Origin of the sequence: Lactococcus sp. S64, from assembly GCF_016516525.1 — a bacterium.
Lineage (GTDB): Bacteria > Bacillota > Bacilli > Lactobacillales > Streptococcaceae > Lactococcus > Lactococcus lactis.
This window is the reverse complement of record NZ_JACVUQ010000004.1, coordinates 173,015-230,685: the sequence shown is the minus strand read 5'-3', so window position 1 is coordinate 230,685 and position 57,671 is coordinate 173,015. Positions and strand designations below refer to the sequence as shown.

Below are 57,671 nucleotides of genomic sequence, written 5' to 3'. Positions count from 1 at the left end.
TTTTTATAAATCAGCTTGGAAAGCTCAATTTGTATCGACTTTGATTTATCCAACCATGCGATTTATCAATAATTTAGATTACTTAGCCATGGCCGTAATTGGTGGTCTTAAAGTTATTTCAGGGACGGTTAATCTCGGAGATGTTCAAGCCATGTTGCAATATACCAATCAATTTGCACAGCCAATCACAAATATCTCGAATATGCTCAATACCATTCAGGCTACAGTTGCGTCAGCCGAACGAATTTTTGAAGTATTAGATGAAAAAGAAATGACTGACGGAATTCCTGTCAGTGAAAAAGTTGCTGACGAAAGTTCAAAAAAAGCTGTCAGTAATTTAGGAGCGACTGACAAGACTGATTTCATCAATTTTGACCAAGTCGCATTTTCTTATAATGAAAATCAATCCTTAATGACAGATGTTAATTTTTCCGTTGAAGTTGGGCAAATGATTGCCATTGTGGGACCAACTGGAGCAGGTAAAACAACAATGATTAACTTGCTCGAACGATTTTACGATGTCACTTCGGGAAAAATTTTACTTGAAGGAAAAGACATTCGCGAAATTGACCGTGAACAATTACGTGGACGAATGGCAATGGTTTTACAAGAAACCTGGTTGTTCTCAGGGACAATTATGGATAATTTACAGTATGGTCGTCTTGAAGCAACACAAGAAGAAGTGATTCAAGCAGCTAAAATGGCACATGCTGATGAATTTATCACCACTTTACCTCAAGGTTATCAAACCCTTTTGAATGAAGCCGCAAGCAATATTTCTCAGGGGCAAAGGCAGTTATTAACCATCGCCCGTGCCTTTTTAGCAAATCCAGAAATATTGATTTTGGATGAAGCCACATCCAGTGTAGATACAAGAACGGAGCGCCTGATTCAATCAGCGATGAATCGTCTATTAAAAGGACGGACAAGCTTTGTCGTTGCTCACCGTTTATCAACTATTCGTGATGCCAATCAGATTTTGGTTATGGAAAATGGAAATATTGTGGAAATGGGGAACCATGAAAGTCTCCTTAAAGAAAACGGATTATATGCCAGCCTTTATAATTCGCAATTTGCAAAATAAGATATCGAAAAAATCAGTCTCTTTTTGATTGATTTTTTTGTTTATTAAGCGTCTATTTTGTTATAATGAGTTAAAAGTAGGCGAGAAGGAGCGATAATGTTTAAAAAATCAGACAAGAAAATAAAAGAAAATGATCAAGAAAGCAATGCAGCTTTTGAGGAGTTTTTTAATCAAGTGCTCAAAAAAATGCCTGCTCGTTCCGCAAAAATAATCAGTTCTTCTTTAACTGTTTCAAAAGCGAAAGCAGAGCAGTTTTTAGCTAGCAATTCTCAGAAATTTGACCACCTCTTTGATGAATTTTTGGTTGGAGTGGACAGTCAAACGCGAAGGAAATGCCATGAAACCATTCATTTCGCTACCTTGACGGCGGCAATTGTTGGCTTTTCACCAATTCCCTTTTCAGATGCCGTCTTGCTTGTTCCGATTCAATTGACAATGATGATGCGACTTTATAAGATATTTGGGGCTTCTTGGTCAGAAGCATTGGCAAAAGGAATCACTAAGGAATTAGTTGTTGTTGGTTTAGGTCGAAGCCTTGTAGGGAATGTTTTAAAATTTGTTCCTGCGGTGGGAACAATTGCAGGTGGAGCAATTAATGCCACAGTGGCGACAACAATTACAGAAGCCTTAGGCTGGGTAACTGTCAAAATGCTTAATGATGGCGAAGATATTTTCAATAATGTCCTGACTTTTGAAGGTCAATTCAAAGGTTTGGTCAGTAAATTACAAAAAGCCAATAAGAAAAAATAGGCTGTCAGTAAAAAAAGACTTATCAGTTGATAAGTCTTTTTATTATTATTTAGAAAAACCATTTTCCAAAGTTTTAATGACAGCCAAAATTTGTTCATCGGAAACCAACTTGTCAGCTCCATTAATAATTGATTCATAAGCTGAATCATAAACTCTACCATAATCACCAGCAACCGTTGGAATATGCTTCACAATGCGGTCACCATTTTGATTGAAATAGGTAAGTTGCCCAAAATCAGCTGGACTGTCTTGCCCAAAACCTTCATCACCTGGGAACATGCCAACTTTTAAATCATTTTCTTGTTGGTCAACATCCATTTTGATGAAAGTTCCTCTCGTACCATAAACAAGCCATTTTGGATGTGGTAGAGCAGCGACTTCAGTAGCAGCAACAGTTGCTCGCAAGTTTGGATAAAGAAGATTGACAGAAAAATAATCATCGACACTGTCATAATCTCTTGTTGCTCGAATATCATATTGAACTTCTTTGGGAGCGCCAAAAAGTGAAACCATTTGGTCCACTAAATGAACACCGTGACCATACCAAGCGCCATCAAAATTTCCACCTTGACTGGCATCATTAGGTCTAAAGTGGTCCATATTGACAGTGATATCTACCAAATCACCCAAATAACCTTGCTCAATCACTTTTTTGACGGTTAAAAAGTCGCTGTCAAAGCGTCGATTTTGGAAAGGCATGAAGAAAAGATTCTTTTCTTTGGCAAGAGCTACCAATTCTTTAGCTTGTTCCAAGGTTTCGACTAATGGTTTATCACAGAGTACATTTTTTCCAGCTGAAAGGAGTTCCTTAGCATAGTCATAGTGAGCAAAAGCTGGAGTCACAATGACTACTAAATCAATTGAATCATCATTAATAATATCAGCGATGTCAGTGGAGAACAAAGTTCCATTTGCTTCTAATTCTGCTTGTTCAGGACGTTTTCCTAAAGTCCGGTTGACAATTCGTTTAATCACAATATTCTCACGTTCTTTCACGTAAGGAATATGATAGCGATTTGTTGATTTACCAAAACCAACATAGGCAATATTAAGCTTTTTTGTCATTCTTTTTATTCTCCATTTTGGCACGGAGGGCTTCAATTTTAGCTTGAGTGGCATTCTTTGTATTAATGCCTTTTCCGCCTACCGTTGAGTTTTTTTCGTGAAATTTTCCGACAGATTTCTGTCCTTTATTATCAAGTTGATATTTTCCCATAAGATAAATTAGGTTTCAGTAAGTAAAGTGCCTACTGAATTCAGTTCCTTTCTAAGTGGATTTGACTGATAAAAGTCAAAAAGTTACTGACAAGAGCTGTCAGTAAAAATTTGACCGATTAAATTCCTTACTAAAGGAAATGAAGTTGCACTTGTAATTTAAAAATGCTGAACTTTTGGAGTAAACTTTAAATTACTTTACGTTCGTAAGGGTCAGTAGAAATTCCTTCAGAAAGAATTTTCTTAGACCATTCTTTAGCACCGAAAAGTGAGTGATTACGGTAATTTCCGCATTCTTTTTCAGCAACACCAGGGACATTATCCCAACCAAATTCGTCACTTGCAAGCTCTTCTAGAGAAGATTTAATTACTTTAGCAATTTCTTCTGAACTATGTTCACCCCACATAATCATGTGGAAACCAGTTTGACATCCAAAAGGTGAAAAGTCAATCATGCCATCAATTCTATCGCGAATTAAACTAGCCATGCTATGCTCAATAGTGTGTAAAGCGGCCATTCCAATGGCATTCGCATTAGGTTGAACAAAACGAACGTCAAAATTAGTGATAACATCGCCTTTAGGCCCAGTTTCGCTACCGATTAAACGGACATAAGGGGCAAGTACTTTTGTGTGGTCTAATTGAAAAGATTCTACTTCAGCCATAAGATATAGGATACAAAACTCAGCTGATAAAAGTCAGCCTTGTTAGTATCTCCTCCTTTATTTTAAATTCTAATTCTATTTTATCATTTTTTGAGCGAAATATTTTTTCATTTTAATTATAAAGTGGTAAAATGACTTTATAACGGTTTCAAAAGAAGCCTTATTGCTTAAAAAAGCAAGAAACATCATTGTCAAAAAGAGTGAGGAGGGGAAGTGAACATCAGAGAAGTTGAAAAGTCATCTTTCTCCATCATTGGAAAAGAAGGCTTAGGTAAAGCACAAGAAGCTGACATTTGGATTCCACCACTCTGGCAAGAAGCAACCAACGCTTTTGAGGAAATTATTCATTTGATTAAGCAGCCACTCACAATTTGGGGGGCCATGTCTGATGAATCAGGGCAATTTAAACCATGGAATAATGGTGGACTCTATCTGGCAGGTGTTGAAGTTGAAAATTCAGCGCAAAAGCCTGAAAATTGGACTAAATGGACACTTCCGGGCTTTCGTTATTTCGTTGTTGAAACAACAACTTATGAAATGAACAAGACTTATTCAGATATGTGGAATTATCTAACTCAAAATGATTTAAAAATTGTTGGAGCGGTACAAGAACATCAATCAATTTCAGCAGAAAATCCTGAAGAGTTAGAACTATGGTTTCCAATTGAAAGAATATAAAAGTCCAAATAGTTTCATTGATGACGAGTTGTTGTATTTCAAAAATTACTAAGGAGAAAAAATCATGACATTAACAGACACTTACACACTAAACAATGGCATTAAAATTCCAAAAGTTGGCTTTGGAACTTGGCAATCTGCGAGCGGAGAAGAAGCTTATAATGCGGTAAAAGCAGCACTTGAAGCAGGATATCGTCATATTGATACAGCGGCAGTTTATAAAAATGAAGAATCAGTCGGTCAAGCAATTGCTGATTCAGGAATTCCCCGTGAGGAACTTTTCGTTACAACAAAACTTTGGGGTGTAGGAACAACAGAGGACGCTGCGAAAGCCTTGGATGAATCCTTGAAAAAATTGGGACTTGATTATGTTGATTTGTACCTCATTCATTGGCCAAATCCTAAAGCATTCCGCCCTGATTTTGAAACACGTAATCTTGCAGTTTGGAAAGCCATGGAAGCAGGCGTAAAAGCTGGTAGGATCCGTGCAATTGGTGTTTCAAACTTCCACCCACGTCACCTAAAACCATTGTTGAAATTTGCTGAAATTAAACCAGCAGTTAACCAAATTATGGTCAACCCAAGTGATCAACAAGAAGAAATTGTAAGTTTTAATGTTGACAACAATATCTTGACTGAGGCTTACAGCCCACTTGGAACAGGTAAAATCTTTGAAGTTCCAGAACTTGCAGACTTGGCAAGTAAATACAACAAGAGTATTGCTCAAGTGGTATTGCGTTGGTCTCTTCACAAAGGATATTTACCACTTCCTAAATCAGTAACCCCTGCAAGAATTAAAGAAAATGCAGAAATCTTTGATTTTGATTTAAGTATTGAAGATATTGCTTTTATTGACAGCCTTCATGGAAAAGCTGGTTTGGCTAAAAACCCTGATGAAGTTGATTTCTAAAGAATAATTATGAACATATTTTACTGACAGATTGTTTAGATCTCTTAAAAGACAGCAGAGAATTTGGTCAGTAATTTAAAAAAGGCCTGTCAGTAAAATTTTGCTGACAGGCTTTTTAGATTTTTGCTATAATAAAGAAAAATGATCAAATATCAAGGAGAAATGATGAAAAAAGCACTTGTTTTAGTTGATTTTCAAAATGATTTTATTGATGGAAGTTTGGGCACGAAAGAAGCACAAGCCATTATCCCAAATGTTATTGAAAAACTCTCTCAATATTCTAAAGAAAATCGTCTAGCAACCCAAGACACCCATTTTGAAGATTATTTAACGACACAAGAAGGCAAAAATCTGCCAGTTATTCATTGTCAAAATGGTACTTTTGGTTGGGAAATTCGTAAAGAAGCTCAAGTTGGCTTTGCTAAAATTTTTGAAAAAACAACTTTTGGTTCCAGAACATTGGCAGAATTTATTCGAGATGAAAATTATGATGAAGTTGAACTTGTCGGAATTTGTACGGATATTTGTGTTGTTTCCAATGCCTTGTTAATCAAAGCCTATGCGCCAGAAGTAAAAATAAGTGTTGATGCTTCTTGCTGTGCTGGAGTTTCACCTGAAAAACATTTGGCAGCACTTGAAACAATGCGTTCTTGTCAAATAGAAATCACGAATGCCTAATTTTGCTAAAAAGTTACTGACAGGTCTGTCAGTAATTTCAACTTGACAAAATCCTTATGATAATTGATAATGGAGTGAGAAATAAGAAAAATTTTGAAGGTGAGTGCGAGGTATAAATTTGGATTATCATCAATTATTTTCCCGCTTGAACGAAAAACTTTCAGAAGAAAATTTGCAACTTCACTTACATTGTGTTGGTGGTTTCGTGCTTGAATATTATGGAATGAAGGCAACAGAGGATATAGATGCCTTTTATGAAAGTACCGAAAAAGTTGAAAAAATCATTCAAGAAATTGGTGAAGAATTTCATGTCGGAACCTCTAATGAACCTTGGTTGAGTCAAGCAGTCGGCGAAGTCATGTCTCATTCAAAAACAGATGAAACAATTATTTTTGTGGAAAGTCATTTGACTGTTGGTCTGTCATCACTCGAATCTATTCTTATCGATAAAATACAGGCTGGCCGAACCAAAGATGTTCCAGACATCGCAAAAATAATGAAAAAATTAAAAATTGAAAGTCCAGATCCTCTCTTAGAACGATTTAAACATACAGATGGTTCAGCAGACCCAGCGGTCATTTTAGAGGCTTTTAGTTTAGCTTACGGTGAAGATGCCTTAAAAAATTATTTACGAAAAAATCCAAAAATACTGAGGTTATTGCAATGACGTGGATTGAATATCTCCTGAATGCTGCTCAAAAGTCTAAATGGAATTTAGAACTTTGGGTCCGTTATTTAAATAAAGTGATTCAACGGGACAAAATTTTACTTTCAAAAACAGATATTGATTATTTAATGAGTTCTGAAGAATTAACTTCTTTTCAACGCGTTTTTCTTGAACTCGCGCTTGAAAAAGAAACAACACCTTGGGAAATGACTGTTGGCATGTCTGAACCGACTCAATCGATTCATCTTCAGTCTGTTTTAAAAGAATTAAAAAAAGAATGAATTAACTTTCATTCTTTTTTTATTTTATAAATTACAATTTATTTAATACGAAGATATTGACCAATTAAAATGGTATCACTTGATAAATGATTCCAAGCCTTAATTGAAGCAATTGGGCTACCAGATTTTTGTGAAAGTCCCCAAAGCGTATCTCCTTTAACAACCTTATGGATAGAGGTATTTGAAGCTGCAGAAGAGTTAGAAGTTGAACTCGTAGAGGCTGAGCTTGAACCTGTTGAAGAACTTGAAGAACCGGCAGATTGTGAAACAATCAAGTTTTGTCCAATGAAAATTGTATCAGAATTCAAATGATTCCAACTCTTGAGTTGAGCAATCGTCGTTTTATATTTGACAGAGAGTCCCCAAAGCGTATCACCAGATTTAACCTTAATCGTCGTCTGTGAAGCTGGTTTGGCAGGAGTGACCGAAGTAGTAGGCGTTGTAGTTCCGGCAGAATTTCCTGAAGAAGTTGAACTATTTGTATTAGACGAAGAACTTGAAGTTGTCAATACAAGCTTTTGCCCAATATAGATGACTGTACTTTTAAGATTGTTTGCGCTTTGAATTTGAGCAACACTAATTCCATATTTTTGCGAAATTCCCCAAAGTGTATCGCCAGATTTAACTGTATAAGTGGTTGAGCTTGTATTTGAATTATTATTGGTATTTGTAGCTGTTGAACCACCGGAATTAGAAGTACCAGCAGAAGAAGCACCGTCAAAACGAGTCAAATTATATTGAGAAATAATTCGATTCAGTGAAGCACCATAATTAGGGTCAGTTGCATATTTTCCTGTTAAAGCTGCGGTTGCAGCTTGATAGGTTGCCGCGTTTGCTCGCCAAGCTTTAGCATAATAAGGACCATTTCCAAAGTTTGTAGTTTTTAAAACATAAGCATTATCTTGGAAACTTTGATTAAAGGAAGGATAAACCCTAAATGGCATATCTTTTGTGACCCATTTACCATTGAGATATTCTTGAGTTTTAAAAACAACGCTTTTTCCTTGATAAGTTCCTTGAATACCGAATAAATTATAATAGGGGGCACGAGAAAGTTGGCTTGAACCCCAGTTACTTTCCAAAATAGCTTGAGCAATCATAACTGAAGGATAAAGACCATTACTATCGGCAACTGGTTTTGCTGATGCAGCAATACTTTCAATAAAAGCTTCTGTCGAATTGGTTGCAGCCTGAACCATTGGGCTTGTTTGTTGGAGCAAAAGCTCATGAGTGGTCGTCAAAGTTCCTGCAATGAGAACAGCGCCAGCAAATTTGGTCGCTGGTTTATAAAAAGCCAGTGGTTTTTTGGCTTTCTTTTTTAAATGTCTATTTTTAACTTTAATACGAGAAACTGGCATAAATAATTCCTTTCCTGAAAATACAGAATAAAATAAGTACTACCCTATTTTACCACGGTTAATGGAAGAAAAAGATGACAATTATGTGGCGGTTTGTAAACGTTTTTTATTTAATGTTTTATATTGGCTAGAAAATGTGAGAATTTAGATAAAAAATCTGATTTAAGACGCAATGATTACATTTTAAATACAAAGAGATTATATTTTGCTTTGCGAAATTGAGAAAAGGGAATGAAAACAAGCAACACAAGATATTGTGTGTGTTTACATAATTTAAACTATATATTGTGTCATTTCCGAGAATTTGATAAAATAGATGATGTAATTGAAGAGGATGGTTAATATGAAAAGTGAAGTAAAATATCAAGATGTAACACTAGAAGAAATTAATGTGATAAAGCGTGACGGACGCTCAGTGAAATTTAACAGTGAGAAAATTTTTGATGCTTTGACTAAAGCGGCTAAAAAAGTCGAACTGACAGATATGTCGGTTCTTTCAGAACTTACTGACAGAGTAGTCAGTGAAATCTTTACTCGTTTTTCTGAAAATGTCAAAATTTATGAAATTCAATCGATTGTTGAGCAAGAACTCCTTGAGTCTGGTGAAACTCAATTGGCTGAAGAATATATCTCTTATCGTGCTAACCGTGATTTGGCCCGTACCAAAGCAACGGATATCAATTTCACGATTGAAAAATTAATTAATCGCGACCAAACTGTCGTTAATGAAAATGCCAATAAAGATTCTAACGTTTTCAATACTCAACGTGATTTGACAGCTGGTGCGGTTTCCAAAGCAATTGGTTTGAAACTTCTTCCGCCACATGTGGCAAACGCTCACCAAAAGGGTGATATTCATTATCATGACCTTGATTATAGTCCATTTACTACAATGGCTAACTGTTGTTTGATTGACTTTAAAAATATGTTTGAAAATGGTTTTAAACTTGGAAATGCGCAAGTAGATTCGCCAAAATCAATTCAAACAGCAACTGCGCAAGCCAGTCAAATCATCGCTAATGTGGCTAGTTCACAATATGGTGGTTGTTCATTTGACCGTGCCGATGAAGTATTGGCGCCTTACGCGAAATTAAATTATAAAAAACATTTAAAAGATGCACAAAAATGGATTGATGGTGCTGAAAAACAAGAAGCTTATGCTCGTGAAAAAACAGCCAAAGATATCTATGATGCAATGCAATCTTTAGAATATGAAATTAATACTTTGTTTACTTCAAATGGTCAAACGCCTTTTGTAACAGTTGGTTTTGGTCTTGGAGACGATTGGTATGCGCGTGAAATTCAAAAAGCAATTTTGAATGTCCGGATTGGTGGTTTAGGTTCAGAACACCGTACTGCTATTTTCCCTAAATTAATTTTCACACTCAAACGTGGACTTAACCTCGAAGTAGGGACACCAAACTATGACATCAAAGAACTTGCGCTTGAATGTTCAACAAAACGGATGTACCCTGATATTTTGAGCTATGATAAAATTGTTGAATTAACAGGTTCATTTAAAGCTTCAATGGGTTGTCGTTCATTCTTGCAAGGCTGGAAAGATGAAAATGGGAATGACGTGACTGCTGGACGTAATAATCTTGGAGTTGTTACAGTTAACCTTCCGCGTATTGCTCTTGAAGCCGCTGGAAATAAAGAAAAATTCTGGGAAATCTTCAATGAAAGAATTGAAATTGCTCATGATGCCCTTGCTTTTCGTGTTGAACGTGCTAAAGAAGCACAACCTAAAAATGCACCTATTCTCTTTATGAATGGTGCATTGGGACGTCTTGATGCCGAAGGTTCAGTTGATGAATTGTACAATAAAGAACGTGCAACTGTAAGTTTAGGTTACATTGGACTTTATGAAGTGGCGACTACTTTTTATGGCCCAACTTGGGAAAATAATCCTGAAGCTAAAGCTTTTACAATTGAAATTGTGAAACGAATGCATGAAGATTGTGAAGATTGGTCTAAAGCCTCTGGTTATCATTATTCTGTTTACTCAACACCGTCAGAAAGTTTAACTGACCGTTTCTGCCGAATGGATAAAGAAAAATTCGGTTCAGTTGCAGATATTACTGACAAAGATTACTATACTAATTCTTTCCACTATGATGTGCGTAAAAATCCAACTCCATTTGAAAAATTAGAGTTTGAAAAAGACTATCCTGTTTATGCCAATGGTGGATTCATTCATTACTGTGAATATCCTGTTCTTCAACAAAATCCGAAAGCTCTTGAAGCAGTCTGGGACTTTGCCTACGATCGTATTGGATATCTTGGAACAAATGCACCAATTGACCACTGCTATGCTTGTGGCTTTGAAGGAGATTTTGCGGCAACGGAACGTGGATTTAAATGTCCACAATGTGGCAATGATGATCCTAAAACCTGTGACGTTGTCAAAAGAACTTGTGGATATCTTGGAAATCCGCAAGCACGTCCAATGGTTCATGGTCGTCACAAAGAAATTTCATCACGTGTAAAACATATGAATGGTTCTGTCGGAGCCTTGAACGATGGAAATTTGATTGATTCAGTCGAAGTTGACGAAGCGAAATCAAAATATTTTGCGGAGAAATAAGTATGAACAATCCAAAACCAGGAGAATGGAGAGCTGATGAACTCTCACAAAATTATATTGCAGATTATAAGCCCTTCAATTTCGTTGATGGTGAAGGGGTGCGCTGCTCACTTTATGTGAGTGGCTGTATGTTTCATTGCGAGGGCTGCTATAATCAAGCCACTTGGTCATTTCGTTATGGAACGCCCTATACCAAAGAGCTTGAAGATAAAATTATGGCTGACCTTGCTCAGCCTTATGTCCAAGGACTGACGCTTCTTGGTGGGGAACCTTTCTTGAATACGACATTTTTGATTCCTTTGCTCAAACGGATTCGTCGTGAGTTACCGGATAAAGATATTTGGTCATGGACAGGTTATACATGGGAAGAGATGTTGCTTGAAACAGATGACAAATTAGAAATGCTTGATTTGTTAGATATTTTAGTTGACGGTCGTTTTGAATTATCAAAGAAAAACTTAATGCTCCAATTCCGTGGGTCATCAAATCAGCGGATTATCGATGTACCAAAATCTCGAAAACAAGGACAAGTTGTCATTTGGGAAAAACTCAATGATGGTGAAAAAACTTTTGAACAAATTCATAAAGAAAAATTAATTTAAAAGTTACTGATGGACATTTGAGTATATCCGTAAGCGCTAAAGTGCCAACGGCTATCTTCTGACAGAAATTCTGTCACTAAAAATAAGCACTGACAAATGCGTCAGCGCTTATTTTTTAAATAATTTTGTAAAATCTGGTTCGTCGTCAGTAATTTTGAAATCTTTTAGCGCCGATTTTAGAGGGAGATGTTTCTTTTTTCCTTTTAAATAATTTTGACTTTCTTTGCTTTGGGCACTTTCGGCTAAAGAATTTTGCTTTTGTATAACTCTATTTTCAATTTTTCTTTTGCTTTTCTTATTTTGGTCGGTGCTTTCAAAAGATTCATCTGGAAAAGTTTGAGAAAGTTGCTTGATAATGGTTTCTAAACCGAAATTACTACTAATCCAAAAGGGTGTATCGGTTGCTTTACAAGCTTCTTTAGCAAATTGAACTGAATGATGAGCCACATTGCGGTTTCTCATAACGACGAAATCAGCTTTGGCAACAAGTTGGTCAATCTCAAATCGATTAGGTTTTTTCTTATCAAAACCAAGAAAAGAAACGCCAACTTTTGCCAAGCCCTCTCTAAAATCATGCCAATATTTAACTTCACATAGAACAAGTAGTGTTTTCATGTCATTCCTTACTGATGGCTCTGTCTTTACTGACAGGAGCGAATTATAGTGATTATAACACAATTTTGCTTAATGATAAATGTATTTTTTAAAATATAAGTTTCAAAAATTTGACCTCATAAAAATAAAGTGGTAAATTAATAGTAGATGGGTATGGTGCACACCCGAAACCGTTTCAAGAATAGCTTGAATCTAATGGCGCCTACAAAGCAAAGTCTTTTTTTTGCCTTGTAGTCTGCCATTTTTTCTTTGACTTACAAGGCATTAAAGGCAAAGAAAAGGAGATTTATTATGACAGTCACAATCGAAAACATCCACGCAAGAGAAATTTTTGATTCTAGAGGAAATCCAACCGTTGAGGTAGATGTTAGATTAACAGATGGAACATTAGGACGCGCAGCAGTACCCTCAGGAGCATCAACTGGAGACCGTGAAGCAGTTGAATTAAGAGATGGTGGAGACCGCCTTCAAGGGAAAGGCGTTTCTAAAGCCGTCGCAAATGTCAATGGCGAAATTTATGAAGCCTTGAAAGGACAATCACCATTTAATCAAGCAAAATTAGATCATTTGATGATTGAGCTTGACGGGACAAAAAATAAATCTCGTTTAGGGGCTAATGCAATTTTAGGGGTTTCTATGGCCATTTCTCGTGCGGCAGCGAATAGTGAAAAAATTCCACTCTATCGCTATCTTGGTGGAGTTGATTTGGAACTTCCACAACCATTTTTCAATGTCATTAATGGTGGAGTACATGCCGATTCAGGAATTGACGTTCAAGAATTTTTGATTACACCAGTCAAACGGGAAAGCTTTCGCGATGGTTTAGAAAAAATTGCAAATATCTACCATACTCTGAAGAAAATTTTAGCTGACAAAGGGCTAGAAACAGCCGTAGGTGATGAAGGTGGCTTTGCCCCTAAACTTGGTTCTACTGAAAATGCAATTGCTACACTTTATCAAGCAATTGAAAGTGCAGGATATGTTCCTGGTGAAGAAATTGCGATTGCCATTGACCCAGCTTCAAGTGAATTTTATGATGATAAAGAAAAAGTTTATCGTTTTGAAGGGCAAAAATTGACTTCTAAAGAACTATTGACTTACTATGAAAATTTAGTTGAAAAATATCCAGCACTTATTTCCATTGAAGATGGATTTTCTGAACATGACTGGGAGGGCTTTGCAGCTCAAACGAAAGCTCAAGGTCAAAAAATTCAATTAGTAGGTGATGATATTTTTGTGACAAATCCTGAAATTTTCAAAGAAGGAATTAAAAAAGGTGTAGCAAATGCTATTTTGATTAAACTTAATCAAATCGGAACAGTAACTGAAGCGATTGAAGCCATTAGTTTAGCGAGAAAAGCAGGCTATAAGACAATGATTTCTCATCGTTCAGGTGAAACAGTTGATAGCTACATTGCCGATTTTGCGGTAGCCATGCATGCTGGCCAAATAAAAACAGGTTCAATGGCTCGAAGTGAACGGGTTGAAAAATATAATCAATTCTTGCGAATTGAAGAAGAATTAGGAAAAGATGTAGCTCTTGCTAGTTTTCCAGGATAGATAAAAATAAAAAACATTAATTTTTATAATTAATGTTTTTTATTTTTAAGAATGTGAATTTATAAAGGAGAAAAGGGGATTCGAACCCCCGATACGCTTGTGACGTATACACACTTTCCAGGCGTGCTCCTTCGGCCACTCGGACACTTCTCCGATTACTTTAATATTATAACAAAATACCTTCTCGTTTAGCAATGACTTTTGAATGTTTTGTTTTGGCGATAAAGAATGTCATTTTTAGTAGAAATATAAAACTAAATGCTTAAAAGTGTCTAAAATTTGGTATAATAAGGGCTATGAATAAAATTCTCGAAGTAGAAAATTTAGTTTTTAAATATGAAAAAGAAAGCGATGTAAATCAGCTTAATGGGGTTTCCTTTTCGATTACAAAAGGGGAATGGGTTTCGATTATTGGCCAAAATGGTTCTGGTAAATCGACAACTGCTCGACTGATTGATGGTCTTTTTGAAGAATTTGAAGGAAAAGTCAAAATTGATGGAGAACTTTTGACTGCTGAAAATGTCTGGAATCTTCGTCGAAAGATTGGGATGGTTTTTCAAAATCCGGATAACCAATTTGTTGGGGCAACAGTTGAAGATGATGTCGCTTTTGGTATGGAAAATCAAGGAATTCCACGGGAAGAGATGATTAAACGAGTCGACGAAGCTTTGCTTGCTGTCAATATGCTTGATTTCAAAACCCGCGAACCCGCGAGACTTTCTGGTGGACAAAAGCAAAGGGTAGCTGTGGCCGGAATTATTGCTTTGCGACCTGAAATCATTATTCTTGATGAATCAACCTCAATGCTTGATCCGACCGGGCGTCAAGAGATTATGCGCGTGATTCATGAAATTAAAGAGAAATATCAACTGACCGTTTTATCTATTACTCATGACCTTGATGAAGCAGCAAGCTCTGACCGAATTTTAGTGATGAAAGCAGGAGAAATAATTAAGGAAGCGGCACCGTCTGAACTCTTTGCAACGAGTGAGGATATGGTTGAAATTGGACTAGATGTTCCCTTCTCTTCAAATTTAATGAAAGACCTGCGAAAAAATGGCTTTGATTTACCAGAAAAGTATCTGTCAGAAGACGAATTGGTAGAGCTTTTGGCTGATAAGTTGCGCTAAATTTACTGACAGAATTTCTGTCAGTTACACGCGATTAACGTGAGTGTGAAATTGGCGGATAAATGAAGTTTCTGTCAGTTCAAGGCGATTAATGAGAGTCCTTGAATCGGTGACTTAATAAAATTCTAGTATGCTAGAATTTCTGTCATTAAAATGGATATTATTGGATTTGAGAAAAAAGAAAAATGATTAAATTTGAAAAAGTAAATTATACTTATCAGCCCAACAGTCCCTTTGCCAGTCGTGCCCTTTTTGACATTGATTTAGAAGTCAAAAAAGGAAGTTACACGGCTTTGATTGGGCATACTGGTTCTGGTAAATCGACACTTTTGCAACATCTGAATGGATTGTTGCAACCTACACAAGGGACGGTTAGAGTAGGTGATATTGTTGTCACTTCAACAAGTAAACAAAAAGAGATTAAACCTGTCCGCAAAAAAGTAGGTGTAGTCTTTCAATTTCCTGAAAGCCAACTTTTTGAAGAAACGGTTTTAAAAGATGTCGCTTTTGGACCACAAAACTTTGGAATTTCAAAAGAAGAAGCTGAGAAAATTGCTGCTGAGAAACTGGAAATGGTTGGTCTTTCAAAAGAATTTTGGGAAAAATCTCCTTTTGAACTTTCAGGAGGACAAATGCGTCGTGTGGCCATTGCTGGGATTCTCGCGATGGAACCAGAAGTTTTGGTACTTGATGAACCAACAGCAGGCCTTGACCCAAAAGCTAGAATTGAGATGATGAAACTTTTTGAGAGTATTCATCAGACGGGTCAAACCGTTGTTTTAGTCACTCATTTAATGGATGACGTGGCCGATTATGCTGACTACGTTTATCTTCTTGAAAAAGGACATATTATCAGCTGCGGTACTCCGTCAGATGTTTTTCAAGAAGTTGATTTTTTGAAAGCACATGAATTGGGAGTGCCAAAAGCGACTCATTTTGCTGACCAACTTCAAAAAACAGGAGCCTATACTTTTGAAAAATTGCCAATCACACGAGCTGAACTTGTTAATTTACTGACAAGTCTGTCAGTAAAATCAGGAGGTGAAAACTGATGCAAAATATGCTGATGGGACGTTATATTCCAGGTGATAGTATCATTCACCGCATGGACCCGCGTTCAAAACTTTTGGTGATGATTGCTTTTGTTGTCATTATCTTTTTGGCTCATGATTGGTTAGGTTATCTTCTTTTAGTGCTTTACACTTTAGCGGGTGTTTTATTATCCAAGATTTCAGTTTCCTATTTTTTAAAAGGCCTACGGCCAATGATTGGTTTAATTCTGTTCACAGTTATATTCCAAATGCTTTTTACTAATGGTCAACATGTCATTTTTAGTCTATGGTTTATCAAAATTTCCACAGAATCTTTGATTAATGCCGTCTATATTTTCTTTCGCTTTGTCTTGATTATTTTTATGTCAACAATTTTGACGCTGACCACGCCACCATTGACCTTGGCTGATGGAATCGAAAAAGGCTTAGGACCTTTGAAAAAAATCAAAGTCCCTGTTCATGAATTAGGTTTGATGTTATCTATTTCTTTACGCTTTATTCCAACATTAATGGATGACACAACAATGATTATGAATGCTCAAAAAGCCAGAGGAATGGATTTTGGCGAAGGAAATTTACTGAAAAAAATCAAATCAGTCATTCCAATTTTAATTCCATTATTTGTCAGTTCTTTCCGCCGTGCGGATGACTTAGCAGTCGCAATGGAAAGCAGAGGCTATCAAGGGGGAGATGGACGTACAAAATACCGTCAACTCAAATGGAAAATGCGAGATAGCTTGCTCGTTGTATCTATTATCATAATGACAATTTTACTTATTTTATGGTCAAAAGTTTCCTAAATAAATGCTCAAGAGGAGAAAAAATGATTACTTTAAACGTAAATAGCTTGGAAAATGCAGAAATTTTTTGGAAAGAATTAGGTTTAGAAGATGAAGTAGCACTTAATGAAACCTATGACCCAAATCCTGAAACTTTAGCAATTTCAGTAGAAACAATTGGTGAAATTCATGATAAAATCATTGAACTTGGACTTCCTGTAAGTCCAATTACGCCAGCTGTTGATGGAAGATTCATGTTTTCTTTTATTGCTCCTGAGGACAATACCTTTATTGTTATTGGTGAATGGGTCGAAAGACCCTACACTGGAGAAATGCGCACTGAATTTTTTGAAAATGTAAAAGAACTAATTCCACTTGCGCCAGAACGTCTGTCAGAGCTGACAGAAGGCCAATTTGTACTTTTTGGACGTGTCACTTGTCCTTGGACCAGAAGATTTGTTAAGGCTCTTCCTGACTATGCTGACAAAATGATTTATTACGTTGACACAGAAAATACAGACCTCAATCCAGAATTACAAGCGATTCGCAAAGCTCACGAAGTAGAAACCGTTCCAACATTTATGAAGAGAAGTACTGACGGAACTTTTGTCAAATTTGATAAAAAGAAAGAAAGTCTTTCTGAGTTTATAAAATAAATGCTGACAGTTCTGTCAGTAAAAAAACAGTTTCGGCTGTTTTTTCTTTAAGCAGAATTGAAAATTTTCCAAATATTTGATAATTTGCTATAATATAGAACAATAATATTGTAGGTAAAATGATTCTGTCAGTAAATTTTTACTGACAGAATCATAAAAAGGCCTATAAAGTGTCATCAATAACTGAATGGCCCTAGAATGGAGTAAAAATGGAAGCACAAAAACTATCAGCACAAGAAATAATTCAATTTATCGGGAACGCTGAGAAAAAAACACGTGTCAAGGTAACCTTATCAGGAATGCCTAGTTTTAAAGCAGCTGGTTTTCTTGCTGAAAATGGGCGTCCAAATTTTAAGGCACTAGCCAATAAAGGAATCCAAGTTCTGGGAGATTTTCACACACATTACAGCTTAAAAATTATCATTGGAGATTGGCAAGCAGTACGTCCATTGCTTTCTGGCTTGACTGAGAATAAAGATTACACCCTAGAACTTGAAGGCCGAAATTCAGCTGTTCCTCTCCTTGATACCAGAGAAATCAATGCTCGAATTGAGCCAGGAGCAATTATTCGTGACCAAGTAACTATTGGCGATAGTGCGGTCATTATGATGGGGGCTATCATCAATATCGGAGCTGAAATTGGTGAAGGCACAATGATTGATATGGGGGCAATTTTGGGTGGCCGTGCGACGGTTGGTAAGAACTCTCATATTGGTGCTGGAGCTGTTTTGGCTGGTGTTATTGAGCCTGCAAGTGCTGAACCTGTTCGTGTTGGGGATAATGTCCTTGTGGGAGCCAATGCTGTTGTAATCGAAGGAGTACAAGTCGGTTCAGGTTCTGTTGTTGCAGCAGGGGCAATTGTTACCCAAGATGTTCCAGAAAACGTTGTTGTTGCTGGTGTTCCAGCTCGAATTATCAAAGAAATAGATGAAAAAACACAACAAAAAACGGCTTTAGAAGATGCCCTTAGAAATTTGTAAAATTAAAGAAATAGCTTATTTCTGAACTTTTGTTAATCTTAGCAAAAGTTTTTTTGCTAAAAAGAGCAATATACAGCCAAAAAAGAGTAAAATAAATAAAAAAGATTGAAATTAAGCTTAGTAACGAGGAAAAAATATGATAAATTTAATCGAAATCAGACGGCAGCTTCACCAAATTCCTGAAATTGGTCTTGAAGAATACGAAACTCAAAAGTATTTACTAGCCATTATTCAAGAACTGACTCAAAATAAACCATTTATTCAAGTAAGAACATGGCAAACCGGTATTCTAGTTTATCTAGCAGGAAGTCAGGGTCAAAAAACAATTGGTTGGCGAACAGATATTGACGGTCTGCCTATTGAGGAATTAACTGATTTACCTTATGCTAGTAAAAATGGACGAATGCACGCTTGTGGACATGATATTCACATGACCGTTGCTCTTGGTTTATTGGAAAAAATGAGTGAAAGCCAACCAAGAGATAATCTCCTCTTTCTCTTTCAACCTGCTGAAGAAAATGAAGCGGGCGGAAAATTAATGTATGATGCTGGAGCATTTGAAAATTGGCTTCCTGATGAATTTTATGGATTACATGTCAGACCAGATTTAAAAGTAGGTGATATCGCTACGAATCAGCATACGCTTTTTGCAGGGACTTGTGAAGTTGAATTATCCTTTATTGGAACAGGAGGACATGCTGCTTTTCCCCACACAGCAAATGACGCTTTGGTAGCAGCCGCTTATTTTATCACTCAGGTTCAGACGATTGTAAGCCGTAATGTGGATCCATTAGCTTCAGCAGTGGTTACATTTGGAAAAATGGAATCTGGGACAACGAATAATATTATCGCTGAACGTGCTTTTTTACATGGAACTATCCGGAGTCTGACCCAAGAAGTCAATGAATTGACCCAAAAACGTTTAAGAGAACTTGCAAATGGAATCGCGCAATCTTTTAACATGGAAATTGAGCTTAAACTTAAACAAGGCGGCTATCTTCCAGTTGAAAATCATCCTAAACTTGCTAAAGAACTGATGGAATTTTTCAAAAAAGAAACTAAGGCTAATCTTATTGACATCGCTCCAGCCATGACTGGTGAAGATTTTGGTTACCTTTTGAGCAAAATTCCTGGAGTCATGTTTTGGTTAGGAATTGATAGTGATGCTCCCCTTCATTCACAAAAAATGAATCCAGACGAGCACGTTCTCAATTTTGCTGTTGATACAATTAGCCAATTTTTACAATTTAAAGTTAATAGGTTATCAGAAGATGAAAAAACAATAAATTAATGGCTTTAATCTTAAGAATGGATATGTTAAGATAGGAGGATAGAGTTTTTTAAATCATTCAGTAGTTAAATTGTTACAATTGAACTTTTTTGAAATGATAAAAGTTATTTAGGGAAGAATAATGAAACAAAGAAGATTAAAATCAAAAGGAGCAAAAAAAGCTTTTTGGAAGCTTACCTTGCTTATAGGTGCGTTATTAATAGTGGTAGCGGGAGTAGGAACCTATTATTATGATCAAGGAGTTCAAAAGCAAAAAATTGCTTATGAAAAACAAGTAGATGAGGCGAGAAATGCAAAAGACAAGGCCTATGATTCAAGAAAAGCAAACGATATTGAACAGGCTCATAAGTTAATTGATAAGCTTCATGTTAAAGATAAAACTTCTTTAGATAAATCAATGAGCCAATTGACAAACTATTTGTCAGAGATTGACAAAGTGAACCAGATTGTTGCAAAAGCCCATGAAAATATAAGTGAAGAAGGAATAAAAAGCTCTGAAGAGGCTTTAGAATTATTAAAGGCTCCATATGAGAAATCAGACAAAGAAGCATTGGCAAAACAAGTAAATGCTGACAAACAAATACTTATTGAACGTCAAAAAGAAGCGGAGCGTATTGCGAACGTTCAAAATCAATATGCAAATAAAAAATTGATTGCCTTGACCTTTGATGATGGACCAAACCCTAATACGACCCCTCAATTATTAAAAATTTTATCAGATGCACAAGTTCCAGCAACCTTTTTTGCTTTAGGAAAACAAGCCCAAGCCTGCCCCCAAATTATTAAAGAAGAAGCTGATAGAGGAAATGAAGTCGCTTCGCATACATGGGACCATAAAGACTTGGTAACACTCTCACCAGACCAACAAAAGCAAGAAATTGAGAGTGCAAATCAGTTAATTAATAAAATTACAGGTAAAAACGTAACACTCTTCCGTCCACCTTATGGAAGTTATAATAAATCTGTTTTAAGTCAAACAAATTTAAGTGCAGTTAATTGGACTGTTGACACAAATGACTGGCGTTATCGTACAAGTGCTCCAGTTGTTCAAAATGTTTCGACTTACGCTCATGATGGAGCAATCATTTTGATGCATGATATTCACCAATGGTCAGTAGATGCTGTGCCGCAGATTATTCAAAATTTGAAAGCACAAGGTTATACCTTTGTAACGGTCAGCACTTTGCTAACAGTACAAGATGGGGGAGCTAAGGCTCAACAAGTTTATTTTGGTAGATAATAAAATAAGAAGAGGAGAAGTGATTCTGCTCTTTTTATTCGTTTTTAACGAAGGTTTATTCTAAAAAATTCATATCCAATGAGTTTATTCTTGACAACTTATGGGAAACTTGATATACTAATATAGTCGTTTGAGAGAAACGCAGGCGTGGCTCAACTGGATAGAGTACCTGACTACGAATCAGGCGGTTGTAGGTTCGAATCCTACCGCTTGCATAAACAGAATATGGCGAAAGTCATTTTTTTGTTTGATACTGATATTTTAGATAAAATGAGAGAAGTATCGGTAAGAATTTAAAAATTCTAAAATAATATTTGGAACTTCGCGATAAGCGCGAAGAACTGAATTGCTAAACGCTAAAGCGTCAAGCACTTCATGTCCGGGAAGTAGCTCAGCTTGGTAGAGCTCAAAGCATGCTTTGAGGCTGTGGATAGGAATTTGCGAAGCAAATTTACTTTACAAGTACTTTTAAAAGTGGAGATACTGAACAAAGAAGTTTCAAAAATTTAATATTAGCTACGGGAAGTAGCTCAGCTTGGTAGAGTACTTGGTTTGGGACCAAGGTGTCGCAGGTTCGAATCCTGTCTTCCCGATTACCGACTAACCCTAACTCATCTTTCGTGGATGAGTTTTTTTGATGTCAAAATTAAATAATCTTCCATAATTCTTGAAAGTGTTATCAAGATATGATAAAATTCAAGTGATAATGTGAGTTTAGAAAATTACTAAAAGCGAGCATTAAATGAAAGGAGCCATCATGGCATATAAATCACATAAATTTGGTAAACGTAACGGTAAAAAACATTTCAACGCAGTAGGCGTAAGAACTGCACCAAAACCAGAAGCTAAAAAAGAAGAAAAATAATTTTTGTTTAGGAATTTTAAATTACTTAAAATTGAATCCTAATCTCTTGATTTTCTAACTCATCTCTTGCAGATGAGTTTTTTTATTTAAATCACTTGTTCTAATGTGAAAAATATTGACAAAATAAGGATTTTTGGTATAATAGAAAAGTTGAATATAGCAGTCAGCTAGAAAGCTCGTCAACATTTTGCTGTTATGTCAGGGAGCGTAAGCTATTATACTCCTTGTGTCAAGTAACTGAAGCTATAAGCGAAGGTAAAATGAACGAATTCGAGGCTGTCAATATTCTTCAAATAAAATATTTGGAGGACATAAATTATGTCACGTTACACTGGTCCATCATGGAAACAATCACGCCGTTACGGTATCTCACTTTCTGGTTCTGGTAAAGAAATCGCTCGTCGTAACTACGTACCTGGACAACACGGTCCAAACAACCGTTCAAAACTTTCTGAATACGGTCTTCAATTGGCTGAAAAACAAAAACTTCGTTTTTCATACGGTCTTTCTGAACGTCAATTCCGTAACTTGTACATTGCTGCAACTAAAGTTAAAGAAGGAACTGTTGGTTTCAACTTCATGACTTTGCTTGAACAACGTCTTGATAACGTAGTTTTCCGTCTTGGTCTTGCGACTACTCGTCGTCAAGCACGTCAATTCGTAAACCACGGACATATCCTTGTTGACGGAAAACGCGTTGATATCCCATCATTCCGCGTACAACCTGGTCAAGTGATCTCAGTTCGCGAAAAATCTATGAAAGTTCCTGCAATCCTTGAAGCTGTTGAAGCTACTAAAGGTCGCGCTAACTTCGTATCATTTGATGCTGATAAACTTGAAGGAACTCTTGTTCGTCTTCCTGAACGTGATGAAATCAACCCAGAAATCAATGAAGCATTGATCGTTGAATTCTACAACAAAATGATGTAATTTCTTATTAAGAGAAAATATAGCTCTAAGCCCTATCTAACAGGGTTTAGAGCTTTTTTATTTCTATTTAAAATGCAATTACCTACGTTTTTACTAACGTTAGCTCTAAAAATTAGCGTATTTTGCGAAAAGTTCTACAGCCTCAGATTCCTTTTCTTTTTCCAGATGGCTATAAATATCCATAGTCATTTTTATACTTGCATGTCCTAATCTTGTTTGAATTTCCTTATATGATACTCCAGCATTCAATAATAATGATGCATGAGAATGCCGAAAGCCATGAAATCCAATATCATGAAGTTCAGTAGCTTTAAAAGTAGCCTGTAGTGATTTTCTAAGCCGTTGATAGTCGAGTATTTTACCTTGATTTGTAGGAAAAATAAGTGATTGATTAGGTTCGCCAAGCTTTAAAAAGTATGACTTTTGATATAAATGCCAACGTTGCAAGTGTGATATTGTTTTGCTGTCAATGATAACTACTCGCTTACTATGCTTTGTTTTCGGTGTATCTTGTATTGTTTGGTGTCCAGTAGTAGTTTTACTGACAGAAATTGTCTGCTTTTCGAAGTCAATATCAGACCATGATAAGGCGGTAGCCTCTCCAATACGCAAACCCGAAGCTGTCAGTAAGCGACAAATTGATCTTAGTTCATTATTTACCCAAGTATTTGGTAAACTCTCCATATAATCAAAGTAGTTTTGCAACTGTTCTTTGTTGAAATGCTTTACTTCACGTTCAGTGGTTTCCATTTTAACATTAGGGACAATAACAGTTAGGCATGGGTTAGAACTTACCAATCCCATAGAAATCGCATATTTAAATATCCTATTGGTCACATTGAGAAGAAGTTTATAGCCTTTAGCATTCCCTTTATTTCTTCTCATTGCTCCATTAAGTGGTTGACCTGCATTTTTAGCCCAGCAATTGACTTGCAGTTGAATTTGAGAAGTTGTCAGTCTATCAATTTTAGTATTTCCAAAAGCTGGCAAGATATATCTGTTTAGATTAGACCGCATTATCTCTATTGAATGGCTTTTGACTGTATGTTGGTACATATCAAACCACGATTCAGCAACCTCAGCAAATTTCTTTAGCTGCTTTTCTTTTTTCATGCATCCATTTTTAATAAAATCATTCTGCAGACGTTGAAGTTTAGTTTTAATGTCTTTTTTTGTGCGTCCTCTAACATCAGTTCGCACTTGCTTACCTGTCAGCACATCAGTACCAATATAAGCACCCCGAAGAATATAACGCACTTCTCCGCCTTTTGTTTTGTATTCTTTTATATTTAGTTTGTTCATGTTGATCTGTCTTTCTAGCACCGCACGTACGCAAAAGTCAAAACATGAAGAGATTTAGTTAGAGGAATTTTAGTAGTTATTCATTTTTTTCGGAGTCATCGAATTCATTATGGAAAACCATTTCCGCAGACTGTTTAATGAAATCCCAGCCTTTATCAGAAATCATTCCACTTATCTCAGTAAGTCGTTGTAAATCGGAAACACGTTCGGGCATATCGTCAAGCATATAAAGTAATTGCCATAGCATATTTTTTACATCTTCATTATTACTAAACTTTTCTTTAAATTCTTTGTCAGTTGGATAGTGAATTGTAAAGCTTTCCCATATATCGTCTTCTTCCTGTTTTAAAAATTTTTCTCTATATACATCGAATTCTTTTACAGAATTGAAATTCAGTTTATCTTGATGATCAGATTTTTTTTCAACAAGGTCAGATTTTGAAATACCAAAGAAGTCAGCCATCATCTCAATTTTATCAATACGAGGATAAGTATTTGCTTTTAACCAGTCTCGAACCGTTGAATAACTAAGATCAAGTGAATCGGCAAGATTTGCTACGGTCATTCCATGTTTGTCTAATTCACTTTTAAGGTTTCCGGCCATTATTTCTTTATTATCTAAGTCTTTTTTTATCATATATACCACTATTCCTTTAGCTTTAAAACGACTTGAAAGCATCGCTAAGCAACAAGAGCTTAAATTTAATGGTGGCAGCTTAAGAAGTAAAAAAGAGTTGGCTTATCGAATCGCTCGCCCTATCTTTGAAACTTATGAGTTGGCTTACGGAGTGTATGCGGAAGGACTAGGCGTATCAGCGTTAAATATCTCAGTTAATTTGATGAATGACGGAGTGCAACAATATGCAGAGCAATTAAAAGAAGTTCTAACAAAATAATATAAATTGAAAAGAGGGATAGATGAAATTTAGTACAGAATATGGCTATTTGATTAAAGCAATCCAAGAATACCCTTTTACAGAGCAGATAAAAGAAAGGATTGAACAGATTGAAAACCCACTTAGACGAACCGATATAAACTCAGGAATAAAGGCCCAGAATAAACCGCAAGACCCTAAAGTATTATTGGATTTAATCAAGAAAGAATCTGATCCAGTTCTACATAAATACGAACTCTATAAAAAAGCCATTGAGTTGGTCAAATATAAAATGTTGCCAGAAGATTGGGAAATTATCAGGCAAGCGTACATTCTAAAATCCATGACAGTCGAGGGAGCTGGAGCTAAATACCTGTACTATGGTAAAACTCAGAGCTACAATAAAGTAGTGAAGCCTTTCTTTATGGAAGTTGAGAGGACCATCTTTGAAATATCTGCGAGTGAGAAATTCTCTTTCAAGGTTTCAGTAAAATAAAGAGCTGGCCAATTGGTCGGTTTTTTTATTATACTCAAGTCGCATGTTTTGATAGATATTATAAATATGAGACAATAAAAATTTATATTAGAAAGTAGGTAATTATGCAAAGAAAAAATCTAAAAAATGATACTGACTATCCACTGATTATGACCCGAGAATTAGCAGCTGAATTTATTGGTGTAAGTGGTCCTACATTTGATAAGTATTATCGCTATGCACATAATTTCCCAGTTGTGAAAAATGGAGATGTTGAAGAAGCTTTTCCACGAGATCCAATCATTAAATGGATTGCGGATAATTGGCAATTATTGGAAAAAAGGAGAAAGAGATAGAATGCTAAAGTTTTAGTAATTTCTGTCAAGTGTTATTGATAAAATTTTTGATAAATCATAAAATCAAAAAATAGTCAACGAAAATATATGTGAAATAATGTATTTTAATGTAAAATTCTGTTATAATGTGCTTAATGAAAAATATAACTATGAGGAAAAGTAATGAATGAAAAATTTAAATCTGAGTCAGACTTGGTTGATAGTTTTATAATTCAGTATGAAAAAAAATACTCTGGAATATTTGTGAAGGAATTGCCTATACGATACGGAAATATTGATGTTGTAAGAATAAAAAACAGTGCTCTTCCTTTCTCAATGGAGCAAATTGATGTACTCTCACGTCCATCGGCAGCCTTGATTTTTACTAAAATAAAAAATGAAAGGCCAATTTCCAGAAATTCAATTGAAAAAAATGTTGGCTTAAGTGGATCAACAATAGCACAAACATTATCAATGTTATTAAGTACAGGTTTGATAGAGAAAACGGACAATGGCTGTTTCTTTAGAAAGACAAAATTTGTTTTTCCTAAGACAATGGTAGTAGGATACGAAGCAAAACTTACTGATTTTAACAAGGCTTTTTATCAAGCTAAAGGTAACAAAGAATATGTTGACTATAGTTATTTAGTATTTCCATTAGATATCGCTAAAAGACTTGTTGAAAGAAAGAGGGACCTTTTAGAACACAATGGTATTGGCTTAATAGGAGTATCTGAAACTAGAACTTTTACATTATTGAGAGCAACAAAAACAAGTAAAATGAAAGATAGTGTACGTTTATTAGGTTTAGTAAAAGCCAATCAGATGATAAATTAATCTTTAGTCAGTAAAGGAGAGGTTGTGAATTTTGAAGAAGTAATTAAAGAGAGTATTTTATCCTCATCAATAATTGATGAGGATAATTTTGGAAAGATTAAACAAAATAAAAAAAGAGGGCAGTCATATACTTTTACTATTTTCGATTTAGAGGGTAACCCTTTATATATGGCCAAATTTTTTGATTATTTAGTTGATTTAAAAAAAGAAGTAGTGGTAAGTAATTTAGATCAATTTTCTGATTTAGATGATTTAATTCAAAACATAGAATCTCTTCCAGGAATGGCTTACGTACCTTATGATATTGGCGAAATGATAGATAAAATTCAATTTCAACAAAGATGCTTTAAGCGTTATATAAATGTTTGCCAGCGAGAAGAAATTGATTGTTTCCCTGATATTCTTTTTAGTATCGAAGAATTGAAAGTAAATAATTCGTTTTATGGCTTATTGATAGAAAACTATATAGATGGGGTAACGTTGGAGCAGTTTCTTCCTATACCAAATGAGCAAAGAGTACAATTATCATTTGATTTCCTTATGCAAATGAGTAACGTATTAACTCAACTTGAAGTTGAAGGAATAGTACATAGAGATTTATCTCCAGACAATATTATGTATAAAAACGGTACTTTTGTCGTTATTGATCCAGGAATGGTGAAGATATCTGATGACAATCCGGCGACACAATCTAGTATGATTCTGGGGAAATTTCAATATGCATCTCCAGAACAGTTTGTAGGAAATGCTAAATTATCAACATTTAAAAGTGATTTGTATTCTCTAGGAATTGTAGCATTGGAAATATTGATTGGCTATAATCCACTGGGTGAAATAGTAAATGAGATGAGAAGCGGTGCAATGATTCAAAATCACATACCACACGTAGAGTTACTTAAGAGATTTGAGAGGGAAATTGAAGACGATTACTATGAGACTGTTGGTGAAAATGAATTTACCTCTAGATTGCTTCTTATAATAAAAAAAATGATACAGGTCCAAGAGGAACTAAGGTTTGGCTCAGTTGAAGCATTTAACACTTTAATGCAAGGGCTCAAAGAAAGGGAATTATATGACTAAGTTACTTGCTCAACATGGAGCGGCTAAAGGCAGAAAAATAACTGAGGGTTTATCAACTGCAGGATTGGAAGGTGCGATTTTTTCTCCTAATGATGAAAAGTTATCTTCTATTATAGATTATGTATTAAGTACGGAAGGATTGAATAAAAGCAATACTTTTTTGGACCCCCAATTCTATTTTTCTGTTTATGATGAAGGGTTACTAAAAAAGCTGGGAGAACTGCAAACATACCCCTCTAATATAGCTCGAAGAGATTGGCGTAGAAAAAGTGACTCTATAATGGACTATATTAATGAGCACTCTACAAATAGTAGGAATATCTCTAATACGCTGATAACTCCAGGTTTTTATATTGACAATGTAGATTGGCATTTTGATTATTCAATTGATATTTATAATCATTGTTTAGAAAACTTTGAATTTGATCATTACGCTTTATCTTTACTAGTAGATTATTCTTTTTTTTCTAACAAAACCAATGTTGATGAATTTATAGAAGAAATCAATGATACTGTAGTTGAAAAAGATTATATATATCTTACTTTTTGTTATGAAAATAAATCAGAAAGTAACTATGAAGAGATGGATTCTTCTAATCTTGGAAATATGTTATACACAATCTACAGGTTAAATCAAGCTGGCTTCAAAATAATATTAGGATATACATTTATGAATTCTATTTTATTTTCAATATTAGATTGTGAGTTTGTCAGTTCTGGCTGGTTTAATACTTTGCGTAAGTTTCAAAAAACTAAATTTGATTTATCGCCAACGTTTGGACGAAGAAAACAGAGATATACAAGTGTTCCATTGTTAAGTTATATAACTTTTGAGGATTTGAAAACAATTGTTAGTACTCCAGGTATAGAATATGATGATGTGTTAAGTGGGTCAAGTTATGATACAAGATTAATTGAGTCTAGTGAATCACTTTCTTTCGTAGATTTAGAACAACAATATTGGGAGAGCATATCAAAGGGGGTACTCATGATTTCAGAGTCTACAACCATTGAAAAAAGAATTGTAAATATGCGTACAGCCATTAATAATGCAATTCAGTTATATAAAAAAGCAATTGATGTTTTGAATGAAAAGGATGAGTTAGAAAGTGCTAAAAGATTAAAAAATGCATCTAAGCATTTGGTTACATGGTTAGAGGCAATTGATATCTTTCAAGCGACTGCTGTCATAATCTAACCATTTAAAATAAAAAGCACTAAATAAGTGCCTGGTCATGGTTCTCAATTTTACGCACGGCGGTGCAATTTTTAACAACGTATTTAACTACGTTAGTAAGTTATGTTAAACTATCTTATGTTAATAACTTTTATATGCGTTGTTTATGTAGCAAGGTTAGATTCATTTAAATGTGTATAAGTATTGGTATAAAGCCAACAAAATGATGTAATTTCTTATTTGCATTTTGAAATCGCTCCTGTTTGGGAGCGATTTTTTTGTGACTTTTTTGGTAAAATAGAGGTAGGACACTGTCCTTTAAAATTGATGACAAAAACTAGTTAAGGATTATTTCTAAGTGGAAAATGTTAAAAAAATTGCTGAATTGTTGAATATTAACAATTCACAAGTTGAAAAAGTATTAGAATTGACGGCAGAGGGGAACACAGTTCCGTTTATTGCTCGTTATCGTAAAGAAGCAACAGGTTCACTTGACGAAGTTGAAATCAAAAAAATTATTGATGAAGATAATTTACTGACAAAATTATCAGAACGTAAAACGGCTGTTTTGTCAAAAATTGAAGAGCTTGGTAAGTTGACTGATTCGCTAAAAGCACAAATTTTGGCTGCTGAAAAACTAACAGAAGTTGAAGATTTATATTTGCCTTACAAAGAAAAACGGCGCACAAAAGCAACGATTGCAAAGGAAAATGGTTTATTTCCTTTGGCTCAATTGATTGTAAAAAATTCAGCGAATCTTGAAGAAGAAGCTGAAAAATTTGTCAATGAGAATTTTACAAGTCCTCAAAAAGCTTTGGAAGGTGCCGTGGATATCTTGTCAGAAGCGATTTCTGAGGATGCACGGTTGCGTTCATGGCTGACTGGTGAAATCAAAAACAATAGTTTACTGACAAGTAGTTTGAAAAAAGATGCCGTTGATGAAAAGCAAGTTTTTCAAATGTATTATGAATTCTCAGAAAAAGTTTCAGAATTACCAAATTATCGTGTATTGGCTTTAAACCGTGGTGAAAAATTGGGGATTCTGTCAGTAAAATTTGAAAATAACGAAGATAAAATTTTACGTTATTTTGCCGCCCGTTTTGCTGCTCAAAATAATCCAATGATGCAAGTGGCGATTAAAGATGCTGTCAAGAAAAAATTGATTCCGGCTATGGAACGTAGTATTCGGACTGAATTGACAGAAAAAGCTGAAGCTTCTGCCATCGAAGTTTTTGGCGAAAATTTGAAAAATTTATTATTGGTGGCTCCGCTTAAAGGGCGTGTAGTCATGGGATTTGACCCTGCTTACCGTACTGGAGCAAAGCTTGCTATTGTTGATGAGACAGGTAAATTATTGATGACAACGGTCATTTATCCTGTGAAGCCAGCAAATGCAGGTCAAATTGCTCAAGCGAAAAAAGATTTAGCAAAATTCATTCGAGAATATGGTGTGAATATGATTGCGATTGGGAATGGAACTGCCAGTCGCGAATCTGAAAGTTTTGTTGCAGAAGTACTCAAGGAAAATAATTTTTCTGATGTTTATTATGTGATTGTCAGTGAATCTGGAGCCTCTGTTTATTCAGCGAGCGAGTTGGCACGTGAAGAATTTCCAGAATTGACTGTTGAAAAACGTTCAGCAATTTCGATTGCACGCCGTTTGCAAGATCCATTGGCTGAACTTGTAAAAATCGAACCAAAAGCCATTGGTGTTGGTCAATATCAACATGATGTTTCTGAGAAAAAATTAACAGAAAATCTTGATTTTGTCGTGGAAACAGTAGTTAACCAAGTTGGTGTTAATGTCAATACAGCCAGTCCTAGTTTGCTTTCACACGTAGCTGGTCTTAATAAAAGTTTGGCACAGAATGTAGTAAAATATCGTGAAGAAAATGGCGCACTCAAAACAAGAGCGGAACTAAAAAAAGTCCCACGTTTGGGAGCTAAAGCATTTGAACAAGCGGCAGGTTTCTTAAGAATTCCAGAAGGTAAAAATTTCCTTGACAACACCGGTGTTCACCCAGAATCTTATAAAGTGACGGAACAACTTTTGGCGGAAATTTCCGCTGATAAACCTGTCAGTAACGAAGAATTGCTGACCAAACTTTCGTCAGTAAATATTCCTGAAATGGCTGAAAAACTTGGTCTTGGTCAGGAAACATTGACTGATATTATCAATGATTTACAAAAACCAGGCCGTGATTTGCGTGATAGTTTTGATGCCCCAATTTTAAGACAAGATGTTTTGTCAGCTGGAGATTTACAAATTGGTCAACAACTTGAAGGTGTAGTTCGTAATGTTGTTGATTTCGGTGCCTTTATTGATATCGGAATTAAAAATGATGGCTTGGCACACGTTTCTGATTTGAGCAAATCTTTTGTCAAAAATCCAAGTGATGTTGTCGCTGTAGGACAAATCGTAACGGTTTGGGTTAAATCTCTCGATTTACAAAGAGGGAAAATTAATTTAACCTTAGTGAACCCACGAGAAAAATAATCTGTCAGTAAATTTTTTTGATTCTAGTTTCATTAAGCGAAGCTGTCAGTAAAATTTACTGACAGTCGTTTGTGCGAGTCTGTCAAAGGAGGAAAAGTGTTAACTAATCAAGAATTGACAGCAAAAGTAAAAGAAATATCACTCACATATTTTAAGCGATCATTTGACCACGAAGCAAAATGGAATCAACGCCTACGGACGACTGGTGGTCGTTTCTTTCCCAAAGATTTACATCTTGATTTTAATCCTAAAATGGCTGAACTTAAAGATTTTGAAGGAGTGATACTTCATGAATTAACTCATTATCATCTGTATCGGTCTAAAAGAGGTTATAAACATCGAGATGCTGATTTTAAAAGGCTTCTGTCACAAGTTGGTGGCTTACGATATGCTCCCTCAGTGATTGATAAGAAGATAAAATATTATTATAGCTGTCAAAATTGCGGCCAACTTTATCCTCGACAAAGAAAAATTGATACAAAAAAGTATCGCTGTGGAAAATGTCGAGGGAAATTAATCTTAAAAACAAGCGGAAATTAAAAATTCCGCTTGTTTTTTTATTAAGAATTAAGAAGTTTATCCACATTTTCTTCACTTTTTCCCCAAAAACTGTGAATAAGTTAAGATAAATTGGGGATAATTACAAAAAAATGGCTTAATTGAGCCAAAAAAATCTTATCCACAAGATAAAATAAATGCGTAAAGATGATAATTGCTTTTTCTCACAAAAAAGCGTAGAATAGTAAAAATACATTTTTGAAGGACTTCGAGCTATATAGCTCGAAATCTTTTATATCATGTAAAATAATATTGGATGAAAAAGAAAAGGAAGAAACTCGTGCTTAAATCAGAAATTATTGCTCAAATGCCAAAAGTTGAACTTCATTGCCATCTTGATGGTTCGCTTAGCTTGTCAGTCATTAAAGAACTCGCTAAAAATGCTGGAATTCATATGACAATGTCCGATGAGGAAATTTTAGAAAAGGCACAAGCCCCAGAAAATACAAAAAATTTGCTAGAATACCTGCAACGTTTTGATTTCGTCTTACCACTTTTGCAAACTTATAAGAATTTAGAGTTAGCTGCTTATGATGTTGTCAGACAGGCAGCAAATGATAATATTAAATATATTGAAATCCGTTTTGCTCCAAGTCAACATCTCTTAGAAAATCTAACCCTTGAAGAAGCAGTAGAGGCTGTCATTGCCGGCCTTTCTCGTGCAGAAAATGATTTTGATATAAGAGCAAATGCACTCGTTTGTGGATTAAAACAAGAACCAATTCAAAAATTACAAAAACTGCTGCCACTTTTTGATAAGATTCCTGATGAACATTTTGTCGGATTTGATATGGCGGGTGATGAATTAAATTATCCACAGGAAAAATTTGTAGATTTGATTCATGATATAAAAATTAAGGGTGTCAATGTGACGCTTCATGCTGGAGAATGTCCAGCATGTGAGAAAAATATTTTAGATTCAATTGCAATGGGGGCAAGTCGTATTGGACATGGAATTATGACTAAAAATCTGTCCGAAGCCGAACAAAAAATGATGATTGAAAAACAAATTGTTTTAGAAATGGCTCCGACTAGCAATTTTCAAACAAAAGCGGTGACAGAGCTTGCGCAATATCCTTTTAAAGAACTTTATGACAAAGGAATACACGTGACATTAAATACCGATAATCGAATGGTTTCGGCTACAAATTTAAGCAAAGAATATGAGAAAATCTCAGCTTGGTACCCAGATTTTTCTCTTTCTGATTTTGAAAAAATAAATCATTACGCAATTGATGGCGCCTTTATTGGTCAAGAAGAAAAAGAAGAACTTCATCAAAGATTTACCAAAGAATACAAAAAAATCTCTGAATAATCAGAGATTTTTTAGATTAGATGAATTATTATTATTTAATTTCTATCTTAGAAATGATTTGAGCAGCTTGTTCATCAAATGAAGTTGGAATGGCAAGCGTTTGGCTACTGTCCAATAGTTTTTGAGATTCTTCTTTTACCCAAGCAGAATCTTTAAGATATCTTTCGTCATGGTAATGATTTGGATCTTTATAAAAATTGATTGACCCATTATGATTAGAGCTATAGGTAACAATAGTGGTCCCAGCCATTGTATTATCAGAACTAAAAGATAATGTTACTGTGTCCTGAGGAACAACTACAGAACCGGAAAAAGGAAAGACTTGGTGATTAGCTCCATTTTTAGTAACACTGATAGAAACAGGTTGATAATCATATTTATAATAACTTAGAAGGGTTTCGGTTACGCGTGCATACTCAACCTGTTCAGCGCTATATCCAGATAAAGGTGAAGAACTTTTTTGTACTTTTTCAGAATTATTGGTATTTGCTTGACTGCTTGAAGGAGAAGTGTTCGTAGAATGAGTAGCAGAATTTTTACTATTGCTAGTTTTTGAACTTGAGGTAACTTTAGAACTAGAAGTATTTTCTCTTTTGGTCTGATTTTCAGAACTTTTAGAATTTGAACAGGCAGCTAAGGCAAATAAACTCAAAAATGTAGCTGACCAAAGGATTGTTTTTTTCATAAGATTTATTCTCCATTTTTATTACTTTATAATAATAGCATTAAATTTTTATAAAGTAAAATTTATCTATGATTACTATAATCTTAGAATATATTTCTACTTGGTATAATCTATTGTTGGAATGAGCTTTATTTAGGTATTTTTATTTTTAAGGTGTTGCTTTAGGACAATAAAAAAAACTGAATCATTATATATTCAGCCTTTTTTATTAATAAATATTATTCATCAGGTGTCATAATCATTGGAACAACAAGTGGTGAACGTTCAGTTTGTTTATAAAGGAATGGTGAGAGTGCTTCACGCATCGCACGAGCCACAGAAGCTTCATTTGCATTTTCTTCATGCATCGCTTCACGAATGGCATTGAAAAGGACACGTTGGCCACTACGAATCAAATCACCAGACTCACGCATATAGATAAATCCACGCGAAAGCATGTCAGGGCCAGCAAGAACGGTTTTCTTTTCAAAGTCAACGGTTGCAACCGCAAGGACAATTCCATCTTCTGAAAGTTCATGACGATCGTGGAGAACGGCATTTCCGACATCACCAATTCCTGAACCATCAACGTAAGTGTCAGAGGCTGGGAAATGGTCGGCATATCTTGCGCTGTCAGCAGTTAATGCAAGGACGTCACCATTTTCTTGAATGAAACAATTTTCTTTAGGGACACCAGTATCTTGAGCAAGTCCAGCGTGAATTTTGAGCATTCGATATTCACCGTGAACAGGCATAAAGTATTTCGGTTTGATGAGACGTAACATGAGTTTTTGCTCTTGTTGCCCACCATGACCAGAGGTGTGAATGTTGTTCATTTTACCATAAATAACTTCAACACCAGCTTCAGCGATTTTGTTAATCAATTGGTTAACACCGTGGGTATTCCCAGGAATAGCATTTGATGAGAAGACAACCGTATCGCCCATTTGTAAGGTAATATGACGGTGCATTCCGTTGGCAATTCTTGAAAGTGCAGCCATTGGCTCACCTTGCGAACCTGTACACATAATCAAAAGTTCATGTGAAGCGTATTGATTAACTTCATTTGGTTCAATGAAAGTTCCTTTAGGAGCTTTGATATAACCGAGTTCCAAACCATTCACGATTGCTTTTTCCATTGAACGACCGAAAACGACAATTTTGCGTCCAGTCTTAACTGCTCCATCAACGGCTTGTTGCAAACGGAAAATATTTGAGGCAAATGAAGCGAAAATAATTCGACCTTCAATACGTTCAAAAATTTTCATGATGCTTGCACCAACGACTTTTTCAGAATGTGAAAAAGTTGGAATTTCAGCATTGGTTGAGTCAGAAAGAAGGAGTAAAACGCCTTCGCTTCCAAGTTCAGCCATTCGGTGAAGGTCAGCAGGTTCACCCACTGGTGTGAAGTCAAACTTGAAGTCACCAGTAGCGACAATTTTACCTTGAGGAGTATTTACAACAATCCCTAAAGGTTCTGGAATTGAGTGAGTCGTGCGGAAGAAGTCAAGACTTAAATGATTAAATTTAATGACTGAATCTGCATGAATTTCATAAAGTTTAGCATCACGTAAAAGTCCGTGTTCTTCGAGCTTTCCACGAATGAGCGCAAGTGACAATGGTCCAGCATAAATTGGAATATTGGCCTGTTTCAAGAGGAATGGAATTCCTCCGATGTGGTCTTCGTGTCCGTGAGTGATGAAGAGACCTTTGATACGATCAATATTTTCAACGATGTAAGTATAATCAGGGATGACGTAGTCAACACCTAATAAATCGTCTTCTGGGAATTTAATTCCGGCGTCAATGATGATAATTTCATCTTTATACTCAACGCCGTAAGTATTTTTACCGATTTCACCCAGTCCGCCAATGGCGTAAACTGCGACTTCATCAGCTTTTATTTTAAGTTGCTTTGGCATGTTTCTCCTATTCTTTGGATTTTTTATTTTATTTTTTGACTGACAAGTTGGTCAGTTCGGTTTTTTAATGTAATATTTACTGACAGAATTTTAAAGGTACAAGAAAATCACTTTAGATTGCTGTCATTTTTGACAAAAATCTAAAGTGCTCTCCTTTATACTCCAGTCAGTCTTAGAAGCTTGTGATTTCAAATACGCCAGTTTCTTTTTCATATTCGACAGATTCATCAGAAAGTGAGTCAATAAACTCTACATGGTAGGCAGTATTTTTAGCAAGAAGTTCGCGTGCAAGGATAACTCCTTCTTCTTTAGTAGCAACATCAAGGTCGAGGTAAAGAGCCTCAGTAGTCTCACGACGTGGTGAGCGGGTATTATCTTTTTGGTAGAAAACTTTAAAAATCATTCTATAAATCACGAGCAAAAGCTCGTTCCTTTCTTAATAGTTCGTGTTTGCTGTTCTTTGCAATTACTATCATTTTAGCATATTTGCAAGGAAATGGAAAGTTGAGTTCATTAATTTTATAAATGAAGCGCTTCCTAAAAAATAATGGTGGAACTTGTAAGGCAAGCGTGGTAAAATATAAGGAAGTAGAACTGATGACAGAGAAGATAAAAATTATTTGTAGATAGGTCGCATTGGATAAGTGGCTGTCAGTAAAAGTCTATCAGTAATTAAAAAATAACATACTTTCAGAAATATTATAGGTAAAAAATGAAAATATTAGCATTTGATAGCTCATCAAAGGCTTTGTCAGTAGCTGTGGTTGCTGACGGAATATTACTTGGTGAAGTAACATTAAATTTGAAAAAAAATCACAGTACAACTTTGATGACAAGCATTGATTTTTTGATGGCTCAAGTTGGTCTTGAAGCCAAAGAACTTGACCGGATTGCGGTAGCACAAGGACCTGGTTCTTATACAGGTTTGCGACTTTCTGCGACAGTTGGAAAAACATTGGCTTTTAGCTTAAATAAAGAGCTTGTTGGTCTATCAAGTTTATTGGCAATTGCTAATCGTGTTCAAGACAAAAATGCTTACGTGCTTCCGATAATTGATGCAAGACGTGGAAATGCCTATGCAGCTCTTTATAAAAATGATCAGCAAATAATTGCGGATCAACATTGCAATTTTAGTGAATTTTTGGCTGATTTATCAGAAAAAGTTTCTTCATTTGAACAAATTATTTTCACAGGAGAAACTGATAATTTCGTTGAAGCAATTCAAAATGCTGGTTTCTCTGAAGAACAAATCATTTCTGACAGTTTAGAAAAGCTCCCGTCAGCCTATGAAATTGCTAAGATTGCTGAAAAATTAACTCCTGAAAATGTGCACGCTTTTGTGCCAAATTACCTCAAAAAAGTTGAGGCCGAAGAGAAATGGTTGGAAAGTCATGAAAAAGCTGAAAACACTCCTGACGACTACGTTCAAAGGGTTTAGTGGAAAAAAATTTAATCCTCGTCGTTATTTAGAAATGGCTGACATTGAACTTGAACATGACCGAGAAGGTGTTCACTATCGATTGGCAGACAGAGTTGATATTGTTGCTTTGCTTGCGATTGAACGAGATGTTTACAATGGAGATATTCCATGGACCTTCTCTCATTTTGAACATGAAATTGTCAAAAATGATGAAGCCTTTTTCATTGTGGCCGAAATTTCTGGCAGTGTCATTGGTTTTATTGGAACTAGAATCAATCACCATGGTCAAGATGCACATATCACTAATCTCGCAGTGTTTAAAGCCTTTCAAGGACAACAAATTGCTTCAACTTTGATTGAACAACTGATTGTATTGATGAGCGCACTCGGAAAAAATGAGATGACTTTGGAAGTCCGTCGTGACAATACTAAAGCACAAGGACTTTATCGTAGGCAAGGTTTTGTCACTGACAAATTATTGCCAGAGTACTATGAAGACGGTGCTGATGCCATTTGGATGATTAAGAAATTGAAAAAATGAAACTAAAACATCTCTCTTACTTTGAAGAAAAATTAGAAGATAAAAAATATTTTCCAACCATAGAAAACCTATCAGCTCAGATTTATGAACTTTTGTCACTTGCTTACGAAGAATCACCGTGGACACAAGCTTACATTTTAGCTGATATAATCAATGAAAATTCCGATTATTTCTTCCTAGAAGAAGAGGGGCAAATTGTTGGTCTTTTAGCAATTTCAACAATAATGGATGAATTAGAAATTACAAATATCGCTATTCATCCTGATTTTCAGGGGCAAGGACTAGCGAGTTTTTTACTGACAGAAGTGTTAACATTTAGTGGGACTTTATTTTTGGAAGTTCGGAAGTCCAATCTTGCCGCTCAAAAATGTTATGAAAAATTTGGTTTTAAGATTTATCATACAAGAAAAAATTATTATGACAAACCTCTTGAAGATGCTTTGTTAATGAGAAAAGAGCAATTTTAAAAATGAAAGATAATTATATATTAGCCTTTGAAACTTCATGTGATGAAACTTCAGTGGCAATTTTAAAGAATGGAAATGAATTATTATGTAATATCATTGCCAGTCAAATCAATAGTCATAAACGCTTTGGTGGAGTTGTGCCAGAAATTGCCAGCCGTCATCACGTCGAACAAATTACTGTTTGTGTTGAAGCAGCACTTGAAGAAGCAGAAATTTCGGCTGACCAACTGACGGCCGTTGCGGTGACCGAAGGTCCAGGCTTAAATGGCGCTTTGCTAGTTGGAATCATGGCAGCAAAAACTTTTGCATGGGCAAATCATCTTCCTTTGATTCCAGTTAATCACATGGCCGGTCATTTGATGGCTGCAAGTTTAGTGGATACCATTGAATATCCAGCTATGGCCCTTTTGGTTTCAGGTGGACATTCTGAACTTGTTTACGTAGAAAAAGAAGGAAGCTATAAAAAAGTTGGTGAAACTCGTGACGATGCTGCCGGTGAAGCTTATGATAAAGTTGGTCGAGTGATGGGCCTGACTTATCCGAGTGGAAAAGTCATTGATGAATTAGCACACAAAGGAGCTGATACTTACAATTTCCCACGAGCAATGATGAACACACATGAAGTAGAATTTAGCTTTTCAGGCTTAAAATCAGCCTTTATTAATCTCGTTCATAACGAAAATCAAAAAGGAAATGACGTGATTGCTGATGATTTAGAAAATTTAGCTGCTTCCTTTCAAGCTGCGGTCGTCGATGTCCTTATGGCCAAAACCAAATTAGCCATGGAAAAATACCCAGTAAAAACGCTAATAATTGGTGGTGGAGTATCAGCAAATCAAGGCTTACGCGAACGTTTGTCAGCAGAAATTACTGACGAAAAGTTAATTATTCCTCCTTTAAGACTCTGTGGTGACAATGCTGGAATGATTGCAGCAGCAGCATATATCGAATGGAAAAAAGGTTTAGAAAAAGTTCAAGCAGGATTAGATTTAAATGCAAAACCTAGTCTCGTTTTTGAAGACATAGAAGAAGGAGAAGTTTAATGATGAAATTAATTGGAAAACTTCAAAATGGCATGACCTTTACTGAAGAATTTGACGGAGTCAACGATTTCCTAGCCCTTCAACAAAGCGATTATAATGCCATTGCTGATGAAATTGAAGTTGTTGAAGTAAAAATTGCTGATGAAGTCCTTGATTTTAAAGGAAATATGGGCCAACTTTACTATGAACTCATGAAATAAATAAAAAGTTACTGACAGTTCTGTTAGTAACTTTTTTTATTTAGAGTTGATTAATCATTAATATTTTTGTCTGTGGAAAACTTTCTTTAAGCTCTTTCAGATGAAGTTTGAGCTCTGGATAACAAAAGATATAATCAATTATTTCATTTTTTTTCGTCAGTAATTCGGACAAATATATTTTTTGGAGTTGAATGTCATTGCCAACTATCACTTGAGCTTTTTTTAACCAAAGTTTTTCCATTTCTTTGTAAGCAAACATTTTTCCAATTGGTAATCCCGCGGGTGTTTCTAGCGATTTGTCATTGCCAAGTAGCAGATAAGCAGTAGTCGTGTAACCGCCTCCTTTTGCTATATTATAACTCCACAAAAAAAGATTAGCAAGGGGAACTTCACAGATTGGGTGTCCTATTGTCATCTTTTAATAAAAATTACTAGACCACAGATAATTCATGAATTGTCCGTCCTTCTTTATCAACTAATTGTAACCAGCTATTTGTTCCAGCGAAGTAAAGGAAATGTCCCACTTCATTGACTGATTTTAAGACAATATCCTCAGTAGTTGTGAATGTTTTAGCATCCCAATTGGCTTTTTGTTCTTCTCTTAAAGTCTGTGTAAAACGATAGGCTAAACCTGGTGTACCATCAGATTTCATTCCACCGCTTTCGGCGATTTTTGCTCCGGCTTTTATCACGAGTTGATTGGATTTTTCCCAAATAATGGTCGCTTTACTGTCGGAACGATTAACAAAAAATTCAACTTCAGAAAGTCCTTTTTTCCAGCGATGTTGTGCTTTAGGAGAAAAAGCTTTTTTCTTTTCTAATTTAATGCCAAAAGCAGTTAAAGCAGTCAAAAACTCGTCAGCAGAAGTGGCACAAGCTTTTTCGATATTGCTTGGAATTTTAATTGGCTCGGCTTTATCACGTAAAATAATGCCAGCTTCCTCAGCCAAATTAACTAAATATTGCGTTAGATATTCCAGCTCTAAATCATAGGCAGCCATATTTAAAATCACGACTTTATCAAATTCTAACTTAGGAATTAATTCTAAATCATTGGCAATCATTTTAATCTGCCCTTTTTTTAGTAAAAAGAAAAGCTCATCATTTTGCAAATCAAAACGTGCGTTATTCTGATCAAAAATACGTAAAAAGGCAGTTGATGGAAGACGAATTTCTAAACCAAGGTCAGACATGTTGACCGTAAAAGTTAAATTTTTCATAACTTTATTATAGCAGAAAGTTTGACAGCCTTATCAAACAATACATCATCAAGCTAAAGTTTGGTATATACAAACAATGCAAACTTTTTTTTTGTATTTTATAAAAAATGAATCTATAAAAAAACAAAATAATGTAATTTTATAAAATAAAGTTCGGTATTTACGTACAATGGTAACTGTTAACAGAATATTTACAAAAAGGTCATTGTCAGATAAATTAAAATGGGTTAGAATTATTTTGTGAAGCACACCGATTCATCAACCGATTGATAAAAATCTTAAGGAGATTCATTTTTATAATGAAAAAGACATCGAAGAAAGTCATTGGACTTACAGCAAGTGCACTAATTGCAGTATCATTACTTGCAGCTTGTGGAAATAGTAGCTCTGCATCAAAATCTGATAGCAAAACCATTTCAAATTTAAAGATTTCATTTATTCCATCCAAAAATCCGGATGATATTACCACAGCGACTAAACCAATCGCAAATATTTTGAAATCTGAATTGAAAAAACAAGGCTATACAGTAAAAAATATTGATACTAGTGTTGGTACAAATTATCAAGCGGTTGGTGAAGGGCTTGATGCTGGTTCAGTTGACGTCGGTTATGGAATGTCAGCGACAACTTATGCCATGTATCAAGATGGTTCAACTCCACTCTTGATGGCAACACGTAAAGGACTTTCAAATGATGGCTCAGATTCTGCAAAATATTGGAATGAGCACAAACCAACAACTAAAACCGATAAAGAAGTGACTTCTTACCGTTCGCTGATCATTGCTGGTAATTCTCCAATGGGCAAAAAGTTAGCTAAAGAAGCCAACGACGGAACTTTGACATGGAAAGATTTAAACGAAGCAAAATGGGGGCTTGAATCAACTTCATCTGCGGCAGGCTATATGTATCCTTCGCAATGGTTAACTGAGAACTTTAAACATTCAATTCGTGATTTAAAAAATACAGTTACCATGGATTCTTATGATTCAGCAATGGCTCAACTTGCTTCAGGTCAAATTGATGTAATGCCAGAATATGCTGATGCACGAATGGATGACGCTACTAAGTGGACCACAACTTTCGGTGCAAAAGAAAGTATTTGGGATGATACAAATGTGATTGGTGTGACACCTGCCATTGCCAATGATGGAATCATGGTTTCAGAAAAATCAAAAATCATGACGGCCGACTTCAAAAAAGCACTCTCAGCAGCAATTAAAGATATGGCTAAAACTGATGAAGGAAAGAAAGTCATTGCCATTTATTCACATGATGGCTATGTTGATTCAACAAAAGCTGACTATAAAACAGCCATTAAAGTGGCAAATTCAATGAGTAAAGCCAACTAATGAACAAATAAATCATTTAATAAGGGTCTGGGTTACTCAATGAGTTCCAGACTCTTTTTGTGGAAATTGACTAATATTAATTAAAAAGCCTTCATTAGTGAAGAAGGATGGAGAAGTAATGATAAAATTTGAAAATGTGTCAAAAATTTATCCAAATGGCACAAAAGGTTTGACGGATGTTAATTTACAAATCAATCAAGGAGAATTCGTAGCTATTATTGGAACATCGGGAGCAGGAAAATCAACTCTGATTCGTTGTGTTAATGGTTTAAATGATATTACTTCAGGATCGTTAATTGTGAATGATACAGAAGTGTCAAGACTTAAAGGAAAAGAGTTAAGAAAATTTCGGAGACATGTGGGAATGATTTTTCAATCCTATAATTTAGTTCCTAGAGTGACGGTTTTGAAAAATGTAATGTTTGCTCGTGTACCAGATATGAGTTTATTTAAGGTCATTTTTGGTTTGTTTTCAAAAGAAGATAAACTTGTTGCCTTAGATTCTCTGAATAAGGTAGGAATTTTAGATAAAGCTTATATCCGAGCAGATCAACTTTCAGGTGGACAACAGCAACGTGTATCACTCGCTCGTGCTCTTAGTCAAGAAAGTGAAATTTTACTCGCTGATGAACCTGTTTCAGCACTTGACCCAGTCACAGCTAAAGAAGTAATGGATGATTTTAAAAGAATTAATGAAGAATTCAATAAAACAATTTTACTGAATATTCACCATGTTGAACTTGCTTTAGAATACGCTTCGCGGATTATTGCTGTAAAAAAAGGGAAAATTGTTTATGATGGTCCTTCACAAGAGGTAACCAAAGAAATTTTGGATGAAGTTTATAGAAAAGAGGCCTAAATGTACGATAAAATTTTTAAGCCTAAAAAAATAAAACTTATTACAGGAGAAGTTGTCGAAGAGAAAGTCAGTCGAACTTGGTTGACTTGGTTAATTATCATCTTACTGATTGCTTTTTCTGTTATTCTTACAAATTTTGATTTTAGTGCGCTTAGCAGAAGTGGTCTCTTTTTTCAAAAATTAGCAAGTATGATTCCCCCAAATTGGGCTTACTTTCATAAAGTTCTTCCCCCACTATTAGATACGATTAAGATGAGCTTTTTTGCTTCCTTACTTGGAGCAATTTTGTCAGTTCCATTTGCGATATTAGCGGCAAATAACATCCTTAAAAATCGTTTTGTTAATGGCATCATTCGTTTGATTTTTATGCTAGCAAGAACTTTGCCAACTTTGGTTTTGGCTTTAATTGCAACCTATATTTTTGGTCTAGGAACTTTTGCTGGAGTTGTTGCAATTTTTGTATTTACCTTTTCTTTCATAGGAAAACAATTGTTTGAGGTGATTGAAACCGTTGATATGGGACCTTTTGAAGCGGCAGAAGCTTTAGGGGTCAGTCCTTTAAAAGCCTTTTTCATTGCTGTTTTTCCTCAAGTCCTACCTACTTATCTTTCAACTGCTCTTTATGCATTTGAGGGAAATGTCCGCTATGCTGCAATTTTGGGATATGTTGGGGCTGGAGGGATAGGAAATATCTTAAATGACCGAGTGAATTTTCGCGATTTTTCCTCTGTTGGTATGATTTTAATTTCTATTCTAGCTACAGTCATGATTATTGATTCAATCAGCGCATTAATTCGTAAGAAAATTGCCTAGGAATGAGAGGAAAAATGAATTCACAAATTATTGAAGAATATAATCATAGACCTAAAAACTGGTTTTATTATCTTTTGATATTTATTGTTTTATTAGCAGTTTCGATTTGGTCGACTTCAGTCGTCCATTATCATGGCGTTTCAGAACATGGAGCTTTAATCGCCAAAAATATTTTCACAGGGATTTTCCATCCAGACACCAGTTTAATGTTTAACCTAACTGAAACTGGCTTACCCTATCTCTTGCTACAAACTTTTGCAATTGGTTTGCTTGGGACTTTGGTTGGTGCAATTGTTGCCATTCCACTCTCTTTTCTTGCAGCGACTAATTTGGTTCCGAATTGGTTAGCTTATCTGATTCGTTTTGTCTTGATGGCGATTCGGACAATTCCTTCTTTTGTTTATGCCCTTTTATTTATTCCAGTCGTTGGTTTAGGTTCTTCAGCTGGTGTAATGGCGCTTGGTTTTGAGTCAATTGGGATGATTGCAAAACTATTTATTGAAGCTATTGAAGATTTGGATATGGGTGTTATTGAAGCTATGGACGCAGCTGGTGCAACAACATTTCAAAAAATTCGTTTTGGAGTTTTACCCCAATTATTACCAGATTTATATTCGATTTTACTTTACCGTTTAGATATGAATCTGCGTGATGCAGCTATTTTGGGATTAGTTGGTGCTGGTGGAATTGGTGCGCCATTGAGTTTTGCAATGTCTGGTTATAAATGGTCAGCCGTTGGTGCAATTTTGTTGGGACTTTTAGTTTTAATTATCCTTGTTGAACTCATTTCATCAAGAATTCGGAAAAAATTAGCAAAGGGATAAATAATATGAAAATAAGAATTCTAGAAACGAGTGATTTACATGGTTTTGTTCTCCCAACAAACTTCACCGAAAGAGAAATGAATTTGCCTTTTTCAATGGCCAAAGCCAAATCTAAAATAGATGAACTGACAGCAGTGGCTCAAGAGCAGGGTGAAATTATTGTAAAAATTGAAAATGGTGATTTATTGCAAGGTTCACCCTTGGCTTATTATCTAGCTAAAAAATCAAGTCGCGGTATTAAAGACTTGGTCAATGTCACTAATTCTTTTGGTTATGATGTGGGATTGCTTGGTAATCATGAGTTTAATTATGGGATTGATTATTTAAAAAGTTATGTTAATCAGGTAAATTATCCTATTTTGGCTGCGAATGTATTGAATAATGAAGGTCAACCTGCTTTTGGCCCTGCTTATAAAATTATTGAAGCGCAGGGGGTGAAAATTGGAATTGTTGGTTTTTTGACACAATATATTCCACATTGGGAAAAACCGTCAATTATCGAAGATTTGACTTTCCAATCTATTCTGACAACTGCAAAAGATATTCTGCCCGATTTGCGCCAATCAGTTGACCTTTTGATTGTTGCATATCATGGAGGCTTTGAGCGAGATTTACAGACAGGTCTTCCGACAGAAAGTTTGACAGGGGAAAATGAGGCTTATCAGTTAGTTGAAGAGTATAAAGATTACATTCATGCCTTAGTGACTGGACACCAGCATCGTGAAATTGCTGACCATCTTTTTGGAGTTCCAGTTATTCAACCAGGCTATCGTGGTGCTTTTGTTGGGGAAATAGAACTTGAATTAGACAATCATAAAAAAGTTGTGGCTTCAAACGCTAGACTTCATAAAACGGAGAATTGCAAAGTCTCATCGGAGGTCAATCAGCTGATATCCGTTGTGAGTGAAGAAGCAGAGGATTGGTTAGACCAGCCAATGGGAGAAGTTCATGGAGAAATGATTATTCGTGATCCAATGACTGCTCGATTGATTGAACATCCTTATATTGAATTAATTAATAAAATACAAATGGAAGCGACAGGGACCGAAATTTCTGGGACTGCACTTTTTAATAATGAAGCGAAGGGTTTTGCAAAAGAAATTACGATGAGATCGATTCTGACAAATTATATTTATCCCAACACTTTAGCTGTTTTAAGAGTGACAGGTGCAGATTTAAAGGCTGCCTTAGAGCGGACAGCGGAACATCTTGAACTTGACGAAAGTGGCGAAATTGTTTTTAGTCCACGATTTATTGAACCAAAACCTGAATATTATAATTATGATATGTATGAAGGAGTTGAATATGCTATCGATTTGCAAAAAGAAATTGGTCAGCGAATTGTACGTTTAAATTTCAAGGGGCATCAGGTAAAAGATGACGAAATTTTAGAAATTGTCGTCAATCAATATCGCGCAGTTGGGGGTGGAAATTATCCAATGTTTTCTGCGGACAAGATTGTTAGAGAAATTACTGTTGATATGACCGAATTGATTGCTGATTATTTGAAGAAACATCCGATAATTGAGGCAAGTGTGAATCATAACTTCACAGTTCTAAAATAAATTTACTGACAGAAATTTTAGCAGAATAATAGGTGCTAAAAAAATCTGTCAGTAATTTTTTTATTAAGTTATACTTGAGAATGAGCTAAGTTTTTCTAAAGTTTTTACTGATATACTTTTATTTATCAAAAGGAGGAGCCTAGCATGAAACATACAGTAATAATTCCAAAAATCAATTATCAATTTGTGAAATCAGAAGATGACTCACTTTTACTTCCAAGTCCTTTAGAAAGTCAATATTTAACAGTAAAATATGAGCAATAAGAGCCAAATGAGTTGAGATTATATGATAAAATGAAGTCATAAAGATTAACAAAGGAGCATTAATGACAATGAATATCACATCTCATGGTGAAAAAATAGCAACACTAAATCCGACAATAAGTGGTGATGCACCTGATTTTGAACTGACAGATTTAAAAGGAAATAAAATTAAATTATCAAAACTTGAAAAACCTGTTTTGATTAGTGTTTTTCCTGATATTAATACTAGAGTTTGTTCACTTCAAACCAAACATTTTAATCTTGAAGCAGCAAAACATTCTGAAATTGACTTTTTGAGTATTTCAAATAATACAGCAGATGAGCAAAAAAATTGGTGTGCAGCCGAAGGTGTTGACATGACAATTCTTGCTGATGATGGAACTTTTGGAAAGGCTTATGGTCTTATTTTAAATGGTGGTCCTCTTGAAGGACGTCTTGCCAGAAGCGTCTTTGTTGTGAAAAATGGTCAAATTGTCTATAGTGAAGTTTTGTCAGAGCTTTCTGATGAACCAAATTATGAAAAAGCACTAGCAGCTACTAAATAGTTATAACTGACAAAATAGGGGATAATTGCAATTGATGCTTGTCTTCTATTTATAAGCTGTCAACAGGCAGCTTTTTTAGTAGTAAAAAGAATAGATGTAATTTTTCTTTGTACTCGAAATTTTCTATTCAATTTGATATAATTAGATTAATACTGAATATTTAGGAGAAAACATGGCTGTAAAACGTTTAATTGAAACTTTTGTTCCGGAAAATTATAAGATTTTCCTCGATATTGACCGTAAAACCAAGAAAATAAAAGGTCAAGTGGCAATTACTGGGGAAGCAAAAGATAGTGTTATTGCCTTTCATGCCAAAGGTTTACACTTTAGTAAAGTTCGTGCTTTTAGTGTCGACACAAACTTCATTGAAAATGAAGAAGATGAAGAAATCGTTGTTAAAATTGGTGAAACAGGGCGCGTGACTGTTTCATTTGAATATGAAGCTGAATTGACTGACAACATGATGGGAATTTACCCTTCATACTATGAAGTCAATGGCGAAAAGAAAATGCTCATTGGTACACAATTTGAAAGCCATTTTGCTCGTCAAGCCTTTCCTTCTATTGATGAACCAGAAGCAAAAGCAACCTTCGATTTGTCAGTAAAATTTGATGAAGAAGAAGGCGACATCATTGTTTCAAACATGCCAGAACTCTTGAATATTAACGGAATTCACGTTTTTGAACGTACTGTCAAAATGAGTTCTTACCTTTTGGCTTTTGTATTCGGTGAACTTCAATTTAAAAAAGGAAAAACAAAATCTGGTGTTGAAGTAGGTGCTTTTGCAACTAAAGCTCATAGTGAAGCTGCGCTTGATTTCCCACTTGATATTGCTATTCGTTCAATTGAATTTTATGAAGATTACTATAAAACGCCATATCCACTCCCACACAGTTGGCACATTGCCTTACCTGACTTTTCGGCAGGAGCAATGGAAAACTGGGGATGTATCACTTATCGTGAAGTCTGCATGCTTGTTGACCCTGAAAATGCAACCATTCAAAGCAAACAATATGTAGCAACCGTTATTGCACACGAATTGGCACACCAATGGTTCGGTGACCTTGTAACAATGCAATGGTGGGATGATTTGTGGCTCAATGAATCATTTGCCAACAACATGGAATATGTTTGTATGGATGCTTTGGAACCAAGTTGGAACGTTTGGGAATCATTCTCAATCTCGGAAGCCAATATGGCACTGAATCGTGATGCAACTGATGGAGTCCAATCTGTCCACGTTGAAGTGACTCACCCAGATGAAATTGGAACGCTCTTTGACCCAGCAATCGTCTATGCCAAAGGTTCACGTTTGATGGTTATGCTTCGTAAATGGCTTGGAGATGAAGATTTTGCTGCTGGCTTAGCTCTTTACTTCAAACGCCACCAATATGGAAATACAGTCGGAGATAATCTTTGGGATGCCTTGGCTGAAGTCTCTGGAAAAGATGTGGCAGCTTTCATGCATTCATGGGTTAACCAACCAGGATACCCTGTCGTTACTGCCGAAGTCATTGATGATACTTTAGTTTTGAGTCAAAAACAATTCTTCGTTGGTGAGGGTGCTGATAAAGGACGTTTGTGGAATGTTCCTTTGAATACAAATTGGTCAGGATTGCCAGACTTACTTTCTTCTAAAAAAGTTGAAATTCCTGGTTTTGCTGCTTTGAAATCAAAAAATAATGGTAAAGCCCTCTTTTTGAATGATGCAAATATGGCTCATTACATTATTGATTACAAAGGACAATTGTTAACAGACCTCCTCTCAGAAGTTGAGACTTTGGAGAATGTCACTAAATTCCAAATCTTGCAAGATCGTAAATTATTGGCTAAAGCAGGTGTAATTTCTTATGCTGATGTCGTAAATATCTTGCCGGCATTTACTAATGAAGAATCTTACCTTGTCAATACTGGTTTGAGTCAACTCATTAGCGAATTGGAACTTTTTGTTGATGAAGATTCAGAAACTGAAAAAGCTTTCCAAAGCTTGGTAGGAAAACTTTTCGCTAAAAACTATGCTCGCTTAGGTTGGGATAAAGTTGCTGGCGAATCTGCTGGTGATGAGAGCCTTCGTGGAATTGTTTTGAGTAAGACTTTGTATGCTGAGAATGCAGATGCCAAAGCAAAAGCCAGTCAAATCTTTGCAGCACATAAAGAAAATCTAGCAGGAATTCCGGCTGATATTCGTCCAATTGTTTTAAATAATGAAATTAAGACGACAAATTCTGCTGAATTGGTTAAAACTTATCGTGAAACTTATGTTAAAACTAGCTTGCAAGAATTTAAACGTGAGCTTGAAGGGGCTGTCGCATTAATCAAGGATGAAAAAGTCATTGCTGAATTGCTTGAAAGCTTCAAAAATGCTGATATTGTTAAGCCACAAGATATTGCTTTCTCTTGGTTCTACCTTTTGCGCAATGATTTCTCACAAGATGCTGCTTGGGCTTGGGAAAAAGCAAACTGGGCATTCCTTGAAGAAAAATTGGGTGGAGATATGAGTTATGATAAATTTGTTATCTATCCAGGAAATACTTTTAAAACTGCTGATAAATTAGCAGAATATAAAGCTTTCTTTGAGCCAAAATTAGAAAATCAAGGTTTGAAACGTTCAATCGAAATGGCAATCAAGCAAATCACAGCACGTGTTGCTTTGATTGATAGCCAAAAGGCTGACGTTGATAAATCAATCAAAGAAATTTCTGAAAAATTATAATAAATAAAAAATCACCTTTTTGAGGTGATTTTTTTATTCATTCTTGGTCTGACTTTGTTTTTGATAGCACAAGTAGAGCGATAATTAGAAAGATAAATCCCATGAGTGCTGGAGCGAAATGACCAAGGCTGATATAGATTTGTCCACCAATTAAAGGGCCTATCACGCGAGTAAGTGCTTGAAGTGCTTGACTTCCACCTTGAAGTTTACCTTGTTCGGAAGAAGTCGCTGATTTTGAAAGTTTACCGTTAAAGGCAGTTCCAAAAATACTATCTCCAAAAGCAAAGATAAACATTGCCAGAATGAAGAAGGGCCACATTTTAGAAAAAGCAGAAAGTGCGAAAAGAAGGTAAGCAATAATTTCGCAGACTAGTGCCAAACGGATGAGTTTATCTTCATTAGCTAATTTTAGAAGTCTTGGCATGATAAAGATTTGAGTCAAGATATCCATTAAACCCATGATGGATATGGCTAGACCAATTAATACAGGCGTCCAAGCAAAAGAATCTAATGAAAATTGACTAATAATTGCTTGGAGTGCACCATTTGGTAGCCAAAGTAAGATACCGGCAAAGAGCAGACGATTGAGATTTTTCATGCGTAAGAGCTGAAAAAGTTGAGTGAAAGGATTGAGTTGTTTAAGGGAAAAATTACGTGTGCGATGAGTTTCGGGCAAGCTCTCGTTCATTACGAATGCACCGTAAAGAAGATTGGCGATTGAGATTAGGGCGCCGAAGTAAAAGGGAACTGAATTGCCAAAATGAGCTAGAAGTCCTCCAACTGTTGGGCCAGAAATTGTTCCAACACCAACAGCGGCGGCTGTCCAACCAAAAACTTTAGTTCGATTTTCTTCATCAGTAATATCAGCGAAGTAAGCAAAAAGGGTCACGATATTTCCACCAGTTAAACCATCAATGATTCGTCCGAGAAAAAGCATCCAGAGACTACCAGCTAAGCCAAAGATAAGATAACCAAGAGCAGAGCCAGCTAAAGAAATCAGTAAGATAGGTTTACGACCAAAGCGGTCTGATAAAGAACCAAGAGCAGGAGCGGCAAAGAAAGTACATAGTGCATAGATTGCCATTAAACTAGTGACAATGAGTGCTTGGTCATGAGCATTAGCAAAAGGTGCGACCATAAAAGGAACGACTGGTGAGATGATTGTAAAACCAAGTCCTGTCAGGAAAGTGGTGATAAGCCCAAAAGTGAGGGCGTGTTTATTAATTTTCATAGGTAAAACCTCCATAAGATATGAGCCCGACTGTGTTGAAGCGATGAAATTTAGAAAAATTGGTGGTTCTACCCAACAGGCAGGTTCAAAATTTTGTCTTTTTCATAAACTTCTAGCGGTCTGAACTCAATTACAATAATTGATGATGATTTCTTAGGAAGTTTTTTGCGCAGACTTGCGTCTGCTAAAGTGAAATCTATAGACTTGTGATTTCACTTTTCTACACAGTTTCCTTGGAAACAAAAATAGTATATCATAACATTGTTTCTGTGTCAACAAAAAATAAACAAAAAAAACTGTCAGTAAAAATTAATTTACTGACAGAATTATTTTTCAATATTATTCCGAATAGCAGAATCAAGATGATTATTGTATTTATTGAGAAATTCTAAAATATTGCTGACAGACTCATCAGTTAATTCATCGAAGATAACTTGATCCTTTTCTGAAAATTTTTGGTGCAAACTTTCGTGACGGTCATTAATTTCTTGACCCTCTTTTGTTAAGCGAAAATAGATTTCCTTTTTATTTTGAGGAATTTGATAAGATTCAACGAGATTTTTTTTGAGCAGTTTTTTAGCGATTTTACTGGCAGCACCACGTGTCATGTAGAGATGATGAGCTAATTTGGTCACATTTGGATAAGGGGTTTTAGCAATAAATTCAATCGTTTCAATTTCTGATAACGAAATATTTGAGAATTCAGCCTCCATTTGTGGCTTGTAATAGGCATCAATCTTATTAAATAAATCAGTTAAAGAAGTCATGATTTGTTCCTGATTTTGCTGAAGATTGGTCATAGTCACTTTTCCTCTCTTTTTAAAGTTGTCTGTCTATAAATACAGCGCCAATAGTCATTGCGTCGCCAGATACTTGTAACCACAAAATTTTGTTCATTTTTCCAGTAATCATAAGTTAAAATAAATGTTTTCTTGCTGACTTGTGAACTACTATAGTGATTTATTGCTAATGGAATTACTGACAGACTTGTCAATGAATTTTTAGAGTCATTATTTTTACTGACAGAATTTTCGTCAGTAATTTTTGCAAAATCTATCAATTTATCAGAAGCACTGATGATTTTTCCATCAGCAAGAATTTCTTGAAAAGTACTGTCAGTTAATTTGTCCAAATTTTCCAGATTTAAAAACTGTTCTTCTTTTGCCAAAAGTTCAAGTGAGCGACTGGCGTAATGTTCCTCTTCAGGTAAGGCAGCAGGTTCAACGTGGACATCAACATCATAAACACCATAATTGTCAATTAACATTTTCTCAATGAACTCGGTCGCTTCATGACTCTCGAAAACACTTAAATCAGGAGACATTTCAACCACTACATCAAGGAAAATATTACTTCCATAAGAACGACCTCGGACAAGCTTAACCCCTTTTACCTTTGGAACTAAGCAAATTGCTTCGCGATATTCTTCGACAAGATTTTCATCAAAACCATCAGAGAGACTAAAAACAGATTCATGGAAAATATCATAAGCAGTCTTTAAAATGAAACCACAAATAACTACAGCCATCGCAGTATCAAGCCACTCCCAGCCGACGCTACTTGCTAAAATAGCAACCACAGTTCCAATAGAAGTCACCGCATCAGAGAGATTGTCCTTACTTGCTGCTGACAGCGCTTGTGAGTTCGTTTTTTTAGCCAATGCCCGATTATAAAGATAAACGCCCAGCATGACAAAAGCTGAGAATAGACCAACAAGAGCTCCCAGTGGGTCTATGGCTTCTTCTTTACCAGAAAGAAGTGTCATAACTGTTTCTCTTAAAACCTCAAAACCAACGAAAAACATGATAAAACTAGAAATTAAGCTAGCGATTGATTCAATTTTCCAGTGACCATAAACATGATCACTATCTGCTGGAATTCGAGCAAGTCGAAGACCAATCAAAATTGCAATATTTCCCATAATATCAGTCACATTATTAAAACCATTAGCTTGAAGAGCACTAGAATGCACAATTGCTGCAAAAGCAATTTGTCCAATGGATAAAACAATATAAGCGATAATAGAAACCCAAACTCCTTTTTCAGCGAGTTTCAGATTGTTTGTACTTGAAGCTGCCATATGAATCCTCCCAAATTTACATCATTCCATTATAACAAAATTTTGAATGAAAGTTTGTATCTATTGCCAAAAAATGCTTTTATAACAAGGGCTCACAAAATATAAATAAAAAATAAGGGCTGACTAATTTATATAAAAATACCCACTTTCTACTATATTAATGTAGTAGAAATCAGTCAAAAATAAAATAATTATATAAAAAATTCAAGTACCTTGACTTACATAGTAATGTGAAGTATAATATACTTTGTTTAAAATGATAGAAAGGAAAAAGAATGGCAGAAATACCAAAGGAAATGTTACGCGCCCAAACCAATGTCATTTTGCTCAATGTCTTAAAACAAGGGGATAATTATGTTTATGGCATTATCAAGCAAGTCAAAGAAGCCTCAAATGGAGAAATGGAGCTTAATGAAGCCACGCTCTATACAATCTTTAAAAGACTTGAAAAGGATGGGATTATCAGTTCTTATTGGGGAGACGAAAGCCAAGGTGGCCGTCGTAAATACTACCGCTTGACAGAAATTGGTCATGAAAATATGCGACTTGCTTTTGAATCTTGGTCTAGAGTCGATGAAATTATTGAAAATTTAGAAGCAAATAAAAAAGATGAATCTAATAAATAATTTACAATTAAAATTTAAGTTACAAAATAAGGAATGAAGGTAAAAAATATTCGTCGCAAATTGTTGACTTAAACTTTGAAAAGCGTTACAATATTTTTGTTAGTTTATCTTTTTTGAAACTAACTATTGTAATATTTAACAGCATTAACAATTAATGCTTGTTTACTAAAAAAAATAATGTTATAATTATTTTCTCAAAAAATTTATTGAAATTATTTTGAAGTAAAATGAAATTGAAAATTCAATTTAATGTAAACTTATTTACATTATTTAACTCTAGAAAGGAATTTTATGATTTTCAAATCAATCATGAAGCATAAATGGGTTGCCTTATTCTCAATCGTTTCAACCTTTATTTATGCAGGAGTACAGCTTTACCAGCCCCAAATCATGAAACGAATTATGACCGTAATGTCATCAACAACTTATAGCCGTCATCAAATGGCTGACAAGGTTTCAGGATATGGAGTTGAGCTTTTGGTTGTTGCTGGGATAGGGATAATTTTTGCTATCTTTAGTACACTTTCAGCGGCACGTATTGCCCAAGAAATTGGAGCAGACGTTCGTGAAGCGACTTACAAAAAAATCAATACATTTTCTTATGAAAATGTTGAAAAGTTCAATGCCGGAAACCTTGTTGTTCGGATGACAAATGACGTCACACAAGTTCAAAACTTGATGATGATGGTTTTCCAAATTTTGATGCGGATTCCAGTCCTTTTGATTGGTGCGGTTGTTCTTTCTATCACGACTCTTCCAAGATTATGGTGGATTACAGTTCTTTTAATTGTTTTAATCGTATTAGTCACAGCCGTTTTAATGGGACGCATGGGCCCTCACTTTATGGCTTTCCAAAAATTGATGGACCGTATTAACGCCATTGCTAAACAAAACTTGCGTGGTTCACGTGTCGTTAAATCATTCGTTCAAGAAAAAAATCAAATCAAAGATTTTGATGAAACTTCTGATGAACTTTACGATCATAACTGGGCAGTAGGAAAACTCTTCTCAGCAATGATTCCACTCTTTACTGTGATTGCTCAAGGAGCAATTTGGCTTGCTATTTACTTTGTTTCAACTTTTGTAACAGAGTCAACAACAGTTGCCCAAGATAGTATTGGTGGGATTGCTACATTCATGACTTATATGGGAATGATTATGTTTGCCATTATCATGGGTGGTATGATTTCAATGTTTGCTTCACGTGGTATGGTATCAATTGGTCGTATTAATGAAGTGTTAAATACTGATCCAGCCATGAAATTTGATGAAAATGCTAAAGATGAAGTTCTTTCAGGTTCTGTCAAATTTGACCATGTGTCATTCTCTTATCCTAATGATGAAGAACCAACACTTAAAGATATTAGCTTTGAAGTAGAACCTGGTCAAATGGTTGGGATTGTCGGAGCGACTGGTGCTGGTAAATCTACATTGGCACAATTGATTCCAAGACTCTTTGACCCAACAGAAGGTACCGTTTCAGTTGGTGGAAAAGATCTTAAAACAGTTAGTCGTGGGACATTGAAGAAAAATATTTCTATTGTTCTTCAAAAAGCCATTCTCTTCTCAGGAACAATTGCTGGAAATATTAAACAAGGGAAAGCCGATGCAACTGATGAAGAAATGACTCGTGCTGCACGCATTGCCCAAGCCGCAGAATTTATTACAACTAAAGATGGTCAATATGATTCTGAAGTTGAAGAACGCGGAAATAACTTCTCAGGTGGTCAAAAGCAAAGACTTTCAATCACACGTGGAGTTGTTAAAAATCCAAATGTCTTAATTTTAGATGACTCAACATCAGCCCTTGATGCTAAATCTGAAAAACTTGTTCAAGAAGCTTTGAATAAAGACCTTAAAGACACAACCACAATTATTATTGCTCAAAAGATTTCATCAGTGGTTCATGCAGATAATATTTTGGTTCTTGACCAAGGAAAACTTGTTGGTCAAGGAACTCACCAAGAATTAGTTGCTGAGAATAAAATTTACCAAGAAATCTACGACACACAGAAAGCACAGGAGGACTAAGACATGGAAAATACCAAATCAACAAGAAAAATGTCTGACACCACACGTGCCATCCGATTTTTTTACCTCTATCTGAAAAGATATAAACTCCAATTTGCTGTAATTATGATTTTCATCATTTTAGCAACTTGGTTACAGGTTGTTTCTCCATCACTTTTGGGGGACGCCATCACTAATTTGACTAAATATGTGACTGACTTCTTTACACATCAACATGCTGGTCAATCCCAAGATGCACTACAACAAATTGCTCAACAATTAAGCCAACAAATGCACCAAACAGTAGATTGGCACAATGTTCCTGAAGTTGTGAAATCTTTGCCACAAGCAGCACAAGACCAAATCACTGCTAATCTTCCTAAAGGAACAACTTTAGAAACACTTAAAACAGTGGCAACTTCACATGCAGCCAGCACTTCTACATTCATGAAAGGAATGTGGCAATTGCTTGCAGTTTATGTAGCAACAGGTGTATCAATGTTGATTTATACCTTGCTCTTTAGCCGTATCGTTGCTCATTCAACAAATCGCATGCGTAAAGGTTTGTTTGGTAAACTTGAACGTTTGACAATTTCATATTTTGACCGTCATCAAGATGGTGATATCCTTGCTCGTTTCACATCTGACTTGGATAACATTCAAAATACTTTAAACCAAGCACTCGTTTCAGTTATTTCAAATGCTGCGGTCTTTGTGGGTGTCATTATCCAGATTTTCAATAAAGATGTGACATTTGCTTGGTTGACAGTTGCCGCTTCTCCAGTTGCTATTTTATCTGCTGTGATTATCATTCGTCAATCGAAAAAAGCAACAGACAAACAACAAGAAGAAGTTTCACAACTTAATGCCTATATGGATGAAAAAATCTCTGGGCAAAAAGCAATTATCGTTGAAGGTTTACAAGAAGATTCTATTAATGGATTCTTGGAACACAATGAAAATGTTAAAAAACGTACCTTTGCTGCTCAAGCATGGTCTGGTATGATTTTCCCATTGATGAATGGTTTCCAACTTTTATCAATTGCCATTGTTATCTTTGGTGGAACGGCCTATGTTCTTAACGATGATAGCATGTCAATTGCCACAGGTTTAGGGCTTTTGGTTGCCTTTGTTCAATACGTTCAAAGTTACTACAACCCAATCATGCAAATTTCATCAAACTTTGGTCAACTTCAACTTGCCATCACAGGGGCAACTCGTCTGAATGTCATGTTTGATGAACCAGAAGAAGTTCGTCCTGAAAATGGTAAGAAATTTGATACGATTAAAGACGGAATTCAAATCGAAAATCTTGATTTTGAATATCTTCCAGGAAAACCAGTCCTCAAAAAAGTTAATATTGATGTTAAAAAAGGACAAATGGTTGCCCTCGTTGGTCCAACTGGTTCAGGTAAAACAACAGTTATGAACTTGATGAACCGTTTCTACGATGTTAATGGTGGAGCAATTAAATTTGATGGAACTGATATTCGTGAATTTGATTTAGATAGCTTGCGTTCAAATGTCGGAATTGTTTTGCAAGAGTCTGTTCTCTTTGATGGAACGATTGCTGATAATATCAAGTTTGGTAAACCAAATGCTACTCAAGAAGAAATTGAAACAGTGGCTAAGACAACTCACATTCATGATTTCATTGATAGCTTACCTGACAAGTACGAAACACATGTTTCAGATGATGAATCAGTCTTCTCAGTTGGTCAAAAACAACAAATTTCTATCGCACGTACCATTTTGACAAATCCAGAACTTTTGATTTTGGATGAAGCAACTTCAAATGTGGATACAGTAACTGAACAACAAATTCAATGGGCGATGGAAGCTGCTATTGCTGGTCGTACTTCATTCGTTATTGCTCACCGTTTGAAAACAATTCTTAATGCAGATAAGATTGTTGTTCTTAAAGATGGTGAAGTTATCGAAGAAGGAAATCACCATGAACTCGTTGCTCAAGGTGGCTTCTACTCTGAACTTTATCACAATCAATTTGTTTTTGAATAAGAGATTATTCAGTTAAGCCATGGAAAATAAAATCACAGTTAAAATTTTAGCTGTGATTTTTTATTTAGATAAAAAAGTCTATGAAAAACTACTATAAAATGTTAAAATAGAGAGCGGTTCTTAAAAATATAATTTTTTTAAGACAATAAAAATGTGAAAAGTGATTTTGAAATAATATGAAAAAAATAGTAATTAATGGTGGGAAGCGTATTTCAGGAACCATCCCAATTTCTGGCGCAAAAAATTCAGTAGTCGCTTTGATTCCAGCAACT

General features: G+C 35.4%; 58 protein-coding genes, 3 tRNA genes and 1 riboswitch (2 of these 62 running past the window's edge). Of the genes, 45 read left to right on the top strand and 16 right to left on the bottom strand.

Going from position 1 to position 57,671, the window contains the following annotated elements; all coding sequences use genetic code 11:
* Together IAE51_RS06490 and IAE51_RS06485 are read left to right on the top strand one after the other, a co-directional pair.
* Positions 1-1,084: the 3' portion of an ABC transporter ATP-binding protein gene (locus tag IAE51_RS06490; RefSeq protein WP_021723426.1), read on the top strand. 794 nt of this gene lie to the left of the window's left edge; 1,084 of the gene's 1,878 nt are visible here — the last part of the coding sequence; its start codon lies beyond the left edge, outside the window; it ends in the stop codon at positions 1,082-1,084.
* A gap of 96 nt (positions 1,085-1,180) precedes the next feature.
* The gene (locus IAE51_RS06485; RefSeq protein ID WP_010905251.1) at positions 1,181-1,834 is read left to right on the top strand and encodes a YcjF family protein; all 654 of its coding nucleotides are present in this window, start codon (positions 1,181-1,183) and stop codon (positions 1,832-1,834) included.
* Between the two features lie 45 nt (positions 1,835-1,879).
* Here the strand turns inward: IAE51_RS06485 and IAE51_RS06480 are convergent, their stop codons facing one another.
* The 3 genes from IAE51_RS06480 to IAE51_RS06470 all read right to left on the bottom strand — a co-directional run bounded on the left by IAE51_RS06480 (position 1,880) and on the right by IAE51_RS06470 (position 3,714).
* Positions 1,880-2,899, bottom strand: a complete 1,020-nt coding sequence (locus IAE51_RS06480; protein WP_017864067.1) for a Gfo/Idh/MocA family oxidoreductase — start codon at positions 2,897-2,899, stop codon at positions 1,880-1,882.
* Positions 2,883-3,050: a hypothetical protein gene (locus IAE51_RS06475; RefSeq protein ID WP_003131184.1), complete on the bottom strand. Its 168-nt coding sequence runs from the start codon at positions 3,048-3,050 to the stop codon at positions 2,883-2,885. Before IAE51_RS06475 ends, IAE51_RS06480 begins: the two co-directional genes overlap by 17 nt.
* A gap of 187 nt (positions 3,051-3,237) precedes the next feature.
* A complete protein-coding gene (locus tag IAE51_RS06470; protein WP_003131187.1) occupies positions 3,238-3,714 on the bottom strand; it encodes an S-ribosylhomocysteine lyase in 477 nt (158 codons plus the stop codon).
* 213 nt (positions 3,715-3,927) lie between these two features.
* Here IAE51_RS06470 and IAE51_RS06465 point away from each other — a divergent pair, with 213 nt between their 5' ends.
* The 5 genes from IAE51_RS06465 (at position 3,928) to IAE51_RS06445 (ending at position 6,928) form a co-directional block, all read left to right on the top strand.
* Positions 3,928-4,392, top strand: coding sequence for a GyrI-like domain-containing protein (locus IAE51_RS06465; RefSeq protein ID WP_010905253.1), 465 nt, complete (start codon positions 3,928-3,930; stop codon positions 4,390-4,392).
* Positions 4,393-4,456: 64 nt separating this feature from the next.
* Positions 4,457-5,302: an aldo/keto reductase gene (locus tag IAE51_RS06460; protein ID WP_200095018.1), complete on the top strand. Its 846-nt coding sequence runs from the start codon at positions 4,457-4,459 to the stop codon at positions 5,300-5,302.
* Between the two features lie 165 nt (positions 5,303-5,467).
* Positions 5,468-5,980: a cysteine hydrolase family protein gene (locus tag IAE51_RS06455; protein WP_023189990.1), complete on the top strand. Its 513-nt coding sequence runs from the start codon at positions 5,468-5,470 to the stop codon at positions 5,978-5,980.
* 118 nt (positions 5,981-6,098) lie between these two features.
* On the top strand, positions 6,099-6,647 hold the full coding sequence (locus IAE51_RS06450) for a DUF6036 family nucleotidyltransferase (protein ID WP_033900392.1): 549 nt from the start codon (positions 6,099-6,101) through the stop codon (positions 6,645-6,647).
* The gene (locus tag IAE51_RS06445; protein ID WP_003131192.1) at positions 6,644-6,928 is read left to right on the top strand and encodes a hypothetical protein; all 285 of its coding nucleotides are present in this window, start codon (positions 6,644-6,646) and stop codon (positions 6,926-6,928) included. The genes IAE51_RS06450 and IAE51_RS06445 overlap by 4 nt, the downstream gene beginning before the upstream one ends.
* A 38-nt stretch (positions 6,929-6,966) precedes the next feature.
* Here IAE51_RS06445 and IAE51_RS06440 read toward each other — a convergent pair whose 3' ends face one another.
* Complete coding sequence (locus IAE51_RS06440) at positions 6,967-8,286, bottom strand: LysM peptidoglycan-binding domain-containing protein (RefSeq protein WP_010905256.1); 1,320 nt, start codon at positions 8,284-8,286, stop codon at positions 6,967-6,969.
* A 343-nt stretch (positions 8,287-8,629) separates the two neighbouring features.
* Here IAE51_RS06440 and nrdD point away from each other — a divergent pair, with 343 nt between their 5' ends.
* Positions 8,630-10,873, top strand: a complete 2,244-nt coding sequence (gene nrdD / locus IAE51_RS06435) for an anaerobic ribonucleoside-triphosphate reductase (protein ID WP_010905257.1) — start codon at positions 8,630-8,632, stop codon at positions 10,871-10,873.
* Positions 10,870-11,475 (top strand): anaerobic ribonucleoside-triphosphate reductase activating protein, encoded by a 606-nt coding sequence (gene nrdG, locus IAE51_RS06430; protein ID WP_025016575.1) that lies wholly within the window; start codon positions 10,870-10,872, stop codon positions 11,473-11,475. The genes nrdD and nrdG overlap by 4 nt, the downstream gene beginning before the upstream one ends.
* Positions 11,476-11,583: 108 nt before the next feature.
* Here the strand turns inward: nrdG and IAE51_RS06425 are convergent, their stop codons facing one another.
* Positions 11,584-12,090: a DUF2325 domain-containing protein gene (locus IAE51_RS06425; RefSeq protein WP_029344779.1), complete on the bottom strand. Its 507-nt coding sequence runs from the start codon at positions 12,088-12,090 to the stop codon at positions 11,584-11,586.
* Between the two features lie 140 nt (positions 12,091-12,230).
* A riboswitch (Fluoride riboswitch) is annotated at positions 12,231-12,302 on the top strand.
* A 79-nt stretch (positions 12,303-12,381) separates the two neighbouring features.
* Here IAE51_RS06425 and eno point away from each other — a divergent pair.
* Complete coding sequence (gene eno / locus IAE51_RS06420) at positions 12,382-13,650, top strand: phosphopyruvate hydratase (RefSeq protein ID WP_003131198.1); 1,269 nt, start codon at positions 12,382-12,384, stop codon at positions 13,648-13,650.
* 65 nt (positions 13,651-13,715) lie between these two features.
* Here eno and IAE51_RS06415 read toward each other — a convergent pair.
* Positions 13,716-13,803, bottom strand: a tRNA-Ser gene (locus tag IAE51_RS06415).
* Positions 13,804-13,946: 143 nt separating this feature from the next.
* Here IAE51_RS06415 and IAE51_RS06410 point away from each other — a divergent pair.
* From IAE51_RS06410 to rpsD, 10 genes are all read left to right on the top strand, one after another.
* Positions 13,947-14,780, top strand: a complete 834-nt coding sequence (locus IAE51_RS06410) for an energy-coupling factor ABC transporter ATP-binding protein (protein ID WP_004255784.1) — start codon at positions 13,947-13,949, stop codon at positions 14,778-14,780.
* Positions 14,781-14,965: 185 nt separating this feature from the next.
* Positions 14,966-15,832 (top strand): energy-coupling factor ABC transporter ATP-binding protein, encoded by an 867-nt coding sequence (locus IAE51_RS06405; RefSeq protein ID WP_015425751.1) that lies wholly within the window; start codon positions 14,966-14,968, stop codon positions 15,830-15,832.
* Positions 15,832-16,632, top strand: a complete 801-nt coding sequence (locus tag IAE51_RS06400) for an energy-coupling factor transporter transmembrane protein EcfT (RefSeq protein ID WP_004255779.1) — start codon at positions 15,832-15,834, stop codon at positions 16,630-16,632. Before IAE51_RS06405 ends, IAE51_RS06400 begins: the two co-directional genes overlap by 1 nt.
* A 23-nt stretch (positions 16,633-16,655) precedes the next feature.
* The gene (locus tag IAE51_RS06395; protein WP_200095016.1) at positions 16,656-17,267 is read left to right on the top strand and encodes a thiol-disulfide isomerase; all 612 of its coding nucleotides are present in this window, start codon (positions 16,656-16,658) and stop codon (positions 17,265-17,267) included.
* Positions 17,268-17,476: 209 nt separating this feature from the next.
* Positions 17,477-18,247 (top strand): 2,3,4,5-tetrahydropyridine-2,6-dicarboxylate N-acetyltransferase, encoded by a 771-nt coding sequence (dapD, locus tag IAE51_RS06390; RefSeq protein ID WP_010905260.1) that lies wholly within the window; start codon positions 17,477-17,479, stop codon positions 18,245-18,247.
* 136 nt (positions 18,248-18,383) lie between these two features.
* The gene (locus tag IAE51_RS06385) at positions 18,384-19,538 is read left to right on the top strand and encodes an N-acetyldiaminopimelate deacetylase (RefSeq protein WP_124137155.1); all 1,155 of its coding nucleotides are present in this window, start codon (positions 18,384-18,386) and stop codon (positions 19,536-19,538) included.
* A gap of 121 nt (positions 19,539-19,659) precedes the next feature.
* Positions 19,660-20,778 (top strand): polysaccharide deacetylase family protein, encoded by a 1,119-nt coding sequence (locus IAE51_RS06380; protein WP_021723048.1) that lies wholly within the window; start codon positions 19,660-19,662, stop codon positions 20,776-20,778.
* 141 nt (positions 20,779-20,919) lie between these two features.
* A tRNA-Arg gene (locus IAE51_RS06375) sits at positions 20,920-20,993 on the top strand.
* A 304-nt stretch (positions 20,994-21,297) separates the two neighbouring features.
* Positions 21,298-21,371, top strand: a tRNA-Pro gene (locus tag IAE51_RS06370).
* Between the two features lie 590 nt (positions 21,372-21,961).
* A complete protein-coding gene (rpsD, locus tag IAE51_RS06365) occupies positions 21,962-22,573 on the top strand; it encodes a 30S ribosomal protein S4 (protein ID WP_004255752.1) in 612 nt (203 codons plus the stop codon).
* Between the two features lie 105 nt (positions 22,574-22,678).
* Here the strand turns inward: rpsD and IAE51_RS06360 are convergent, their stop codons facing one another.
* Both IAE51_RS06360 and IAE51_RS06355 read right to left on the bottom strand, forming a co-directional pair.
* Complete coding sequence (locus IAE51_RS06360; protein ID WP_200095014.1) at positions 22,679-23,875, bottom strand: site-specific integrase; 1,197 nt, start codon at positions 23,873-23,875, stop codon at positions 22,679-22,681.
* Between the two features lie 76 nt (positions 23,876-23,951).
* On the bottom strand, positions 23,952-24,512 hold the full coding sequence (locus IAE51_RS06355; RefSeq protein ID WP_200095012.1) for a helix-turn-helix transcriptional regulator: 561 nt from the start codon (positions 24,510-24,512) through the stop codon (positions 23,952-23,954).
* A gap of 97 nt (positions 24,513-24,609) precedes the next feature.
* Here IAE51_RS06355 and IAE51_RS06350 point away from each other — a divergent pair, with 97 nt between their 5' ends.
* The 9 genes from IAE51_RS06350 (at position 24,610) to add (ending at position 33,024) form a co-directional block, all read left to right on the top strand.
* Positions 24,610-24,771, top strand: coding sequence for a hypothetical protein (locus tag IAE51_RS06350; RefSeq protein WP_200095010.1), 162 nt, complete (start codon positions 24,610-24,612; stop codon positions 24,769-24,771).
* Between the two features lie 22 nt (positions 24,772-24,793).
* Complete coding sequence (locus IAE51_RS06345; protein WP_200095008.1) at positions 24,794-25,246, top strand: hypothetical protein; 453 nt, start codon at positions 24,794-24,796, stop codon at positions 25,244-25,246.
* Between the two features lie 104 nt (positions 25,247-25,350).
* On the top strand, positions 25,351-25,581 hold the full coding sequence (locus tag IAE51_RS06340) for a hypothetical protein (protein WP_200095006.1): 231 nt from the start codon (positions 25,351-25,353) through the stop codon (positions 25,579-25,581).
* A gap of 162 nt (positions 25,582-25,743) precedes the next feature.
* Positions 25,744-26,397, top strand: coding sequence for a hypothetical protein (locus IAE51_RS06335; protein WP_200095004.1), 654 nt, complete (start codon positions 25,744-25,746; stop codon positions 26,395-26,397).
* Between the two features lie 24 nt (positions 26,398-26,421).
* Positions 26,422-27,477 (top strand): protein kinase, encoded by a 1,056-nt coding sequence (locus tag IAE51_RS06330; protein ID WP_200095002.1) that lies wholly within the window; start codon positions 26,422-26,424, stop codon positions 27,475-27,477.
* Positions 27,470-28,675, top strand: coding sequence for a hypothetical protein (locus IAE51_RS06325; protein ID WP_200095000.1), 1,206 nt, complete (start codon positions 27,470-27,472; stop codon positions 28,673-28,675). Before IAE51_RS06330 ends, IAE51_RS06325 begins: the two co-directional genes overlap by 8 nt.
* A gap of 337 nt (positions 28,676-29,012) precedes the next feature.
* Positions 29,013-31,151, top strand: coding sequence for a Tex family protein (locus tag IAE51_RS06320; protein ID WP_058211345.1), 2,139 nt, complete (start codon positions 29,013-29,015; stop codon positions 31,149-31,151).
* A gap of 96 nt (positions 31,152-31,247) precedes the next feature.
* On the top strand, positions 31,248-31,691 hold the full coding sequence (locus IAE51_RS06315) for a SprT family protein (RefSeq protein WP_026138856.1): 444 nt from the start codon (positions 31,248-31,250) through the stop codon (positions 31,689-31,691).
* Positions 31,692-31,965: 274 nt separating this feature from the next.
* Positions 31,966-33,024, top strand: a complete 1,059-nt coding sequence (gene add, locus IAE51_RS06310; protein ID WP_081041081.1) for an adenosine deaminase — start codon at positions 31,966-31,968, stop codon at positions 33,022-33,024.
* A gap of 31 nt (positions 33,025-33,055) precedes the next feature.
* Here the strand turns inward: add and IAE51_RS06305 are convergent, their stop codons facing one another.
* The 3 genes from IAE51_RS06305 to IAE51_RS06295 form a co-directional block, all read right to left on the bottom strand.
* On the bottom strand, positions 33,056-33,709 hold the full coding sequence (locus tag IAE51_RS06305; RefSeq protein ID WP_200094998.1) for a hypothetical protein: 654 nt from the start codon (positions 33,707-33,709) through the stop codon (positions 33,056-33,058).
* Positions 33,710-33,927: 218 nt separating this feature from the next.
* On the bottom strand, positions 33,928-35,610 hold the full coding sequence (rnjA, locus tag IAE51_RS06300; RefSeq protein ID WP_003131712.1) for a ribonuclease J1: 1,683 nt from the start codon (positions 35,608-35,610) through the stop codon (positions 33,928-33,930).
* A 172-nt stretch (positions 35,611-35,782) separates the two neighbouring features.
* Positions 35,783-36,013, bottom strand: coding sequence for an RNA polymerase epsilon subunit (locus IAE51_RS06295; protein WP_003131711.1), 231 nt, complete (start codon positions 36,011-36,013; stop codon positions 35,783-35,785).
* Between the two features lie 309 nt (positions 36,014-36,322).
* On the opposite strand from IAE51_RS06295, the gene tsaB reads away from it, so the two are divergent.
* From tsaB to IAE51_RS06270, 5 genes are read left to right on the top strand one after another with little or no spacing between them, the layout of a single operon-like run.
* Positions 36,323-37,048 (top strand): tRNA (adenosine(37)-N6)-threonylcarbamoyltransferase complex dimerization subunit type 1 TsaB, encoded by a 726-nt coding sequence (gene tsaB / locus IAE51_RS06290; RefSeq protein ID WP_021722407.1) that lies wholly within the window; start codon positions 36,323-36,325, stop codon positions 37,046-37,048.
* Positions 37,002-37,571, top strand: a complete 570-nt coding sequence (gene rimI / locus IAE51_RS06285) for a ribosomal protein S18-alanine N-acetyltransferase (protein WP_010905268.1) — start codon at positions 37,002-37,004, stop codon at positions 37,569-37,571. Before tsaB ends, rimI (IAE51_RS06285) begins: the two co-directional genes overlap by 47 nt.
* Positions 37,568-38,038, top strand: coding sequence for a ribosomal protein S18-alanine N-acetyltransferase (gene rimI, locus IAE51_RS06280; RefSeq protein WP_129881371.1), 471 nt, complete (start codon positions 37,568-37,570; stop codon positions 38,036-38,038). The genes rimI (IAE51_RS06285) and rimI (IAE51_RS06280) overlap by 4 nt, the downstream gene beginning before the upstream one ends.
* A 2-nt stretch (positions 38,039-38,040) precedes the next feature.
* Complete coding sequence (tsaD, locus tag IAE51_RS06275; protein WP_200094995.1) at positions 38,041-39,081, top strand: tRNA (adenosine(37)-N6)-threonylcarbamoyltransferase complex transferase subunit TsaD; 1,041 nt, start codon at positions 38,041-38,043, stop codon at positions 39,079-39,081.
* Positions 39,081-39,281, top strand: coding sequence for a DUF4649 family protein (locus tag IAE51_RS06270; RefSeq protein WP_003131704.1), 201 nt, complete (start codon positions 39,081-39,083; stop codon positions 39,279-39,281). The genes tsaD and IAE51_RS06270 overlap by 1 nt, the downstream gene beginning before the upstream one ends.
* Before the next feature lie 40 nt (positions 39,282-39,321).
* Here the strand turns inward: IAE51_RS06270 and IAE51_RS06265 are convergent, their stop codons facing one another.
* Together IAE51_RS06265 and IAE51_RS06260 are read right to left on the bottom strand one after the other, a co-directional pair.
* Entirely contained in the window at positions 39,322-39,696 is a 375-nt protein-coding gene (locus IAE51_RS06265; RefSeq protein WP_200095036.1) for a hypothetical protein, read from the bottom strand.
* Between the two features lie 16 nt (positions 39,697-39,712).
* Positions 39,713-40,501, bottom strand: coding sequence for a hypothetical protein (locus tag IAE51_RS06260; RefSeq protein ID WP_017864083.1), 789 nt, complete (start codon positions 40,499-40,501; stop codon positions 39,713-39,715).
* 299 nt (positions 40,502-40,800) lie between these two features.
* Between IAE51_RS06260 and IAE51_RS06255 the strand changes: the two genes are divergently transcribed.
* From IAE51_RS06255 to IAE51_RS06225, 7 genes are all read left to right on the top strand, one after another.
* Positions 40,801-41,850 carry a phosphate/phosphite/phosphonate ABC transporter substrate-binding protein gene (locus IAE51_RS06255; RefSeq protein WP_033900407.1) on the top strand — a complete coding sequence of 350 codons (1,050 nt, stop codon included), beginning with the start codon at positions 40,801-40,803 and terminating at the stop codon, positions 41,848-41,850.
* A gap of 118 nt (positions 41,851-41,968) precedes the next feature.
* Positions 41,969-42,709, top strand: a complete 741-nt coding sequence (phnC, locus tag IAE51_RS06250; RefSeq protein WP_033900408.1) for a phosphonate ABC transporter ATP-binding protein — start codon at positions 41,969-41,971, stop codon at positions 42,707-42,709.
* Positions 42,710-43,522: a phosphonate ABC transporter, permease protein PhnE gene (gene phnE, locus IAE51_RS06245; RefSeq protein WP_012897159.1), complete on the top strand. Its 813-nt coding sequence runs from the start codon at positions 42,710-42,712 to the stop codon at positions 43,520-43,522.
* Positions 43,523-43,536: 14 nt separating this feature from the next.
* A complete protein-coding gene (gene phnE, locus IAE51_RS06240; protein WP_010905273.1) occupies positions 43,537-44,346 on the top strand; it encodes a phosphonate ABC transporter, permease protein PhnE in 810 nt (269 codons plus the stop codon).
* A gap of 5 nt (positions 44,347-44,351) precedes the next feature.
* A complete protein-coding gene (locus tag IAE51_RS06235) occupies positions 44,352-45,911 on the top strand; it encodes a bifunctional UDP-sugar hydrolase/5'-nucleotidase (protein ID WP_200094993.1) in 1,560 nt (519 codons plus the stop codon).
* 326 nt (positions 45,912-46,237) lie between these two features.
* The gene (locus IAE51_RS06230) at positions 46,238-46,720 is read left to right on the top strand and encodes a peroxiredoxin (RefSeq protein ID WP_017864087.1); all 483 of its coding nucleotides are present in this window, start codon (positions 46,238-46,240) and stop codon (positions 46,718-46,720) included.
* Positions 46,721-46,892: 172 nt separating this feature from the next.
* Positions 46,893-49,433 carry a M1 family metallopeptidase gene (locus tag IAE51_RS06225; RefSeq protein WP_085623584.1) on the top strand — a complete coding sequence of 847 codons (2,541 nt, stop codon included), beginning with the start codon at positions 46,893-46,895 and terminating at the stop codon, positions 49,431-49,433.
* A gap of 37 nt (positions 49,434-49,470) precedes the next feature.
* Here IAE51_RS06225 and IAE51_RS06220 read toward each other — a convergent pair whose 3' ends face one another.
* From IAE51_RS06220 to IAE51_RS06210, 3 genes are all read right to left on the bottom strand, one after another.
* Positions 49,471-50,664, bottom strand: a complete 1,194-nt coding sequence (locus IAE51_RS06220) for a tetracycline resistance MFS efflux pump (protein WP_010905276.1) — start codon at positions 50,662-50,664, stop codon at positions 49,471-49,473.
* Positions 50,665-50,990: 326 nt separating this feature from the next.
* Positions 50,991-51,464 carry a MarR family transcriptional regulator gene (locus tag IAE51_RS06215; RefSeq protein WP_003131690.1) on the bottom strand — a complete coding sequence of 158 codons (474 nt, stop codon included), beginning with the start codon at positions 51,462-51,464 and terminating at the stop codon, positions 50,991-50,993.
* A 2-nt stretch (positions 51,465-51,466) separates the two neighbouring features.
* Complete coding sequence (locus IAE51_RS06210; RefSeq protein WP_021722392.1) at positions 51,467-52,744, bottom strand: cation diffusion facilitator family transporter; 1,278 nt, start codon at positions 52,742-52,744, stop codon at positions 51,467-51,469.
* A gap of 275 nt (positions 52,745-53,019) precedes the next feature.
* Between IAE51_RS06210 and IAE51_RS06205 the strand changes: the two genes are divergently transcribed.
* From IAE51_RS06205 to IAE51_RS06190, 4 genes are all read left to right on the top strand, one after another.
* Positions 53,020-53,370: a PadR family transcriptional regulator gene (locus IAE51_RS06205; RefSeq protein ID WP_003131688.1), complete on the top strand. Its 351-nt coding sequence runs from the start codon at positions 53,020-53,022 to the stop codon at positions 53,368-53,370.
* Between the two features lie 309 nt (positions 53,371-53,679).
* Positions 53,680-55,401 (top strand): multidrug efflux ABC transporter LmrCD subunit C, encoded by a 1,722-nt coding sequence (gene lmrC, locus IAE51_RS06200; protein ID WP_047205617.1) that lies wholly within the window; start codon positions 53,680-53,682, stop codon positions 55,399-55,401.
* 3 nt (positions 55,402-55,404) lie between these two features.
* The gene (lmrD, locus tag IAE51_RS06195; protein ID WP_003131686.1) at positions 55,405-57,399 is read left to right on the top strand and encodes a multidrug efflux ABC transporter LmrCD subunit D; all 1,995 of its coding nucleotides are present in this window, start codon (positions 55,405-55,407) and stop codon (positions 57,397-57,399) included.
* Between the two features lie 176 nt (positions 57,400-57,575).
* Positions 57,576-57,671: the beginning of a UDP-N-acetylglucosamine 1-carboxyvinyltransferase gene (locus tag IAE51_RS06190; RefSeq protein WP_200094991.1), read on the top strand. Its footprint extends 1,170 nt past the window's final position; only the first 96 of its 1,266 coding nucleotides appear in the window; it begins with the start codon at positions 57,576-57,578; its stop codon lies off the right edge, out of view.

Coding starts and splice junctions, on each gene's coding strand:
- IAE51_RS06485 (WP_010905251.1), top strand. CDS start 1,181: ATGTTTAAAAAATCAGACAAGAAAATAAAAGAAAATGATCAAGAAAGC.
- IAE51_RS06480 (WP_017864067.1), bottom strand. CDS start 2,899: ATGACAAAAAAGCTTAATATTGCCTATGTTGGTTTTGGTAAATCAACA.
- IAE51_RS06475 (WP_003131184.1), bottom strand. CDS start 3,050: ATGGGAAAATATCAACTTGATAATAAAGGACAGAAATCTGTCGGAAAA.
- IAE51_RS06470 (WP_003131187.1), bottom strand. CDS start 3,714: ATGGCTGAAGTAGAATCTTTTCAATTAGACCACACAAAAGTACTTGCC.
- IAE51_RS06460 (WP_200095018.1), top strand. CDS start 4,457: ATGACATTAACAGACACTTACACACTAAACAATGGCATTAAAATTCCA.
- IAE51_RS06455 (WP_023189990.1), top strand. CDS start 5,468: ATGAAAAAAGCACTTGTTTTAGTTGATTTTCAAAATGATTTTATTGAT.
- IAE51_RS06445 (WP_003131192.1), top strand. CDS start 6,644: ATGACGTGGATTGAATATCTCCTGAATGCTGCTCAAAAGTCTAAATGG.
- IAE51_RS06440 (WP_010905256.1), bottom strand. CDS start 8,286: ATGCCAGTTTCTCGTATTAAAGTTAAAAATAGACATTTAAAAAAGAAA.
- nrdD (WP_010905257.1), top strand. CDS start 8,630: ATGAAAAGTGAAGTAAAATATCAAGATGTAACACTAGAAGAAATTAAT.
- IAE51_RS06425 (WP_029344779.1), bottom strand. CDS start 12,090: ATGAAAACACTACTTGTTCTATGTGAAGTTAAATATTGGCATGATTTT.
- eno (WP_003131198.1), top strand. CDS start 12,382: ATGACAGTCACAATCGAAAACATCCACGCAAGAGAAATTTTTGATTCT.
- IAE51_RS06410 (WP_004255784.1), top strand. CDS start 13,947: ATGAATAAAATTCTCGAAGTAGAAAATTTAGTTTTTAAATATGAAAAA.
- IAE51_RS06405 (WP_015425751.1), top strand. CDS start 14,966: ATGATTAAATTTGAAAAAGTAAATTATACTTATCAGCCCAACAGTCCC.
- IAE51_RS06400 (WP_004255779.1), top strand. CDS start 15,832: ATGCAAAATATGCTGATGGGACGTTATATTCCAGGTGATAGTATCATT.
- IAE51_RS06395 (WP_200095016.1), top strand. CDS start 16,656: ATGATTACTTTAAACGTAAATAGCTTGGAAAATGCAGAAATTTTTTGG.
- dapD (WP_010905260.1), top strand. CDS start 17,477: ATGGAAGCACAAAAACTATCAGCACAAGAAATAATTCAATTTATCGGG.
- IAE51_RS06385 (WP_124137155.1), top strand. CDS start 18,384: ATGATAAATTTAATCGAAATCAGACGGCAGCTTCACCAAATTCCTGAA.
- IAE51_RS06380 (WP_021723048.1), top strand. CDS start 19,660: ATGAAACAAAGAAGATTAAAATCAAAAGGAGCAAAAAAAGCTTTTTGG.
- rpsD (WP_004255752.1), top strand. CDS start 21,962: ATGTCACGTTACACTGGTCCATCATGGAAACAATCACGCCGTTACGGT.
- IAE51_RS06360 (WP_200095014.1), bottom strand. CDS start 23,875: ATGAACAAACTAAATATAAAAGAATACAAAACAAAAGGCGGAGAAGTG.
- IAE51_RS06355 (WP_200095012.1), bottom strand. CDS start 24,512: ATGATAAAAAAAGACTTAGATAATAAAGAAATAATGGCCGGAAACCTT.
- IAE51_RS06345 (WP_200095008.1), top strand. CDS start 24,794: ATGAAATTTAGTACAGAATATGGCTATTTGATTAAAGCAATCCAAGAA.
- IAE51_RS06340 (WP_200095006.1), top strand. CDS start 25,351: ATGCAAAGAAAAAATCTAAAAAATGATACTGACTATCCACTGATTATG.
- IAE51_RS06335 (WP_200095004.1), top strand. CDS start 25,744: ATGAATGAAAAATTTAAATCTGAGTCAGACTTGGTTGATAGTTTTATA.
- IAE51_RS06325 (WP_200095000.1), top strand. CDS start 27,470: ATGACTAAGTTACTTGCTCAACATGGAGCGGCTAAAGGCAGAAAAATA.
- add (WP_081041081.1), top strand. CDS start 31,966: ATGAAAAAGAAAAGGAAGAAACTCGTGCTTAAATCAGAAATTATTGCT.
- IAE51_RS06305 (WP_200094998.1), bottom strand. CDS start 33,709: ATGAAAAAAACAATCCTTTGGTCAGCTACATTTTTGAGTTTATTTGCC.
- rnjA (WP_003131712.1), bottom strand. CDS start 35,610: ATGCCAAAGCAACTTAAAATAAAAGCTGATGAAGTCGCAGTTTACGCC.
- IAE51_RS06295 (WP_003131711.1), bottom strand. CDS start 36,013: ATGATTTTTAAAGTTTTCTACCAAAAAGATAATACCCGCTCACCACGT.
- tsaB (WP_021722407.1), top strand. CDS start 36,323: ATGAAAATATTAGCATTTGATAGCTCATCAAAGGCTTTGTCAGTAGCT.
- rimI (WP_010905268.1), top strand. CDS start 37,002: ATGAAAAAGCTGAAAACACTCCTGACGACTACGTTCAAAGGGTTTAGT.
- rimI (WP_129881371.1), top strand. CDS start 37,568: ATGAAACTAAAACATCTCTCTTACTTTGAAGAAAAATTAGAAGATAAA.
- tsaD (WP_200094995.1), top strand. CDS start 38,041: ATGAAAGATAATTATATATTAGCCTTTGAAACTTCATGTGATGAAACT.
- IAE51_RS06270 (WP_003131704.1), top strand. CDS start 39,081: ATGATGAAATTAATTGGAAAACTTCAAAATGGCATGACCTTTACTGAA.
- IAE51_RS06265 (WP_200095036.1), bottom strand. CDS start 39,696: ATGACAATAGGACACCCAATCTGTGAAGTTCCCCTTGCTAATCTTTTT.
- IAE51_RS06260 (WP_017864083.1), bottom strand. CDS start 40,501: ATGAAAAATTTAACTTTTACGGTCAACATGTCTGACCTTGGTTTAGAA.
- IAE51_RS06255 (WP_033900407.1), top strand. CDS start 40,801: ATGAAAAAGACATCGAAGAAAGTCATTGGACTTACAGCAAGTGCACTA.
- phnC (WP_033900408.1), top strand. CDS start 41,969: ATGATAAAATTTGAAAATGTGTCAAAAATTTATCCAAATGGCACAAAA.
- phnE (WP_012897159.1), top strand. CDS start 42,710: ATGTACGATAAAATTTTTAAGCCTAAAAAAATAAAACTTATTACAGGA.
- phnE (WP_010905273.1), top strand. CDS start 43,537: ATGAATTCACAAATTATTGAAGAATATAATCATAGACCTAAAAACTGG.
- IAE51_RS06235 (WP_200094993.1), top strand. CDS start 44,352: ATGAAAATAAGAATTCTAGAAACGAGTGATTTACATGGTTTTGTTCTC.
- IAE51_RS06230 (WP_017864087.1), top strand. CDS start 46,238: ATGACAATGAATATCACATCTCATGGTGAAAAAATAGCAACACTAAAT.
- IAE51_RS06225 (WP_085623584.1), top strand. CDS start 46,893: ATGGCTGTAAAACGTTTAATTGAAACTTTTGTTCCGGAAAATTATAAG.
- IAE51_RS06220 (WP_010905276.1), bottom strand. CDS start 50,664: ATGAAAATTAATAAACACGCCCTCACTTTTGGGCTTATCACCACTTTC.
- IAE51_RS06215 (WP_003131690.1), bottom strand. CDS start 51,464: ATGACCAATCTTCAGCAAAATCAGGAACAAATCATGACTTCTTTAACT.
- IAE51_RS06210 (WP_021722392.1), bottom strand. CDS start 52,744: ATGGCAGCTTCAAGTACAAACAATCTGAAACTCGCTGAAAAAGGAGTT.
- IAE51_RS06205 (WP_003131688.1), top strand. CDS start 53,020: ATGGCAGAAATACCAAAGGAAATGTTACGCGCCCAAACCAATGTCATT.
- lmrC (WP_047205617.1), top strand. CDS start 53,680: ATGAAGCATAAATGGGTTGCCTTATTCTCAATCGTTTCAACCTTTATT.
- lmrD (WP_003131686.1), top strand. CDS start 55,405: ATGGAAAATACCAAATCAACAAGAAAAATGTCTGACACCACACGTGCC.